Source organism: Microcoleus asticus IPMA8 (assembly GCF_013179805.1).
GTDB lineage: Bacteria > Cyanobacteriota > Cyanobacteriia > Cyanobacteriales > Microcoleaceae > Microcoleus > Microcoleus asticus.
In genome coordinates, this window is record NZ_SRRZ01000049.1 from 1 (window position 1) to 47870 (window position 47870).

57 protein-coding genes and 4 pseudogenes are annotated in these 47870 nt (G+C 42.9%); 33 read left to right on the plus strand and 28 right to left on the minus strand.

What is annotated here, in order from left to right; translation table 11 throughout:
* Positions 1-94 precede the first annotated feature (94 nt).
* Together E5S67_RS14560 and E5S67_RS14565 are read left to right on the plus strand one after the other, a co-directional pair.
* Positions 95-583: pseudogene (locus tag E5S67_RS14560) on the plus strand (shikimate dehydrogenase); the annotation flags it as partial.
* Positions 584-645: 62 nt separating this feature from the next.
* Entirely contained in the window at positions 646-1077 is a 432-nt protein-coding gene (locus E5S67_RS14565) for a hypothetical protein (RefSeq protein ID WP_172188350.1), read from the plus strand.
* A gap of 259 nt (positions 1078-1336) precedes the next feature.
* Here E5S67_RS14565 and E5S67_RS14570 read toward each other — a convergent pair whose 3' ends face one another.
* The 3 genes from E5S67_RS14570 to E5S67_RS14580 form a co-directional block, all read right to left on the minus strand.
* On the minus strand, positions 1337-1624 hold the full coding sequence (locus E5S67_RS14570) for a YggT family protein (RefSeq protein WP_006631083.1): 288 nt from the start codon (positions 1622-1624) through the stop codon (positions 1337-1339).
* A 235-nt stretch (positions 1625-1859) separates the two neighbouring features.
* The gene (locus E5S67_RS14575) at positions 1860-2183 is read right to left on the minus strand and encodes a ssl2009 family thylakoid membrane protein (RefSeq protein WP_172188352.1); all 324 of its coding nucleotides are present in this window, start codon (positions 2181-2183) and stop codon (positions 1860-1862) included.
* A 172-nt stretch (positions 2184-2355) separates the two neighbouring features.
* Positions 2356-2724 carry a YkgJ family cysteine cluster protein gene (locus tag E5S67_RS14580; RefSeq protein WP_172188354.1) on the minus strand — a complete coding sequence of 123 codons (369 nt, stop codon included), beginning with the start codon at positions 2722-2724 and terminating at the stop codon, positions 2356-2358.
* Between the two features lie 343 nt (positions 2725-3067).
* On the opposite strand from E5S67_RS14580, the gene psb30 reads away from it, so the two are divergent.
* Positions 3068-3208, plus strand: coding sequence for a photosystem II reaction center protein Ycf12/Psb30 (psb30, locus tag E5S67_RS14585; protein ID WP_172188356.1), 141 nt, complete (start codon positions 3068-3070; stop codon positions 3206-3208).
* Between the two features lie 121 nt (positions 3209-3329).
* On the opposite strand, the gene recJ is transcribed toward psb30, so the two are convergent.
* A complete protein-coding gene (gene recJ, locus E5S67_RS14590) occupies positions 3330-5411 on the minus strand; it encodes a single-stranded-DNA-specific exonuclease RecJ (RefSeq protein ID WP_172188358.1) in 2082 nt (693 codons plus the stop codon).
* A gap of 361 nt (positions 5412-5772) precedes the next feature.
* Between recJ and E5S67_RS14595 the strand changes: the two genes are divergently transcribed.
* Entirely contained in the window at positions 5773-6678 is a 906-nt protein-coding gene (locus tag E5S67_RS14595; protein WP_172188360.1) for a bestrophin family protein, read from the plus strand.
* A 59-nt stretch (positions 6679-6737) separates the two neighbouring features.
* On the opposite strand, the gene lnt is transcribed toward E5S67_RS14595, so the two are convergent.
* The 3 genes from lnt to E5S67_RS14610 all read right to left on the minus strand — a co-directional run bounded on the left by lnt (position 6738) and on the right by E5S67_RS14610 (position 10598).
* Positions 6738-8432, minus strand: a complete 1695-nt coding sequence (gene lnt / locus E5S67_RS14600; RefSeq protein WP_172188452.1) for an apolipoprotein N-acyltransferase — start codon at positions 8430-8432, stop codon at positions 6738-6740.
* Between the two features lie 188 nt (positions 8433-8620).
* Positions 8621-9703 (minus strand): photosystem II q(b) protein, encoded by a 1083-nt coding sequence (gene psbA / locus E5S67_RS14605; protein WP_172188362.1) that lies wholly within the window; start codon positions 9701-9703, stop codon positions 8621-8623.
* 547 nt (positions 9704-10250) lie between these two features.
* A complete protein-coding gene (locus E5S67_RS14610; RefSeq protein WP_172188364.1) occupies positions 10251-10598 on the minus strand; it encodes a histidine triad nucleotide-binding protein in 348 nt (115 codons plus the stop codon).
* Between E5S67_RS14610 and E5S67_RS14615 the strand changes: the two genes are divergently transcribed.
* The 4 genes and pseudogenes from E5S67_RS14615 to E5S67_RS14625 all read left to right on the plus strand — a co-directional run bounded on the left by E5S67_RS14615 (position 10597) and on the right by E5S67_RS14625 (position 13246).
* Complete coding sequence (locus E5S67_RS14615; RefSeq protein ID WP_172188348.1) at positions 10597-10914, plus strand: hypothetical protein; 318 nt, start codon at positions 10597-10599, stop codon at positions 10912-10914. The genes E5S67_RS14610 and E5S67_RS14615 overlap by 2 nt on opposite strands.
* Before the next feature lie 48 nt (positions 10915-10962).
* Positions 10963-11691: pseudogene (locus tag E5S67_RS14620) on the plus strand (YifB family Mg chelatase-like AAA ATPase); the annotation flags it as partial.
* Positions 11692-11839: 148 nt separating this feature from the next.
* On the plus strand, positions 11840-11971 hold the full coding sequence (locus tag E5S67_RS34030) for a hypothetical protein (RefSeq protein ID WP_281363541.1): 132 nt from the start codon (positions 11840-11842) through the stop codon (positions 11969-11971).
* Between the two features lie 186 nt (positions 11972-12157).
* A complete protein-coding gene (locus E5S67_RS14625; protein ID WP_172188366.1) occupies positions 12158-13246 on the plus strand; it encodes a hypothetical protein in 1089 nt (362 codons plus the stop codon).
* 355 nt (positions 13247-13601) lie between these two features.
* On the opposite strand, the gene E5S67_RS32425 is transcribed toward E5S67_RS14625, so the two are convergent.
* The gene (locus E5S67_RS32425) at positions 13602-13778 is read right to left on the minus strand and encodes a hypothetical protein (protein ID WP_216670458.1); all 177 of its coding nucleotides are present in this window, start codon (positions 13776-13778) and stop codon (positions 13602-13604) included.
* A gap of 464 nt (positions 13779-14242) precedes the next feature.
* On the opposite strand from E5S67_RS32425, the gene E5S67_RS14630 reads away from it, so the two are divergent.
* The 9 genes from E5S67_RS14630 (at position 14243) to E5S67_RS14670 (ending at position 20140) form a co-directional block, all read left to right on the plus strand.
* Entirely contained in the window at positions 14243-14737 is a 495-nt protein-coding gene (locus E5S67_RS14630; protein ID WP_172188368.1) for a hypothetical protein, read from the plus strand.
* Positions 14682-15179 carry a hypothetical protein gene (locus E5S67_RS14635; protein WP_172188370.1) on the plus strand — a complete coding sequence of 166 codons (498 nt, stop codon included), beginning with the start codon at positions 14682-14684 and terminating at the stop codon, positions 15177-15179. Before E5S67_RS14630 ends, E5S67_RS14635 begins: the two co-directional genes overlap by 56 nt.
* An 84-nt stretch (positions 15180-15263) precedes the next feature.
* Entirely contained in the window at positions 15264-15548 is a 285-nt protein-coding gene (locus E5S67_RS14640; RefSeq protein WP_172188372.1) for a nuclease A inhibitor family protein, read from the plus strand.
* Positions 15549-15760: 212 nt separating this feature from the next.
* Positions 15761-17098 carry an ATP-binding protein gene (locus tag E5S67_RS14645; protein ID WP_172188374.1) on the plus strand — a complete coding sequence of 446 codons (1338 nt, stop codon included), beginning with the start codon at positions 15761-15763 and terminating at the stop codon, positions 17096-17098.
* Positions 17099-17115: 17 nt separating this feature from the next.
* Positions 17116-17322 carry a hypothetical protein gene (locus E5S67_RS14650; protein ID WP_172188376.1) on the plus strand — a complete coding sequence of 69 codons (207 nt, stop codon included), beginning with the start codon at positions 17116-17118 and terminating at the stop codon, positions 17320-17322.
* A 106-nt stretch (positions 17323-17428) separates the two neighbouring features.
* Positions 17429-17878: a MerR family transcriptional regulator gene (locus E5S67_RS14655; RefSeq protein WP_172188378.1), complete on the plus strand. Its 450-nt coding sequence runs from the start codon at positions 17429-17431 to the stop codon at positions 17876-17878.
* A 460-nt stretch (positions 17879-18338) separates the two neighbouring features.
* The gene (locus tag E5S67_RS14660; RefSeq protein ID WP_172188380.1) at positions 18339-19148 is read left to right on the plus strand and encodes a TIGR04255 family protein; all 810 of its coding nucleotides are present in this window, start codon (positions 18339-18341) and stop codon (positions 19146-19148) included.
* Between the two features lie 16 nt (positions 19149-19164).
* Entirely contained in the window at positions 19165-19500 is a 336-nt protein-coding gene (locus E5S67_RS14665) for a hypothetical protein (protein WP_172188382.1), read from the plus strand.
* Between the two features lie 28 nt (positions 19501-19528).
* Positions 19529-20140 carry a hypothetical protein gene (locus tag E5S67_RS14670; protein WP_172188384.1) on the plus strand — a complete coding sequence of 204 codons (612 nt, stop codon included), beginning with the start codon at positions 19529-19531 and terminating at the stop codon, positions 20138-20140.
* Positions 20141-20223: 83 nt separating this feature from the next.
* Here E5S67_RS14670 and E5S67_RS14675 read toward each other — a convergent pair whose 3' ends face one another.
* From E5S67_RS14675 to E5S67_RS14700, 6 genes are all read right to left on the minus strand, one after another.
* Positions 20224-20382: a hypothetical protein gene (locus E5S67_RS14675; RefSeq protein ID WP_172188386.1), complete on the minus strand. Its 159-nt coding sequence runs from the start codon at positions 20380-20382 to the stop codon at positions 20224-20226.
* A 310-nt stretch (positions 20383-20692) separates the two neighbouring features.
* Positions 20693-21790: a hypothetical protein gene (locus E5S67_RS14680; protein ID WP_172188388.1), complete on the minus strand. Its 1098-nt coding sequence runs from the start codon at positions 21788-21790 to the stop codon at positions 20693-20695.
* A 185-nt stretch (positions 21791-21975) separates the two neighbouring features.
* The gene (dnaB, locus tag E5S67_RS14685) at positions 21976-23298 is read right to left on the minus strand and encodes a replicative DNA helicase (protein ID WP_172188390.1); all 1323 of its coding nucleotides are present in this window, start codon (positions 23296-23298) and stop codon (positions 21976-21978) included.
* A 27-nt stretch (positions 23299-23325) separates the two neighbouring features.
* Positions 23326-24201 carry a DUF6262 family protein gene (locus E5S67_RS14690; RefSeq protein WP_172188392.1) on the minus strand — a complete coding sequence of 292 codons (876 nt, stop codon included), beginning with the start codon at positions 24199-24201 and terminating at the stop codon, positions 23326-23328.
* Positions 24185-26059, minus strand: a complete 1875-nt coding sequence (locus tag E5S67_RS14695; protein ID WP_172188394.1) for a tyrosine-type recombinase/integrase — start codon at positions 26057-26059, stop codon at positions 24185-24187. The genes E5S67_RS14690 and E5S67_RS14695 overlap by 17 nt, the downstream gene beginning before the upstream one ends.
* Before the next feature lie 4 nt (positions 26060-26063).
* Positions 26064-27146, minus strand: a complete 1083-nt coding sequence (locus E5S67_RS14700) for a tyrosine-type recombinase/integrase (RefSeq protein ID WP_172188396.1) — start codon at positions 27144-27146, stop codon at positions 26064-26066.
* 119 nt (positions 27147-27265) lie between these two features.
* Between E5S67_RS14700 and E5S67_RS14705 the strand changes: the two are divergent.
* Positions 27266-27733 (plus strand): annotated as a pseudogene (locus E5S67_RS14705) (ATP-binding protein); the annotation flags it as partial.
* Positions 27734-27877: 144 nt separating this feature from the next.
* Positions 27878-29311, plus strand: coding sequence for a site-specific integrase (locus E5S67_RS14710; protein ID WP_216670460.1), 1434 nt, complete (start codon positions 27878-27880; stop codon positions 29309-29311).
* Between the two features lie 266 nt (positions 29312-29577).
* Here the strand turns inward: E5S67_RS14710 and E5S67_RS14715 are convergent, their stop codons facing one another.
* From E5S67_RS14715 to E5S67_RS14760, 11 genes are all read right to left on the minus strand, one after another.
* Positions 29578-29766, minus strand: a complete 189-nt coding sequence (locus E5S67_RS14715) for a hypothetical protein (protein WP_172188400.1) — start codon at positions 29764-29766, stop codon at positions 29578-29580.
* Positions 29767-29976: 210 nt separating this feature from the next.
* A complete protein-coding gene (locus E5S67_RS14720; RefSeq protein WP_172188402.1) occupies positions 29977-30264 on the minus strand; it encodes a hypothetical protein in 288 nt (95 codons plus the stop codon).
* Positions 30257-32215, minus strand: coding sequence for a hypothetical protein (locus tag E5S67_RS14725; protein ID WP_172188404.1), 1959 nt, complete (start codon positions 32213-32215; stop codon positions 30257-30259). The genes E5S67_RS14720 and E5S67_RS14725 overlap by 8 nt, the downstream gene beginning before the upstream one ends.
* Positions 32216-32217: 2 nt before the next feature.
* Entirely contained in the window at positions 32218-33387 is a 1170-nt protein-coding gene (locus E5S67_RS14730; protein ID WP_172188406.1) for a TolC family protein, read from the minus strand.
* Positions 33388-33555: 168 nt separating this feature from the next.
* The gene (locus tag E5S67_RS14735; protein WP_172188408.1) at positions 33556-34518 is read right to left on the minus strand and encodes a hypothetical protein; all 963 of its coding nucleotides are present in this window, start codon (positions 34516-34518) and stop codon (positions 33556-33558) included.
* Positions 34515-34673 carry a hypothetical protein gene (locus tag E5S67_RS14740; RefSeq protein ID WP_172188410.1) on the minus strand — a complete coding sequence of 53 codons (159 nt, stop codon included), beginning with the start codon at positions 34671-34673 and terminating at the stop codon, positions 34515-34517. The genes E5S67_RS14735 and E5S67_RS14740 overlap by 4 nt, the downstream gene beginning before the upstream one ends.
* Positions 34670-35164: a hypothetical protein gene (locus tag E5S67_RS14745; protein ID WP_172188412.1), complete on the minus strand. Its 495-nt coding sequence runs from the start codon at positions 35162-35164 to the stop codon at positions 34670-34672. The genes E5S67_RS14740 and E5S67_RS14745 overlap by 4 nt, the downstream gene beginning before the upstream one ends.
* A gap of 75 nt (positions 35165-35239) precedes the next feature.
* Positions 35240-35431: a hypothetical protein gene (locus tag E5S67_RS14750; protein WP_172188414.1), complete on the minus strand. Its 192-nt coding sequence runs from the start codon at positions 35429-35431 to the stop codon at positions 35240-35242.
* A complete protein-coding gene (locus tag E5S67_RS14755; RefSeq protein ID WP_172188416.1) occupies positions 35424-35792 on the minus strand; it encodes a hypothetical protein in 369 nt (122 codons plus the stop codon). The genes E5S67_RS14750 and E5S67_RS14755 overlap by 8 nt, the downstream gene beginning before the upstream one ends.
* 1 nt (position 35793) lies before the next feature.
* Complete coding sequence (locus E5S67_RS32430) at positions 35794-36045, minus strand: hypothetical protein (protein WP_216670462.1); 252 nt, start codon at positions 36043-36045, stop codon at positions 35794-35796.
* 133 nt (positions 36046-36178) lie between these two features.
* A complete protein-coding gene (locus E5S67_RS14760) occupies positions 36179-36754 on the minus strand; it encodes a hypothetical protein (RefSeq protein ID WP_172188418.1) in 576 nt (191 codons plus the stop codon).
* Between the two features lie 145 nt (positions 36755-36899).
* Here E5S67_RS14760 and E5S67_RS14765 point away from each other — a divergent pair, with 145 nt between their 5' ends.
* Both E5S67_RS14765 and E5S67_RS14770 read left to right on the plus strand, forming a co-directional pair.
* Complete coding sequence (locus E5S67_RS14765; protein WP_172188420.1) at positions 36900-37814, plus strand: hypothetical protein; 915 nt, start codon at positions 36900-36902, stop codon at positions 37812-37814.
* Between the two features lie 200 nt (positions 37815-38014).
* Positions 38015-38725: a hypothetical protein gene (locus tag E5S67_RS14770; protein ID WP_172188422.1), complete on the plus strand. Its 711-nt coding sequence runs from the start codon at positions 38015-38017 to the stop codon at positions 38723-38725.
* A gap of 133 nt (positions 38726-38858) precedes the next feature.
* On the opposite strand, the gene E5S67_RS14775 is transcribed toward E5S67_RS14770, so the two are convergent.
* A complete protein-coding gene (locus E5S67_RS14775) occupies positions 38859-39449 on the minus strand; it encodes a C39 family peptidase (protein ID WP_172188424.1) in 591 nt (196 codons plus the stop codon).
* 114 nt (positions 39450-39563) lie between these two features.
* Between E5S67_RS14775 and E5S67_RS32435 the strand changes: the two genes are divergently transcribed.
* The 11 genes and pseudogenes from E5S67_RS32435 to E5S67_RS14830 form a co-directional block, all read left to right on the plus strand.
* Positions 39564-40136, plus strand: a complete 573-nt coding sequence (locus tag E5S67_RS32435) for a hypothetical protein (protein WP_216670463.1) — start codon at positions 39564-39566, stop codon at positions 40134-40136.
* Positions 40137-40140: 4 nt separating this feature from the next.
* On the plus strand, positions 40141-40515 hold the full coding sequence (locus E5S67_RS14785) for a hypothetical protein (protein ID WP_172188428.1): 375 nt from the start codon (positions 40141-40143) through the stop codon (positions 40513-40515).
* Between the two features lie 81 nt (positions 40516-40596).
* Positions 40597-41349 carry a hypothetical protein gene (locus tag E5S67_RS14790; protein ID WP_172188430.1) on the plus strand — a complete coding sequence of 251 codons (753 nt, stop codon included), beginning with the start codon at positions 40597-40599 and terminating at the stop codon, positions 41347-41349.
* A complete protein-coding gene (locus E5S67_RS14795; RefSeq protein ID WP_172188432.1) occupies positions 41346-42557 on the plus strand; it encodes a hypothetical protein in 1212 nt (403 codons plus the stop codon). The genes E5S67_RS14790 and E5S67_RS14795 overlap by 4 nt, the downstream gene beginning before the upstream one ends.
* Positions 42554-42796, plus strand: coding sequence for a hypothetical protein (locus E5S67_RS14800; protein ID WP_172188434.1), 243 nt, complete (start codon positions 42554-42556; stop codon positions 42794-42796). Before E5S67_RS14795 ends, E5S67_RS14800 begins: the two co-directional genes overlap by 4 nt.
* Before the next feature lie 68 nt (positions 42797-42864).
* Positions 42865-43176, plus strand: coding sequence for a hypothetical protein (locus E5S67_RS14805; protein WP_172188436.1), 312 nt, complete (start codon positions 42865-42867; stop codon positions 43174-43176).
* The gene (locus E5S67_RS14810; RefSeq protein ID WP_172188438.1) at positions 43170-43448 is read left to right on the plus strand and encodes a hypothetical protein; all 279 of its coding nucleotides are present in this window, start codon (positions 43170-43172) and stop codon (positions 43446-43448) included. The genes E5S67_RS14805 and E5S67_RS14810 overlap by 7 nt, the downstream gene beginning before the upstream one ends.
* A gap of 13 nt (positions 43449-43461) precedes the next feature.
* Positions 43462-43833 carry a hypothetical protein gene (locus E5S67_RS14815; protein WP_172188440.1) on the plus strand — a complete coding sequence of 124 codons (372 nt, stop codon included), beginning with the start codon at positions 43462-43464 and terminating at the stop codon, positions 43831-43833.
* A gap of 47 nt (positions 43834-43880) precedes the next feature.
* Complete coding sequence (locus E5S67_RS14820; protein ID WP_172188442.1) at positions 43881-44279, plus strand: hypothetical protein; 399 nt, start codon at positions 43881-43883, stop codon at positions 44277-44279.
* 61 nt (positions 44280-44340) lie between these two features.
* Positions 44341-44823 carry a hypothetical protein gene (locus E5S67_RS14825; RefSeq protein ID WP_172188444.1) on the plus strand — a complete coding sequence of 161 codons (483 nt, stop codon included), beginning with the start codon at positions 44341-44343 and terminating at the stop codon, positions 44821-44823.
* Between the two features lie 224 nt (positions 44824-45047).
* Positions 45048-45410: pseudogene (locus tag E5S67_RS14830) on the plus strand (magnesium chelatase subunit ChlI family protein); the annotation flags it as partial.
* Between the two features lie 19 nt (positions 45411-45429).
* Here E5S67_RS14830 and E5S67_RS14835 read toward each other — a convergent pair.
* The gene (locus E5S67_RS14835) at positions 45430-45651 is read right to left on the minus strand and encodes a type II toxin-antitoxin system HicB family antitoxin (protein ID WP_172188446.1); all 222 of its coding nucleotides are present in this window, start codon (positions 45649-45651) and stop codon (positions 45430-45432) included.
* Positions 45652-45709: 58 nt separating this feature from the next.
* Here E5S67_RS14835 and E5S67_RS14840 point away from each other — a divergent pair, with 58 nt between their 5' ends.
* Positions 45710-46903 (plus strand): DNA cytosine methyltransferase, encoded by a 1194-nt coding sequence (locus tag E5S67_RS14840; protein ID WP_172188448.1) that lies wholly within the window; start codon positions 45710-45712, stop codon positions 46901-46903.
* On the opposite strand, the gene E5S67_RS14845 is transcribed toward E5S67_RS14840, so the two are convergent.
* Positions 46866-47597, minus strand: a complete 732-nt coding sequence (locus tag E5S67_RS14845; protein WP_172188450.1) for a restriction endonuclease — start codon at positions 47595-47597, stop codon at positions 46866-46868. The genes E5S67_RS14840 and E5S67_RS14845 overlap by 38 nt on opposite strands.
* Between the last annotated feature and the right edge of the window lie 273 nt (positions 47598-47870).

The window sequence follows — 47870 nt, forward strand, 5'->3', positions numbered from 1 at the left end:
TCGTCCCCCTCCAGATATGTAGGGATGATGAGTAGAGAGGGGAGTGGTTATGTCATGAGAGGGAGGGCAGCCTCTGTTGTGGATATTAGACAGTATTTTGGGGAATGGCGGGGCGGCGAGGGCTGTTGTGGCTGGATGCGCTCAATTGGGATGTGCAGAGATTCACGTTGTCGGCCGCAGCGAACAAAATTTAGCGGAATTTCAGCAGAGTTGGGTCAATTGTCTGATGCCCATGCAGAATTTGCAGGTTCATACTTGGGATAATTTGTCAATGTTAATCTCGCAGGCAGATTTGCTGGTGAACACGACGCCTGTGGGGATGTATCCGCAGGGGGAAAAGTCGCCGGTTGCGGATGCTGCGATCGATCGAATTTCAGCAGGTGCGATCGTCTACGATTTAATTTACACCCCTAATCCTACGCAGTTTCTCAAAGATGCGCAGCTTCGGGGAGCGCGAGCTATTGACGGACTCGAAATGCTAGTTCAACAAGGAGCAGCCGCCTTAAAAATTTGGCTGGATAGAGAATCCGTCCCAGTCGATGTGATGCGCCTCGCCTTGCAGAAGCATTTAGGCTTAAGCTAAGTAGCAATTTACAACTGAATTCGCGCTAAGCTGAGAATTAAAATATACTTGCGCTGCCATTTATGAAATTTCGAGCTATCAGCCTTTTTTTTGCTACTTGCCTGATCGGAATTTTTAGTTTGGTATGCACTCCACCTGCTTGGGCTCTGACGCAGATTAAACTTTCCGACCTTTCTTATCGCGAATGTCCGGCAGAAATGGCAGAAGGAACAGTCACCAGCGGCAGTTCTATGGAAGCTAACTGCTTTTTGATTACTGGGAAAGCTGAAAATAGCTCCGGCAAACCAGTTGTCAATGCCGATATTTTCGGCCGCATTTATGATGCCGACGAAAATCCGGTGATGCAAAACCGGACTCGCTTGGGTTCTATAGAAGAAGTTCCTCCCGGAGTTAGCGATTTTCAGCTCAGAATTTCGGTTGCCAGCAATCAACGAACACCTTTGAAGCTCAAGCAATTTAAAGCTACAGGTTTTACTGGCGTGGTTCGCCGCTAACGAAACTCTTTGAGATTTTAGATTGCTAATTTGAGATTTTGGGTTCGCTGCCCGTGAAACCGCAGTGCAGTTTGAGATTTGAGATTGGAGATTTTAGATTGTTGAGTGGCTGGCAATTTCTCATTTCTAATGTATGAGTAACTCCCCAGCTTTTCAACCGGGGAGTTCATGTCACAATCTCAAATCTAAAATTTAGTTGCCTGCAGCTATATCTGCCAAACAATTTAGGCTAGATGCTTAAAAGCTTAAGCTTTTCCCACTACAATGATGTTTGCAAGCTGGTCAAAAGACCGATCAAGAATTCCGAGCCGAACTGAAGTACAAAAAACGCAATCAGCGGCGAAAAGTCAATCCCTCCTAAGGGGGGGATAATCGATCGGAATAGATTGAGGTAAGGGTCTGTTAACTGACTCAAAATTGAAAACGGGGGGTCGTACCAATTGATATTGGGGAACCAGCTTAACAGCACCCGAAAAATCATCAGGACTAGATAGATTTGCAGAAATGTCGCTAGCGTGGTTGCCAAAAGGCCTATTGAAGAACTCATAAATTTTGCTTGTAGTTTTGAGTAAAGTTTACAGACACTTTAACTGTGAGTTTAGCATAGCTGGGGGAGTGGGGGGGAGTGGGAGTGGGGGGATAGGGGGAGAGGGGGAGCGTTTTTGTTGTTCCTTGTTCCTTCTGTCTCCCGCTTTTAGCTGGAAAGATGAAGAGAGAAATGTGCGACAGTTTGCCGATCGCCCGCATCGATCTGCCAGACTAATCTAAAATTTTAAATGGATTCAGGAGTCTTGGGCGATCGAACCCTCGCTGTTGTGGGTCTGCGCGTTCCCGTTTACGTCGCCGAGTTGCAACCGCACGTCATCTATTGCCTGATTTAGCTGAGCAATTTTATCTTCTAAACTAAGCCTTGCTACTTCCATGCTGTCGGCTTCGAGTTGACTGGCTTTCCTCTGGCGGATCTTTCTTGTCTTTGCTTCTGAAGGTTCACTCAGCAAAGTTTCCGCAGCGCGCCGCGACAGCACCGTGCCCAAAACTGCACCCACCAAGCCGCCAACGGCAGCTCCGGCAATAAATCCCCCTGTAAAACCCTCTCGATTGCTCATGGCTCAACTCAACTGCGCGATATTTCTTTGATTTGTTTATTTTGACACTCTCCCGGTGAGAAACCGGCAGACGATCGTTCGATTTTAGATTTTATACTTTTGATTAAAAAATTGAGATGCCGATCGGGAAAATGAGCCGGAGGGACAAAAGCCCAAAGGCGCATCAAGTCGGTTAGTTGTCAGGTAAGGCGAGGATTCCAACTTCAGAGTTAAAGCGGATCATTTCCAAAGATCGATCGCCATAAAGATCTTCAATATGTTCCAAGCAGCAGTCGATCGCGAAATCGTTCAATTCAGCCGGCTCAACGCCGTACATTTCCTCAAACACCTCTGAGTCTACCCGACAAAAGCGCGGTCGATCGGCATAAATTCCGCATTCTCGGGTCGCTTTGTCAAAATTGATACACCAACCGTCATCTCCGACTAAGCTCAAGTAGAGCGCTAATTCGTCTTCAGATAAATACTCGTCTAAGTCAGGGCGTTCTGTTGGGTCGAGGTAACAACAAGCACCGCACTGCTTTACGCAACGCCAAGTAGCCATAATTTGATTTTAGATTTTAGATTTTAGATTTTAGATTCGGAGCAGAATGTGGAAAATGCCAAACTTTAGGAGATTGGGGCTCCTCAAGTATATCAATTGCCAGCGCCGGAGGCGGATATCCCGAAGGGGCGGTGCGATTTTAGATTTGAGATTTTAGATTCGGATCGCTTTCCGAGGAGGTGCATCAAGTCCCTGGTTTCCTGTGAATGGGAGGTCGATCGTAGTTTACATTTTGTTGAATTTTGTAAAGTTCCTTAAAAAATAGGGACGATAGCCCGGTAAAATCAGAAGCGGATTTTCTAATTCAACAATCTAGACTTAATCACTACAGTCAGGAGGACACATGGACTTTATAACGGATCTTTTCAGCGGCCTGGGCGGTATAAACTACCAACTCATTGTTCAGGTAGCTTTACTCGCAGCCGTCGTGCTTTCGGGCCCGATCGTGATTTTTCTGCTGGCAGCTAGAGGCGGCGACCTGTAATTATAGCACGCTCCGGGGCGATCGAGAGTTGGGAGTTTGGAGTTTTAAATTATTCAAAATTCAAAACGCTCGATCGCCAATTTTCCCTGCAGCACGAGCTTTGTTATCAAATACCGAGTTATCAAATACCGAGGGCGTGTTTAGCAGTTTGAATCAAATTCTCAAAAAAAGGTAGAGATACATCGACTTCTCTAGCATCTTTGCGGGAGTTACCTAACAAACCGATGTTTTGTCCGGGTGCAACAGCTAAAACTTGCCCTTGAGAGTTGCGAATTCTCAATTCCTCGATCGATCCGGCGGGAGACAGACTGCAAGAATAAGTGCGATCGCAGTAATCAAACTCAACTTTCCCAAAAATCGGCGGCCTCGAACTAGCAGCATTTGCCGGCAGCCGGACACCCAACAATTCTAACTCCACTGATGTCTTGCCATTAAAACTATTTTCCCGCAATCGGTAAGCAAGATCGACCCGCCGAGGCAAAGGAAAATATTCCCCCCAACGCCAAGCAATCGCTTTCACACTAGCCGATACTTTTCCATCTTGAGTTGCAGTTAGTTTAACGTGACCTCCTTTACCAACAATTTTCTGTTCAGTTATGCAAACATTAGGCGTCCAAAATACAGGAGCCTTATTTTCAATTCCGCAAGGTTCCAGAGCATCAATTTGTCGGTAAAGGTCGAGATTAATCTCAGCCAAATCGGCTCGCACATCTACTGAAACCAGCGGTTTTAGATGTTCCGGCTGCAAACATTGATTGGCAAAAATTGAGAGTTGATTGCAGAATTGTTCGAGGTTGTCAGCCGGCATAGAAAAACCGCCAGCCGCTTTGTGTCCGCCAAATTTAGTTAATAAATCCGCGCAAAAATTCAGCCCGTCAAAGACATTAAACTCAGGAATTCCCCTCGCCGAACCCCGGACAATTTTATGGGCAACCGCCCCTACAGCCTCATCCTCAAAAGTACCGATAAACACAGGCACGCCGTAGCGTTCCACCAGCCGAGAAGCTACAATCCCGATCACCCCGTGGTGCCAACCGGGCTGCACGACAACTAAAACCCGTTCCTGCTGCAAATCGATCGCACTATTCTCGCACCAAGCGATGGCTTCCTGCTCAATTTCCTGGCACAACTCCTGCCTGCGCTGATTGATTTGTTCGCACTGCATCGCGTTTTTAAGAGCCAATTCGCGATCGTCCGTAGTCAGCAACTCTATCACAATTTGAGGGTCAGCCAGCCGCCCCACAGCATTAATCCTGGGCCCGAGCCTAAAACCAATATCTTCAGGCTTTAAGGAATTTTGAGTTTGAGTTTTTGAGTTGAGAATTGAGGGACTTTCGGCACTTCCCGGCTCCACTCCCGCCACGTGAATCAAAGCCTGAATACCCGCCAATTGCGAGTGAGGCAACAGCCGCAAACCACGCTTTACCCAGCGCCGATTAACTCCTGTCAAAGGCGCTAAATCCGCAATAGTTCCCAACGTAAATAACTCCAGCAGCGGATTCACCAACCCGCCCACTTTTTTCATGTCCTGAGCCAAGGTAATAGCCAAAACATAAGCAACGCCTACCCCAGCCAAACCGCGATAAGGCGAAGATTCCGCAATTAATTTCGGGTTGAGAATAGCATCGGCAGGCGGCAGTTTGGGCGGCAAATCGTGGTGGTCTGTAATAATAACTTTGACACCTAGTTCTCGCGCTCTGGCAACCGGGCCGTAGGCTGCAATTCCGTTGTCAACCGTGAGAATGAGAGCGACACCTTCCGAGTGAAATTCTTCTACAATGCGATCGTTAATCCCGTAACCTTCTCGCATCCGGCTGGGAATAGCATAATCCACATTCGCCCCCAGAAGCCTCAGTGCTCGCAGCAACAAAGCCGTGCTCGTCATCCCGTCAGCATCGTAGTCGCCGCAAATCGCAATTTTTTGCCCTCTCGCAATCGCCTCCCGCAACAGTTTGACACTCGCAGCCAAATCTGGAAACTCATCCGTTGGCGCGGGCAAAACCAGAGATTCCGGTTCGATAAACCCGTGCACTTCTTTAACAGAATCGATGCCGCGGTTAATCAGCACCTGTGCTAGCAAAGGCGACAAACCGATTTCGGCGGCAAACTGTTCGGCTTGCTGTGTTTGAGGCGAATAAATTTGCCACCGTTGGTTCGGCAATCGGTGAAAATGCGGAGGCACAGATGTCGGTAGCTCTTGCACGGAAGCTGAGGTTTAAAGATACATAGTTAATCTTACCGAATTAAGTGCCTCAGTCCATCAATTTTAGATTTTAGATTTTAGATTGATGCTGATGAGTTTTTTGGCTAAAATCCAAAGGTTGTTTGTAGGAAAGCTTTTTTTGGAAGCTCTCTCCCCACCCAAATAGGGATACAAGCCCCCGATAGCAGTCGTGGAGACCAAAAAATTTTAGACAAAAGTTCAAACCCGCCAGATTTATCTGTGGAGTCAATCTAAAATCTCGAATATCCAATCGACTGGCGGCAGCCGCAGAACTAAGTTTACCAGGCATTTTCGGCGCCCGCGCTAGGGCGCTGAGTGCTAATTTAATGAGGAGACTTGCATGAGTGGCGATCGACCGCCTTGGTTTAAAATTGCATTACAGGTTCGAGGGTCTGTCATTCCCTCAATTTTGCCCCGCGTTTTGCTGTGCGGCGGCTTTGGAGTTCTTATTTCCCTGCTGCACTTTTTTAAGTGGCCGGTTTCATTACCAATTTTGTCGAGTATTGTACCCAGTATTGTCCTGGGTCTACTGTTAGTTTTTCGGACAAATACAGCCTACGAAAGATTTTGGGAAGGTCGAAAATTTTGGGGTACGTTAATCAACAATGTCCGCAATTTGGCGCGCCAAATCTGGGTAGCAATTGAGGAAAAAGACTCGCAGGATATCGAACTCAAAAAGTCAGTCCTGCGCCTGTTACCCGCGTTTGCAGTGGCCCTGAAACTGCACTTGCGGCAAGAATCTGTAAATCCCGAATTGGAGCCGTTAATGTCCCCAGCGCACTACCAAAAGCTCAAGTCGATGAACAATCCGCCTCTAGAAATTGCCTTTTGGATTGAGGATTACTTGCACGAGCAGTATGAGGACAATTGCGTTGATGTCTATCAGTTAACTGCTATGAAGGAGTTGCTCAACTCTATGATTGATGTATTAGGCGGCTGCGAGCGGATTTTGAAGACCCCTATCCCTATGGCTTACGCGATTCACCTGAAACAACTATTGTTGCTTTACTGTTTGGCACTGCCCTTTCAAATGGTGAACGATTTGACTTGGGGAACCGGCCCAATAGTGGCTTTAATTAGTTTTACTTTGTTCGGCATCGAAGAAATCGGCATTGAAATAGAAAATCCCTTCGGGCACGATGCCAATGATTTGCCTTTGACCAATATTTGTGCTACTATGCAGCGCAATATCGATGATTTAATTTCTTTATCTCCTAGCGTTCACGAACACGTGAAAGATAAGTAGAGTCATTCCATTTTAGATTTGAGATTTTAGATTGGTATATAAAATCTCAAATCTACTGGTTAATTTTTAACAATCAACCGCATTAACCCAGCCAATACTAACAATACAGGCGTCAGCCAATCTCCCCACCGCACGTACAAAGTCCGAGTTTGCCGCCGATAAATAGTAGCATCTCGGACTTCATAGGTATTAATTCCCGACTTCCAAACCGTCTCGCCGCGAGGATTTACAAAAGCAGAGTAACCCGTATTAGTTGCGATAACTGCCCATCTATCTGTTTCAATTGCCCGCATCACATCTAGAGCATGATGTTGAGCCAGCATCGGCGGTTTATAATGGGCATTGTTGGAAGCGGTGAGCATAAATTCGCCTCCATTCGCCGCCTGATATCGGAAGATTTCAGCAAACGCCGAATCGTAACAAATTCCGACAATGGCGCGGCCAAACGGGGTATCAAACAATTGTTTAGAATTGCCGGGTACTAAATGAGCATCTAAGGGAGAAAGCCGATTAATAATCCCGCCTAAAATTTCGTAAAAAGGGATATATTCGCCTAAAGGCACTAGCTTTAGTTTATCATAGCGGCCGATAATTTCTCCCGTGCGATCGATCGCCAATAAGCTGTTAGTGATACTATTCTCTTGCTGTCCGAATCCTCCCACCCAAGCCACCACACCGCGTTCAAGAATAGCTTGATAAAAGGAAAGAGTAGAACGCTGATACTCGTTTGTCCAGATAAAAGGCAAAGCTGTTTCTGGAATTAACACAGCATCGACTTTTCTGTCTGCTAACTGTTTGTATCCAGTGGTGTAACCTTCCAAAGCGCGCCGCCAACCCCCTGAGTCAAACTTAATCTCGTTAGGAATATTGCCTTGAATAATACCAATTTTTAAAGCGGTTGCAGCTTCTTGATTCAAAGGGCGGTTGTATAAACTCCATCCTGCAATATGCAAAACTAAACACAAACTCGTCGGCAAAATATAAGCAATCCAATTCTTCCTTCTTCCTTCTTCCTTCTTCCTTCTTCCTTGAATAAAAGCTTCTGCTATTAAGCCATTTACTGCTACAATAGCGGCTGTTACTGCGCTGGGCCCGGAGAGTTGACCGAGGTGCAATATTGCTAAATTGTGGGGGCTTTGCGTGTAAGATAGTGATGTCCACCACAGCGAACCTGTACTCCAAATACTTTCTAAGGCGCACCACAAAGCTGTGCCAATTAAAACGCGAGTTAAGGCTGAAAATTGAGCTTTACCCCCCCCAGCCCCCCCTTGTAAAGGGGGGGAGTTAAGAATAATAATTGAATTTTTCCCTGGTAAACTAAGGGAGTTGAAAATTACAAATAGCCACGTCCAAACGGTGACTAATGCTGCTCCCCAGAGGGTGATGAATGCCCAGCAAAAAAGTGCGATCGCCAAACTAGGCCACCAAGGAACTCCCAACCAAGTCATGGGGTGAATTCCCATAATCCAAGATAAAGCTAATCCGTGATAGCCAATTCCCCAGAGTAAAGGAAGAAGCAAAAATGAATCAGGAAGGACAATAAATTTTGGTTTTTTTTGTGTTATTATTGGTCGTTCATAACTAACAACCAAAACCCAGAGGGGAACTAGGGCTAACCAAGCGAACAGCCAAGCATTTACTGGTGCGGTTGTCAGTGCCATCAAAATGCCGCTAAAAAATGCGATCGCCCAGGCTAATGTTTTAGATTTATCAACCGCGAGTTTTTCAAATTTGTGCCTGTTAAATATCGCCACTTTGATGATTGCCAAAAATAATAATTCTTAATCAATATATCAGATCGATCGGGAAGTTCGGCAAGGCGCAGTGTATGGGATTTAACGGATTTAACCGATTTAACAGAAAAAAATCTCTCAAATTCTACTTGCCAAAACAAAAAGCGCCCCTATTTCTAGGAGCGCTTTTTGTTAATCAAAAGCTAAATTTAGCCGTTGATGGAAGGAGCAACCATTGCTACTGGGGTGACTTCACCGGCGGCCAAGTCGAGGGGGAAGTTGTGAGCGTTGCGCTCGTGCATTACTTCCATACCCAAGTTAGCGCGGTTGATGACATCAGCCCAAGTGTTAATGACACGACCTTGCGAGTCGATAACCGATTGGTTGAAGTTGAAACCGTTGAGGTTGAAGGCCATCGTGGAAATACCCAAAGCGGTCAACCAGATACCGACAACTGGCCATGCACCTAACAAGAAGTGCAAAGAACGACTGTTGTTAAAGCTCGCGTATTGGAAGATTAACCGACCGAAGTAGCCGTGGGCTGCGACGATGTTGTAGGTTTCTTCTTCTTGACCGAATTTGTAACCGTTGTTTTGCGATTCGGTTTCGGTTGTCTCGCGAACCAAAGAAGATGTTACCAAGGAACCGTGCATGGCGGAGAACAGAGCACCGCCGAAGACACCAGCAACTCCCAACATATGGAAGGGGTGCATCAGGATGTTGTGCTCGGCTTGGAACACGATCATGAAGTTGAATGTGCCGGAGATACCCAAGGGCATACCGTCAGAAAAGCTGCCTTGTCCGATCGGATAAATCAAGAATACTGCGGTAGCAGACGCCACAGGTGCAGAGTAGGCTACGCAAATCCAAGGACGCATTCCTAAGCGGTAGCTCAGTTCCCACTGACGGCCCATGTAGCAAAAAATGCCGATGAGGAAGTGGAAAACTACGAGCTGGTAAGGGCCGCCGTTGTACAACCACTCATCGAGGGAAGCTGCTTCCCAGATGGGGTAGAAGTGAAGCCCGATCGCATTCGAGGAAGGAACAACAGCACCAGTAATAATGTTGTTGCCGTACATCAATGAACCTGAAACTGGTTCGCGGATGCCGTCGATGTCCACTGGAGGAGCAGCGATGAAGGCGATGATGTAGCAAATGGTGGCTGTCAGCAGAGTAGGAATCATCAGAGTCCCGAACCAACCCACATAAATGCGGTTATCCGTGCTAGTTACCCACTCGCAGTAACGTTCCCAAACGTTGGCGTTTTCACGACGCTGTAAGGTTGTTGTCATTTGGTTTATGATTGCTTAATTGAATTTTCAAGGTTCGTTGTGGGGATGCCCCACGCTTATATTAGTAACATCATTCACTAAAGTTTGCCAAGGGATTAGTGGTTACTATTTAAATATTTTACAAACATTTACAAAAGCTGAATTTTGAGTAAATTTGTGTGGTTTTTTACAAAGTAATATTACACGCCGAACGGGTTAAATATAGCGGGCTGAAGAACTGAATATATTATATTTAGGTGGGTTCAGGAGTTTGAAAAATTATTTTTGTTCAGAGCAATACTCTGTCTATTTAAAGATATCTTAATTAGGTATTGAAGAGATTATTTTTAATATTTATTCACAGATCGCTGGTGGATGCGGTGAGCGTAAATTTTTATCGGGAGAATACTGAAAACCGGGTTTCTAGTGCGATCGGGCTGGATTCTCAATAATCTCCAATCAACCGGGTTTATTGACGAAAAAGAAACCCGGTTTCTGAAGCGCTGGGCAATAGAAATCAACCGGGTTTCTGAGGATGAGTCCGTAAGTTCTGCGTAAAACTTAGCCTTTAGCCTGGGGGCCACTTCATCTGCCGCCCGCCGAGAATGTGAAGGTGCAGGTGGTCTACAGTTTGGCCGCCGTCGCTGCCGCTATTAATGACGACGCGATAGCCGTTGCTAAGTCCGAGTTGTTCTGCTACCCGTTTGACAGTCAGCAGCAAGTGTCCCATGAGAGCATGATCTTCCGACTCGGCATCGGCTAATTTGGCAATAGGCTGTTTGGGAATGACGAGGATGTGGACAGGCGCTTGCGGATGGATATCTCTGAACGCGAGGGCCAAGTCGTCCTCATAAACGATGTCTGCTGGAATCTCTTTGCGGATGATTTTGCTGAAAAGCGTTTCTTGAGTTGTCATGGGTGTTAACGAAGGAAGAAGGAAGAAGGAAGAAGGAAGAAGGAAGAAGGAAGAAGGAAGAAGGAAAAAGGAAGAAGGAAGAAGGAAGAAGGAAGAAGGAAGAAGGAAGAAGGAAGAATGCCCGAGTGGGAAGTGGGAAGAGGGAAGGCCCAAGTGGGAAGGGAGAAGGGGAAGTGGGAAGATGGAAGGCCCAAGTGGGAAGGGAGAAGGGGAAGTGGGAAGATGGAAGACCCAGCAGGAGAGAAGCAAGAGGAGAAAAAGAAGAGGCAAGGAAAAGTTTTTCTTGCCTCTCCCGATATTCATTAGTCATTGTTAATCATAATAGATGATGAATCAAGCACAGGCAAATTAAGGATAAAGAAAAATGCTTGCTAGGGTTTGGAGTGCATCGATCGTAGGAATTGACGCGGTAAAGGTTGGTGTTGAGGCTGATGTGTCGGGGGGGCTACCGAAAATTGTGGTTGTGGGGTTGCCAGATTCTGCGGTGCAAGAAGCTAAGGAAAGGGTTAGGGCTACGCTGAAAAATTCGGGATATGCTTTTCCGATGCGGAGTATTGTGATTAATTTGACTCCGGCGGATTTGCGGAAGGAGGGGCCGAGTTTTGATTTGCCGATCGCCATTGGGATTTTGGCGGCATCGGAACAAGTCAGCGCTGAACTTTTGGGAGATTATTTGTTTTTAGGGGAACTTTCTTTAGATGGAAGTTTGCGGGCTGTGGCTGGGGTTTTGCCGATCGCCGCTGCTGCTCAAAAAATGGGTATTTCGGGGTTGGTTGTACCGGCTGGTAACGCGCAAGAAGCGGCTTTGGTGCACGGAATATCTGTTTATGGTTTTGAGAATATTTTTGCAGTTACTAATTTTTTGAACAATCCTGAAGTTTATTCGCCTGTAGAAGTAAACGGTCGAAAAGAGTTAGCTAAAACGCGGTTTTCGGGTTTAGATTTAAAGGATGTAAAGGGGCAAATTCACGCGCGGCGGGCTTTGGAAATTGCGGCGGCGGGGGGACACAATTTAATTTTTGTGGGGCCGCCAGGGAGCGGTAAGACTATGTTGGCGAGGCGTTTGCCGGGTATTTTGCCGCCGCTGACTTTTTATCTATAGCTAATAACAACAACAGCTTGCCAGCAAAGCGTTTCACGTTGTTTGTATATAAACATAGTAACTAGATTTACCTCTGTACCTGCTTGTCGTTAAATAAACGATAGGCTGTTTTTTGTGAGCCTGCCACTCATTTAGAGCGATGGTTTATTGGCTGTCGGTGGGTTTTACCATTGAGGTGGGGCGGGAAGTGCTGAAGACGCTTAAGGAGCAGTATCCGGGGCTTTTGAGCGATCGGGAGCCAAAGCGGTTAATTTTTGTCAAGGAGTCGTAGGCAGGAGATTCTAAGCTGGTAGAGTTCGATGTGGAAAAAGTAGTAGCAGCGCTTGGGCGGGGCTGTCAACTCAAGTAATAGAAACTATTAGCCTAGCTTATTCGACTGGTATACAGATTATTTGAACAAAATTATTTTTTTTCAGATAATTGCTATGGTTCTAGTTTAGTTAAACTTATAACATTTATGAATACTTACCCCGTGATTTTGTATCCACTTTCTATTGAGAAAGCTTTGGCAAGCTTACCTCCAGTACCAGAACCACCTAAAGTTTTTCCTCCTCCCATACTTCAACTACTACCTAAGCCCGAAGAACTAGAAGTTTTTATTGAATCGCCTCCTGTCAGGATCAAATTAGTTCCATTATTTCTTTCTGAACTAGGAGTATCTATAATCAGTGCCTTAGTTGGTAGTGCTAGTAATAGCATTGCCGGATGGATGTTTTTTATAATGTTAACATTAGGAGTGTTTGGGTTTGGTTACACTCAGGTTAAAAGCTATCCTATCAGACTTAGCCAATATCGGGAAGAACTAGCAGCTTACCAGAAAAAACGAAATAGTTATCCTAAAATTATTAAAGACTGGGAACAATCCATACATCAAGAGACGATTAAACATAAGGAGTTGCTTGCGGAATGGGAACTTCAAAAGCAAAACTTAGAAAGAATCTACCAACAGGAAGTTGAAAACTTGCGAACTCCCCAAAAAGTCAGTGATTGGAGGATGGAATCTTGCAAAAAAGAATTTTTATCACTTAACCCCCAAAGTTTTGACATAGAACCAGCAGAAGACAGAAGAGGATTCACAGAATACCCTGACAATTGTCGATTTCCTAACCTGCTCAGAAACTATTTTGGTGATGATAAAATATTTATCTTAAAAAGAGTAGTGCATTACACACCAGATTTTGCCTATGTTGAGCCTGAGAACAACTGGTTTTCAATAGATATTGAAATAGATGAACCATACACCCCACGCCAATATCCTAACAATTCTCCGTTGAGGCCAACTCATTGTATAGGTCAAGACGATAACCGTAACTACTTTTTTCAACAGCATGACTGGTATGTAATTCGTTTTAGCGAAAGACAGGTATTTCTTTATCCTGAAAGTTGCTGCAAAGTGATAGCTCAACTGATTTGTAAATTTACAGGTAACGAATCAGTTTTAAGGCAGTTTGATAAGATTCCCGACTTACAGCCAGAACTATTGTGGACAGAAGATAATTCCATCAATAAAGCCAACAGGAGAGAGAGATTAAATTACAAGGTCTGAACACTAAATGAAGGAAGAGGCATCTCACTCAGAGAGAGGCTGAAAAGAGGTAAAAGGGAAGGAGATAAAGGTAAAGGAGATGGGGTTAATACCAATTCTTGAAATTATGACTACAAATGGTTTTTACTAGGTAAATGTATTGGACACTTTCCTATGGTATTTCTGAGAATTGACTTAGGTGCTGAAAGAGCGATCGCTACCAATTGAAAGTTCTTCATTTTCGCCTCCCTGATCGTTCTATATCTGGCAACTGAGCGGGCGATCGGTGCACTATCGTTCAATACTGAAAGGGGAAGACTCCCCTTAGTTTCCGTATAACTCGTTGAGGTCGTCTTTGTTGAATTGTTGCCCTCGTTCAATTTCCTCTTTTGTCCAATTTAGGAAGTGCGGGTTGACGGGTTCCCAGGGTTATCAGGTCAATAATCCAGATATTGACTTCAGTTTCAAACTCTGGGTTTGACCTGGCGTAGGATATTGCTACATAAGTATGAAGCCATGTTTGCTGATCGCCGTCCAAATCGTACTGAATCAAGGCAGTAATACACTAAATAATATATAACATTTAAAGCATCAATAACAAAATAGATCCCTGCTGACTAATGGAACGTGTTGTGGTTTGATTTTTAAAAGGTTTTTAAAAATAGCGCTTAGTATAAAAAATCAATTAAAACTAAAAGTAATAAGAATGTTTTTTTTAAAAACCACTTCGGTTTTTACCCTTACTTATAATTACGGGATATACCTAGCTCCACATTGATCATTAATATATAATAAAACTTTGACTTCCATAAAAATAACTTATTTATGCTACAGTTTTTTAGTAGACAAAAAATGTTAAAATAACTCTAAGCCTATCATATTGTTTATATAGTCAACAATATGATAGCTGTAATGTGTATGTAAACTGTACGACCGAGGTTTGCACTGCCACTATTCAACTTAGCTCGTTTCTAGAGCTTTAAGATGTCCATCTTAATCACGTAAGGGGCGTTTCAAATGTCCACAACCGTACTCGATCTTAATCCTTACGAAATTCGACAATTCAACCGTCGAGAGTTTACCCAATGCAAGTCCTCCTATTTTGAAATACTAGGGCGTAAAATTCAGCAAAAAGCCAACACTATCAAAAATGAATGGGACAACTTTTCTCCAGACGAACGCGAATCTTGGCGAAAGCTTGCTTACGATTTGATTGAGCCTGCTCATGCTACTGGCTTAGAGCGTTTCTTGGTATCAATTCGCGTAAAAGCCTATATGCTTTTCATTAAGGGGATAGGTCAAAAGGAGGCTTTTTACCTTTGTGCGGACGCCTTAGATTGCTTAGTTGATAATATCTTAGATGCCATTGAGCGTGAAAGCGATAGCTATCAACAAGAATTATTAGCTACCCTAGAAGAGGTAAAGCTCATCAAATCTGAGGCAGGGGAGCGTATTAATGGATCGGATACACGCCAATGGTTGCAAGAACTATCGGATCGAGAATCTTCATAAGTTTGAAACAACTTATGAAGATTTACTCAAGAAACACTACCGCAAAAACAAGCAAGATAAAGGCTTGTTTGAAGAAATGTTTCTGAGCTATTTAGGTGAACTTGAAAACGATCCCTGCTCAAAAAACACCTCTGATGAAGAAACATTTCCTAATGGCACAGCGGAGCAGGGATATTTCTTGAGGAAGAAAAGATGGAGACATTTACCGGGTCTTCGAGGCACGGCTAGATTCGGGAGACTAATTTTCCTTGTCTGTCATACTAAAAAAATTGTTTATTTAATGTGTATTTATACTCATGCTGACCACTCAGATCAAAAGTCAAGACCTCCAGATAAAGACTTGGCAGCCTTAATTTCGGATGCCAAGGAAAAAGCTTTAACTGAGCCACAAGAACAAGAGATCGACCCAGATTCGCCTCTATGCTCTGACCATGTGGGGTGATAATTTAGATCGCAACTTAAATGCAGCAAACCGATCGTACTCTTTGGCATCGCTTTCCGTCAAAAGGATTAGACAAACTGAACCATGACCAACATCACCGATGAACTCCAGCAAGCTACTGAGGATCTGCTTTTCCTTAGCGAATCCGACGTGCCCTTTGAGGTTATTTGCTGGAAATCAGACGGCCGCCTCACTCCGGCGAAGCTGCTGCAACTCACCAGTTACCCCAAAAATTTTGTTCGAGATCGCATCATCACCAGGAGTAAAATTTCATGTCTCAGAGAGTCTCATAGAGTCGCTGCTCAAAGTAAGATAGACTTAACGCTGATGTTTGGCCTTGTCAACCAAAAACAGACTGTATCCCGATAAAGCTGGCGAGAAGGTGTTCTCTTCTATAGCAGTTACCTTACGGTTGAGATTTTGACCAGTCTCATCACTAATGATCAATATTGTCCGCTCAGGGGGACAATTTGCCCAGGCTTAATTTTTTTAGGCGCCATTTTCGCCTCTTTTTTAGGGTTTACATGGAGTATAAGTAGGTTGCCAACTTTTCTTTATGCTCAAGTGAAGGTAGAAAAGCTATGAATTATGAAGTAAATAGGCTAGAACAAGGTTTTAAGGAAGCGATTGCATATTCTATAAGGCATGGCTCAGATAAGTATCGCTTAGTAGATAAGCTGCCGATTCAGTATTACAGGGAAACAAAAATGACAGATACACAGCAACAGGAAAAATACGCTTTGCTCAATAGGGTTTTTACTCCAGCTAGCCCAATTTTAGAAAAGAATCTGTTTGCAGGAAGGCAAGAACAAGTCGCCAAAATACTTAGGGCAATTACAACACCAAGTCAACACGCAATTCTTTATGGAGAAAGAGGAATTGGAAAAACTTCTCTAGCAAATGTAATTCCTTCATATTTAGGAGAAATTACGGGTCAAAATGCAATAGTAACAAAAGTTATCTGTACAAGAGACGAAGATTTCAAGAGTTTATGGAAAAGCACTTTTGATCAGATACTATTGCCACGAAATCAAAGCCAAGAAAGAATAGGATACAATAGAGAGCCGGAAAATAAAATAGTCTCTCAAAAATTATCTGATTTCATGCAGTGGGGAGAGGAAATAACAGCCAAGAAAATAGGAGAAATTTTAGGAAATTTTAGAGAACAGTCAATGTTATTTATCTTTGATGAATTTGATACTATTCAAAATACAGCCACAAAAAGAAGATTTGCAGAGGTAATTAAAACTGTATCCGATCAATCCTCTAGATGCACTGTATTATTAGTGGGAATTGGAGAAACAATTACCGATTTAATAGGAGAGCATCAGTCAATCGAAAGATGTATAATGCAAATTTCTCTACAAAAAATGGAGGATAAAGAACTAAAAGAAATAATAGAAAATGGTTTAAGCAAATTAGAAATAAGTATAGAAAACACGATAAAGGAAGAAATAGTTAAGCTATCGCAAGGGTTAGCTTATTATACTCATTTATTGTGCCGATACATATTAGAAGACATGATTTTTCAAAAGAAAGATTTAATAGGAAAAGACGAGCTAACAAATGGAATCCTAAGATGCGTAGACAATGCACACGAAAGCATTAAAAACTCGTATCAGCTTGCTGTTACAAGCAACAAAAGCACAATGTTTAAAGATGTTTTGCAAGCCTGCGTATTAATTAAGGAAGATGAATATGGAACTTTCAAAGCATCAGATTTACAAGAACCTTTATCAAGAATTAGAGGTGAAGACATCCGAACAGAACAATACCAGCATCATATAGGAAAGTTGTGTAAGCAAGAGAAAGGGAGTATTCTTAAAAGAGTTGGAACAAAAGGAAATCATCGATATAAATTTAGAAATCCACTCTTTAAAACATACGTACAATTAAAGGTAATAGCAGAGAAACGCTAAAATAGCGCCGTATCAATGTGGTCACGCCTCCGGTGCTGGTAAACGCGAGGGCATTTTTAAAGGAAGAAGCCTCTAGTAAAGCCATATCTGTGCCTTTAAACAAAACTCCTCCTGCTCCTCCAGAAAAAACTACTACTGCAAACTTTACTGAAAGCTGGGATGAAATTTTTGTCTCTGTTCAAGCTGAAGGTCGTCCCTCTAGAGACGAAAAAGACGAAAAATAGGTTTTCCCCCTTCCCTTGCTTGTAGTTAAATAAACGATAGGCGGTTTTTTTGTGAGCCTGCCGCTCATTTAGAGCGATGGTTTATATAAATTAGCGCTCCTGTACAATGAGTGTCACGGAAGAGCGCTTTTTTACGACTAAGCAGGCGGCCCAGATTGCAGGCTGTACGTTACGTCAGTTGCAGTATTGGCGTGAGAGTGGGGTGGTTGTCCCTGTGATTACGGAAACGGTGACGGGGAGGAGTATTTACTACTCTGAGGGAAATTTGGTGGAGTTGGCGACGATGGTTTATTGGCTGTCGGTGGGTTTTACCTTTGAGGTGGGGTGTAAAGTGCTGAAGACGCTTAAGGAGAAGTATCTGGGGCTTTTGAGCAATCGGGAGCCAAATCGGTTAATTTTTGTCAAGGAGTCGCAGGCAGGAGATTCTAAGCTGGTAGAGTTCGATGTCGAAAAAGTAGTAGCAGCTTGGGCTGAGGGTAAGTTTGTAGTACCGGTTTGGTTAGATGTGATTTATGCGCGGTTGCGTGAGATAGTGAATCTGAGAGTGAGGGTGTAAAGAGCGATCGCTCGAACTGGTAGAGTTTGATTTGGAGAAGGCGATCGCTTTTTGACTAGCTGGCAATCGTCTCTAAAATTTTGGTACAAAAGTCCCTTTTTATTTTGCTATCAAACGATAATGAGGCGCGATCTCACGGATCTCGCCGGTGCAGTGTTAGAGATTTGGTCGCCGTTTTAGCGTTATGTCCTCTTCTTTGCTGGTAGTAAATTTGCCACTATTCATATTTTCTACCCAAAATCAAGAAGCTCAGAAAGTTGGTGCAAAAATCAACTTTTTGGCTGGGAACTTTTGTGTCATACTTTTACTGATTGGAGCTGTCCTATAAGGTAGTCTAAAGAACCCGAAGCCATAACCATGAATAAGTTATAAGTTATATAAGAATATTTAAAGTATAGTAACAGCCTCATAATTTAAGTTATAGTTAGGATAGCAATTCTTGCCTGGAAAGAACAAACTGATGCACTTACCTGAGTCCAGTCATGTAATTTACAAGCGCAGTCCTCTTATAAGGGTTGCGTGTCAATTGCGTTTTCCACCCATCCTTAAAATTTCTCATCAAGAGCCTGTTGATTTTCAAGATGAGATTAGATTTAAATACCCACTTTTTGAAGCGACTAGACAGCCATTTTCACTTGAAGTTCAGCAAGCAATTCAACAAGCGATTCCACAAGTTGGTCTTCCCACTTTGAGCGAGGTTTGCTATAGTTTTAATTCAGAAGATCGAAAGTGGCAAATACTTGTTACTAAGGAATTTATTACTTTAATGTCGTCAGCATACGAAAGGTATGAGCTGTTTAATCGACGTTTTAGAGAAGTTGTAGAAATTTTTGAACGAATATACCAGCCCTCATTTTATACAAGGGTTGGGCTTCAGTACCAAAACCTAATCATCCGCTCACAATTAGGACTTAAAGATAAAAGATGGGCAGATTTAATTACAAATCAAATTGCTTCAGAATTATACAATCCAGAGCTAGAACCATTACTGCAATCTATGCAGAAAACTTTGCTCTTAAAAACTGATATCTGTCAAATTACTTTTAACCAGGGACTTGTTATTGTAAAAGAATCAGAACCAGATAACAGCGAACCTGCTTATTTGCTAGATGCGGATTTTTATACTGAAGAAAAGCTAGAGAGGGATGAAAATGTTTGGAACGTACTCAGTCAATTCAACAAATCAGCTTGGAAGCTATTCAGATGGAGTATCACAGAGACCCTCCACAATGCCCTACAGCCCCAAGTCATCGATAAAACAGAGGAATAATCAAACTCCAACAAGCATGGTTATACACAAAATTGCTTGTTCTGGCGAAAGTGGCAAAACTATTGTGGTAGAACTTCCTACGAGCGTAACGATGTCTGGCACATCCCTGTCTTTCAGCACTGACTGGAACAATGTGCCAATAAGTAATTTACTTGCACTGCTAAAATGCCTAGAAATTCTCCGATCTTTACCCCAAGATGCTTTAGAAGAAGCTGCTGAGGAACTTAAAGGGATTGCAGACTTTTATTCCGATCGCCTTCCTCAAGCAAACCTACCTGTTATTCCAGTTCGTAGCATTAAAGCTAAATTAATGCCTGCACAAGTGAGACCACCAATTGTTTTAGAATCTTAGAACTATAGCTTTTTCCAGTAATGACACCATGACAGAGCAAGCTATCTACCAGCGTTCAAATAAAAATACTTCTTTAAGGCAGGGAGAAATATTAACGAACGTGACTCAGTATAATGTTGATCCGGCGGCTCTGTCATCGGAGCAGCCAGATATCTCTCTCTCCGTTAACCAAATAACTCATCCTTACGCAATTGTAGTTACCCAAGACTGCGACTTAGATTGGGATTACAAAGCTAGAGCCGAAAAAGAACAGAGTAAGCCAGACAAATTTTTGAATTCTGTAATTTTATGTGAAATTAGTAAAGCAGAGGAAGTTAGAAAAAGTGGAAATAATATGAATCGTAAGGAATGGGAATTAGTTTCTACTCAACGCCACGAAAGATTTTATTTTCTTGAAAAAATAGATGTTGACTATGAATTGCAACAGCAAGGTTTGCCTGAGCTTACGGTTGATTTCAAAAGAGTTTTTGCTATAGAAGCCGCAACTTTATATTATCAACTTAATAATGGTATGACACTGCGACGAGCAATTTTATGTAGTCCCTATTTGGAACATTTTTCTAGGCGATATTACTCTTTTCATGGCCGGGTAGCATTACCTGCTCAATACGAAAGTGAAAAAGAAGGCACGGTTGGTTAGTAAGGATTAGTTATTGCCTTAATAAATGTAACCTCACTTGCAAGGTTACATAGCCTTATAACATTTTACCATTTCTCCAAACCCTAGAAAGTACCTTTGACACCACCCATCCACCCATAAAGCTGGAACCTTAAACCTCGCCCCACAATTAGGACATTCTGACAGCAACCGTAACTGATGTCGATCGCACCCCGTTGCCGTCTTAAACTGCCACTCGATCCGGTGACAAGGCGACTGGGCATAACAAGCCCCACACAACCTTGGAGGCTCCAACTTCACCCCCACCCCAACACCTCCAACTATTCCCTAGACAGAAACGGATTCAAATAGAACTTTCCGAACGTACCTAGGCAAAGCCAGCCATAGGCATTGAACTTTCCAACCCCTCGTACTGGAAAGATTAAAAGCAACAGGCAACTGTACTACGATATGTCTAGGGCGGGTGGACGGCAGGGGAATTGAACCCCTTGGGACAGAGATTAGGAGTCACGCCCAGCGCCCAGCGCCGCCCATGAGAAGCAAAACGGTGGGTCAAAAGCTCACCGTTTTGCTTTACCTAAACTTGTTGCCCTCATAGCCCATTTCCATAAGACGGTCAAACGAGCTAAACCATTTTTCCTGAATTTCGGCAGGCCAAGATGGGTCGAACTCAGGAAATTTTGCCAAAATGAGTTCAGCCCATCGTAACTTAGACGGGTTAGCGGGGTCAGGTTTGACATTTGCCAAGCTTAGCTCTTTCCCTTCCGACTCTTGAGAAGTGATTTGCATGATATCCAAAGCTTTGTCTTTGTGTGAATCTTTTTGCTCAGAAGATGTAGAAACAGTTCCATCATTTGTATCTTGATCCATTTGTTGAGTTAACACCTTTGATTCAGGTAGACTTAACGCTGTCTCGATCAACTCTTTTGTTAAACCAGAAGCAAGAAAATAGAGATGTTCGTGTCCGCGAGTAACATTGTTTTTTGATATGCGGGCAAGCCAACCTGAATCGAATAATTGCTTAAGGTATTTGTGAGCAGTTGTTTTTTCGCAGCTAATTTTTTTAGCTGTTGTTGATGTCGTAATTCCATCAGATTCAATCAGCATGAGAATTTCGCGCGACTTCATTGGTAAAGCCAGTAAGCGAACTTTAAGAAAGCCAAGTTCTGCCATTTGGTTTTCAGGCAAAGTTAACTCAGGTAAGTCAGTCTTTAAATCTAAAGACTGAATAGGATTATTTGCTGATGGATATTGCTCCTCGATTTTATTTTCCAAAAACTTCGGTAATTTCAGCTTTCTTTGCTTAGCAGCAGTATAAAGTGCTTCCCTGGGTGCGCCAGGAGCGAGATGAAACGAGTAAGCAGGTTTAATTCCTGTCTTTGAGGATGGAATTGAATCCGCTGTAAGGAGATTCATTTCGATTAACTGTTTTGAATGAGCTAACGCGGCGTACCTAGAGAGATTTATTTTTTCGCCGAGTTCCTTTGCACCAATTCCATTAAATTGGTCAACAACCAGCAAAATCAGCAGCTTTTCATTGTCTAGTCTCAAAACAGTAGACCCATTTTTCGCGGATTCTTTGTTCTGCGATGGCTCAAACTCACTCAAGAAGCTAGCTTGACTTTGTAAAGCACCAGCATTTATCATCAATTCAGTGTCAAAATTAGACACAAAAATTTCACCTCCTTAAGGGGGGTAGAAAGCTCCAAGCTAAACGGGCAGGTGTTGAAAGTTTGCTGCTTTGGGCCTGTACCGTTTATGGGTGGAGCTTATTTTATTTATTTAACCAATACCACAAAAACCTAAAACAGAGATCGAAAGCTTTTCAAAATAATAAAAATTTTTATTAAGAAGGCTTACCTCGCTTTGTGGTCGCTGAATTGACCCGTTTCCGGGCTAAACAAAGCCTTGCAAGTACCTGTAGGGCCGTTGCGGTTCTTCCCGACGTTTATTTCCATCACCCCTTTGTCCTCTGTGTTTGAGTGATAATACTCATCCCGGTACAGAAGTAAGCCCAAATCCATATCCTGCTCGATATCGCCGGAATCTTTGATATCACTCATAAACGGGCGCTTATTAGATTGCCCTTCCACGCCTCTATTGATCTGCGCTAAAGCTACAAAAGGAACATCGAATTCCTTAGCCATATCCTTGCAGTGTCCGGTAATTGCTCCAACAGCCTGAGCGCGATTAGCCGCGCCTCTATCTCCTAATTTCTGGATATAATCAAGAACCACCAGCCCCAGTTTTCCTCGTTCGGCGCAAACGCGGCGAAGAATGGAGCGCATCCTAGCTGGGTTTTGACTGCTAGCGGGAGTGTCATCGATAATAATTGGTAAATCACCAACCGTTCCTAGTGCTCTAGTGAGAGGTTCCCACTCACCTTCGTAAACTTGATTGCGAATTAAACGCTGAGAATTAATTTTGGAGTGCATAGCTAGAAATCGCTTACTGAGTTGCTCTTCACTCATCTCAGCGCTAAAAAAAACTACTGGTAATGAGTATTGCATGGCTATCCAATTAGCTAAATAGCAAGCCAGCCAAGTTTTTCCCATTGATGCTCTAGCGGCTATAACTATCAAATCTTGTTTGTTTAGACCACCTATCAATCCATCTAGATCGCTCAAACCGGTAGAGAAGCCCGGAATTTCTCCTTGCTCTAATTTATTAAAAGCGTTTATTAAACATTCAGATATTGGCTTTGGCTCAAATTTCCCTGACTTTTGTTTGGTAGCATTAAAAATTTTCTCTTCTGCCTTGTCTTGGACTATAGATAATTCCGTCGCCGTATCGTACCCTAGCTCAACTACTTCACGTCCGCTCTGTATCAACTTGCGTCGCAGGTGCTTTTCTTCTAATAAGGCAGCATACTGGTCAATATTGACCGCAGAAACGGTACGGTCTACCAACTGTGCTAGTTTTGACTCACCGCCTACCTTCTCTAATTGCTTGCGATCGGATAGCCAAGTGGTAACAGTCATTAAATCTGTGGACTGATTTCGATTGTACAGATGCAGTATTGCTTGATAGATAATTTGATGAATATTCATGCAAAACATTTCGGGGGAAAGAACCCCTACTACTCGAACCATTGCATTTGGGTCTAATAAAAGGCCAGCCAGAATAGCTTCTTCAGCTTGTAAATTCATGGGCGGCGTTATGTCATCGAATGAAGTCATAGTTAAGTAATTTGGATAGGATTAATCTCACTCTTTGGGCGGTTTAATGTGTTGTTTCAACAGCTTTAACCGCTCCATAGGTACAAAATCTTCTTGCTTGGTAGGTTGTACTGTGAAAATGTCAGGTTTGCGATTAGTATCCTGTGCTGATGACTCTTGACCAGTTTTATTGGCTTTCCACTTTTCATCGATCGCTCTTACCAGCCAGCCACAGGGATTGGGAATCTCACTTTTCTGCCTAGCCTCTTTGAAAGCTTCGATCGCGTCTAAAACTGTACTTTCCGAGTCAGCCGATTTAATTTTTTTGGTCAATGTAGGGTTGAGCGAGATCTCAAGAGATTTCAGATCGACTAGAATCTTCTCACTAATACTCCGACCTTTGCGATCTTTTAAGTCCGTGATTTTGCTCACAGACGTGATGGGTTCTGCCATAGGCAAGGAAGCGGACGACAGATTCGGATCTTTGGGTTCTTCCAGCAGCTTGGTTAATCGTTCGATCTCTTTGTGCTGAGATTCGTTCTCTTGTGAAAGAACGCGCATTTGACCATGAACTACTTCTAGATGTTCTCTGAGCCCCTTGTTTTCTCCTTCTACCTTTTGCAGTCTTTGCTTCAAGGCTTGATACTTGGCGTCTTTAGAGGCATCCGAAGCTTTCTGTTGGGGAGGGACTGATTTTTGTTTCCTAGTTCCCGCGTCTCTTAGATATTCGATCTGAGCTTTGATATCGGACTCTTTGTACAACCAGGCAGTCGAAACATCGGCTGTTTCGGCCACCACCTTAAAGTTGATCGGACGTTTCTCCCGTCTAAGCTGTTCGATCGCTTGCTGGGTGCGAGCGATCGCCTCTTCCCTTTTCTTCTGTGCGTTCTGACGCAATCCATCAACGTTACGCTGATGTTTCATTAGAATCCTCCAAAGAAGCGATGATCTGTTCTAGATTCTCTTTGACCTTTTCGTTCATTTCTACTTGGCGCTGCCAGCCATTGACTTTTGCAGTTTCGATAATTTTTTGGGTGTGTTCTACTTGCTTCTTGTGTTCGGCCAAGAATTCACCTGTCGTGCGGAAGTGGGTGCAAGTTAAACAAGCGTTGGCGTGAGGGCAATGGCCAGCAACCATTGGCAGGGCGCAGGAACCGTTAGGCAAGGCTTGGGCTAAAATATTTTTCTTAAACCATTGCAGGTCGGTATCTTGAGTTATCGAATCCTCCGTTGCAATTACTTTGCCTGTTACGTCCACAATCTTGTTCTTGAACTTGGCAAACTCCTCCTTTAGGGTTTGGTCGTGAATGTGGGCATAGCGACCCGTCATCTCCGGTGATTCGTGACCCAAATACCGCTGAATAATATGTTGTGGAACACCCATGTTAATCATGCGCGTACCAACTGTGTGACGGAATTGATGCGATTGGAAGCGCCATAATTGGCCTGCATTGTCGCGAATCTCTTGTTCGTATGCCAGCTTGTTCAGTGCGTCAGTAAAATGATCTTGTTGGATTGGTCTGTTTTTGTTGTGACTTCCTAGAGAAAAGAACAGGTAGGGAAAATCTTCTCCCCGTTCTTCTCTAGCAAATTTTTGCTGTTCCTGAATAGCGGCGACTATCTCTCGCGAAATTGGGATAGTGTGCTCCTTTTTCATTTTGTATTGGTAATACTGGAGAAACCAATCACCGTGAACGTCTTGGCTTAAGCAATTAAATTTCAAACAGCAAAGTTCGCTAATTCGCATACCGCACTCTTGCAAAACAATATTCATTCGCATGATGTGAGGCGGTAACTTATCTAGGTGTTGATTTAGTTGGGCTAGCACATCTTCTGGGATAAACCGAGGCTGCGCTTGACCCATTCTTGGAAAATCCTCGTTATAAATCAGTCTTTTGTCAGGAACATCCGCCCACCTTTCTCTGGCGCACAATTCTAAGAAAGTTCTCAAACATCCTATTTGCCTGTGCCTGGTTGAATCTTTTAGTCCTGTTTCTGGTAGTTGAGTTATATATTCGAGAACTATGGTTCTGTCAATATCAATAGGTTTGAGGCGAGGATGAAAAAATTGCAAAAAAACAGAAAAATTGTTTAAAGCACCTATTCTCTGTTGGCATTCTCCAACCGAGTAAATTGACAAGGTGTATTTAATGTATTGCTTAGCGGCTTGTCTCAGCCAAGGCTGAGTTATCCTAGAAAAGGTTAATTGGTAATTACTCTTGGAAGGGTTGATTAAACCACCTAACTTTCTGGCATCCCAGGTATCTTTTTCATACTCATTGCGATCGTCATGCGCCTCTTGCAGGGTTTTATATATTTGACGCAGGGTGTTCATCTGACCTCCTTGGTTAGTGTATTCTCGCAGCTTCTGGTCTTTATCTAGTTGCTGCATTGTATAAGCTTGCCAATTTTCGGTTTGAACTAAGTAAGATCGGAAAGACGTTTCCCAATTCGTTAAATCTCTCTCCAGCAGGGAAGTAATGTTTGCTGTCATTGTGTTTAGCCAAGAAGCAATATCCTTCATTATTTTACCCTTAGACCATAATGTCCTAGTAGACCATTCGCGCTTTTCTAGCTTTTGCCAGCAAGCGTATTTGAGCTCGGTGTTTAAATTAGGAGAATTACAGGTAAAGGTAACAAGTTTGTTGGGAGAATAAGCTGTGCATCCATCTTGGATGGGGGATTCGCCAATTTTCCACTTATCCTTTGCCCAATAACCGACTACTTGAGAAGCTAATTCTTTTTGTTTAGATTTAGCTGATTGAGACTGCACTGCTTTCATAATTTTATTTTCCCCGTTTGTCAAGATAATCTTGGTAAGCTTTCTTCATGTCCTCATCGGTTAGATGAGTATAAGTATCGAGAACGGTTTGAACTTGGGCGTGTCCCAAGCGTTTCTGTACGTGAGCGGCATCCCATCCATCACGAATTAATTCTGTAGCGTGAGTATGTCTCAATAAGTGGGGATGAGCCTCAATGCCAGTTTTTTTGCTTAACCGACGAAACAAGTCTGATACTGCTCCATATTTCAGGGGTTGTCCGATTACTCCGTCCCATAAATTAACGAAGACGTAATCGCTTTCAATTTCTTCAAACTCTTTGAGTAGGTACTCGGTGTATAAACCCATCAGCTCTTTCGAGATGTCAATGCTATAGGTGTTTCTGGTTTTAGCTCTAGCACCGTTACTATTATCTTGCCGGGGAACAATGCGAATTAAATTATCCCAAGACTGGATGTCTTCGTGTCTAAGCCCTAATGCTTGACCAATTCTCATTCCGCTTTCATAAAGTAGGGCGATTAAAAATTTGTCTCTAATCCGATCGCAGGCGTTTATTAGTTGTTTGATTTGTTCTTGCGTTAAAGTTTTGACAATTCGCTTTGGTTCTTTAAGTTTAATCAGTTTAGTCCTGACGGGCTTACTCTTGTTAATATGATGAAGAAAGCTTTTGTAGCGCCTGCCGGATTGGACTTGAGTTTTGTAAAGTGGAATCTCTTCTACCACTCCCAGGCGTTCCTGGTAGTCGTAAAACATAGAGACTGATGTGATAATTGCGTTAACAGTTGCCTCTGTGCGCTTTGCTTCCTGCTGAAGAATGTGGGCAACGCTGGGTTGGGGATTTCTTAGCCAAGCGACGAAATTCGCTAAGTCCGATAGGCCAATTTGCGTCCAATCTTTATTGTCATCTCTGAGATACTCCCAATAAAGTTTGAGGTGATAGGCGTAGGACTTGATGGTATTGGGACTTCGCTCAATACTTTCTAGGTAGCCAATAAACTGCTCTATTGGGCGAACGGCTGAGTAGTTGTCGTCCAATACAGTCCAACTTGCTTTGTCGCTATTGGGGATGCGAATCCTTTGAACTTTCACGTTGTTGTATACATCATGTACTTTATAGAAAAGCTAATGTTTTTAATTCTACAATGTACAGTTTCCGATGTCAAGCGTTTGTTGTTTACTTTGTAGAATCTGTTTTGATGGCTCTTGTTTTGACTTTTGAGGAAGCTTTGGATGTAACTCAAATTCATTCGGTGGCGGGGTTGTTGAAGGATAAGGGAAGCTTGGTGGGCGATCGGCCTTTTCGCAGTCCTCACCATTCAGCATCGGGGCCTTCTTTGGTAGGTGGCGGCAGTTTTCCGCGTCCGGGTGAAATTTCTTTAGCACATCGCGGCATACTTTTTCTGGATGAATTAACTGAGTTTAAAAGAGATGTTTTGGAGTTTTTGCGACAACCGCTGGAAGACGGTTATGTGACGATTTCTCGAACTAGACAATCGGTGATGTTTCCGGCGCAATTCACTTTAGTTGCAAGTACGAATCCTTGCGCTTGCGGTTATTACGGCGATTCGATTCAACAGTGTACTTGTTCGCCGCAAAAGAGGGAGCAATATTGGGCAAAACTTTCGGGGCCTTTGATGGATCGGATTGATTTGCAAGTGGCGGTTAATCGTTTGAAACTACTCGCCACTATGCTATGCTGTTCTGAAACATAGGCGGCTATGTTAGGCGGCTAACGCCGGAAATACAGGCAAGTGCAGAAACCTAGAAAAAGTCTAGAAAACCAGAACCTCGATAAATCAATAGTTTCAGGAGAAACAACCATGAGAGCCGATAAGCGTCCCCAACCTTGTGATGTAACCGTTTACTCTGATAAAGGTTCCTTAGCCTTGCGCTTTCCCAAGCGCCATAACCCGCTGTGGGAACAATTGGACGGTAAGCCGCTCAACGGCAAGGCTAAGTGCTTAGGAATAGGTAAGTATGGCTACCGGGATAACCCGGAGGACTGGAAGCGGGCGTTGCAAATTGCGATCGCACTTGAAGGTGACCTCGACCACCCTGAATGGGAAAAATTATTTGACCCTACCCTTGCTAAGTACGGACTTGGGGGAGGTAAATACGCCAAACTCGCTGACGTGCTACAACTACCAGGCACGGTACAGGCTAAGCCTGAAATAACCGTAGGGGAGATGTGGGAAGCATACCTAGAGTGGAAAAAAACTGTTGTTGAAGAGACAACGTTTAAAGTAACTTTTGGCGGCACATTCTCTAAGGCAATTAAAGGTATAGTTTGGGACGAGACAAAGCGCGAACACTCGCAGTGTGAATTAAATTTAGCCAGACTTTCTCTTAGCGACAAAAAAGACATTATCTCTGTGTTGTCTGATTTATCGCTTTTTAAAAAGTCTTACCTTGTAAGCGAGCTTAATCGAGCTTTTGAATTCTGCAAAACAAAAGGAGTGCTAGTTAACCCAACTACCGAAAACCCTTTCACTCTCGATAAGTTCAGTACACCTACTGTTACAACTCAAGATAAATATGCACCAAAAATGGTGAACGGTGAATTAAAAGAGTGGCACGAAGTGTTAGACGAAAAAGACCTCGAAAATGACAAACGTGCTTTTGCTAAGGAGGAACGTGACATCATTATTAAGGCTTTTTATGCTGCACCCCCATCTAAGGCTTTTTACGCACCCATAATTGAGTTTTACTTTTTAACGGGATGCAGAACATCAGAAGCGCTTCCACTTACTTGGAACGATATTGATTTTGAAAGAAATTTAATTCGTTTCAGTAAATCGTTAGGTTCGTCAACACGAAAAGTCAAAGAAACTAAAACAGGTGAAACGAGAATTTTTTATTTTAGTGAAGGTTCTCGACTAAAAGAGATGTTGCTAAAGTTAAAAAGTGAAAGTTTAAACAGTCTAGTTTTCCCGAACAAAAAAGGTTGTTTTATGTCATTTACGTCTATCGGTGAAAACTGGATAGGCAAGAAACATAAAAGAGTTTTAGGTGATGGCACAAATGTTGAATATTACTATCCTGGTATCGTTCGACAATTAGCCGATGAAGGCAAAATAAGTTGCTATCTCTCTCCCTATCACACCCGTCACACTTACATCACCCTTACAGCTCACGCTAACTCGCACAACAATAACGCTTTACTACATATAGCTACTGCCTGTGGCAACAGTGTAGATGTAATTCTGAGGCACTACCTCGGAGTAAGTGAAGAAGCTAAAATCGTGGAAGTGTAATTCTAAGCCCCACCCTACTGATCGCCCCCTAAAAAGGGCGGTTTTTTGTTGGCGATCGTCCGGCACGGAAGCCGGAAACTTTCAGTCACGTTGTGTGTATAGTGTGAATCAGAGCAATAGAGTCTCTGTGTGCTTCTGCCTTCATTTATTAGCTTAGCCGCCCGTGTTAGGCGGCTATCTGTAAACCTAGGCGGCTAACAACAAAAAACCCGGTTGTTACACCGGGGAAAACCTAGAACCAGGATAAATCAATCCATAGTTAAATTTTACACAACTGGGGGAGTAGTTTGTTCTGACATCCTCGTTACTAGCTCTTGCAATTGAGTTTGAGTAACGCTTTCGTCGGTCACTTCAAGCCCGTTTTCTTCTTCGAGTTTGGCAACACGCTCAGATAGGATCGAATCGCGTTCTACCAGTATTCTGAAAGCCTCGATAATCAAGCTCCAAACGTTCATTGTGTTTGTCCTTACGCGTATTAGTGGCGTATCAAGCATAACACGGCTACCCCGCCTTAGTGCGGTAAAAACTACGGCTTATACGGTGAAACTAAAAATCAACGTATTATTTTATACACAATATTTAAAAGTAGGGATACTGTGCCAGTTTCTGTCTCTATTTATTAGCTTAGCCGCCCGTGTTAGGCGGCTATCTGTAAAAAAGGACTCCTAAACACCCTTCGACTTTTTATCTTTGAGACGCTTGACCACCTCCTTTAGTTCTGGCTTCATGTCACTTTTTTTAGGGTTGATACCCATTGCATCTTTCACCAGAAAAATATCGAGAGATTTTATTTTGAGGAGTTCATCTTTTTTCCTCAGGAACTCTTCTCGAATAGCACCTTTTCCGGCTGCTTCTCTCTGTTGTTCTGTAGTTCCTTTGGTGTTACCGCCACTACTTCCACCGCTAGGACTTTTTCCAGTTGATGTACTTTTACCGCCTGTCGATTTAGCCATTTCTTAACGCCTCGCTTATTGAAATCTGACCGGGCTTAAACTTCCACTTAACGATAGGTACTAAACTCGGGTTTAGCATTGTACCTAATATATTTTCGACTTCTTGGTCTGTTTTAGCTCCCGATACGTTAATTTTTTTAGGTTCTTTTTTACCAAAACCTTTGTGGGTTTCATGAATCGTGAAGCAAACTGGAAGTAATTCTGTCTCGGGTAGTGGCTCTAGTCCTATCCCATCTCCGACAAATTCAATTTTTCTACCGTTCTCGGCAACCGTAGCCATTATCTGAACTAACTGCATCATCGCAGCTATTTCAAACCGTTGAGTGCTGTTACCGTCACTCATCGCCTCAGCCATCATTTCGTACATACTAGATGCCCAAGCAGTAGCATTAGCATTTTGCCATTCAGAGCCAAGTGGCTTACTTTTAGGATTGATAATCAGCCCGTTGGCAAGCATCCTAAACAGCGCTTGGAAGATTGCATAATAATCAACACAATCCTCATTACCTTTGCCTCCCGGTGCGAGAAAAAGTTTACTAACAGCAAATTTATTTTTTTTAAGTTTGGCTATTCCGAGATACTTGTATATTTCTTCTACTTTGTCGCAGCAATCCATAGGTTTATAATGTTGTGGGTGATTGGGTAATTGAACTCTAACCAGAGGAAGTTCTTTTTTTGTTGGTATGACAAATCTATTTACAATGTACTGCACATAATAGCTATTTCCTCCTGTATAAGTACATATTCCTGAACCTGTCGAATTTACAATTTTAGTGCGATTACTTGCTAGTGCGTTCCAATTATTAAAAAAAGCATTAATATCGCTAGCCTTGCCAAGTGCCAGAAAAAGAGAATCGGCATCCGGCGTACCAAAATGTACATTGTAGGCAGCGCCGGGAGGGTTTCCTCCTGTTGTTTGATTGCTTATAATTGGTGCCGTAATTCGCCTTAAAGTTACCAGAGAGCTTCCGCTGTTATATCCGGTTCCAGAGATTACACCTGCACGTTTTATTGTCGTTGTGCGGTCGCGTTTTACGCATTCAAAGGCATTTAAACCCCACGCAGGACGGTAATAAGACAAACGCGAACATTCTTCTGATCTTGCGTCTTGAATACTTTCTGAAATAATCCTCCACGAAGGGTTTAATGTAACTAAATTAAAATTAGCTAAGTTAGCTTCATCGTCAGGATGAACATCACCAGTGATGTCAGCTTTTCCTTCGCGATTAAACCCTAGATGGTCGCTTATGAATTGCCCCCCGCAGTCATAAGGAACTCCGTTGTAATAACTCCAGACTTGTTTTGTATTGCCTACAATTGCTACGCAAACAGGATCGCCATCTGGGATGTAGGTATTGTTAATTATTGGCGGTAGGGGTGTATTTGGTGTTTGTGCCGTCGGCGTCGGCGTGGGTGTCGGCGTGGGTGTCGGCGTAACTTCTTCCCCCGGCACTGTTATTCCTTCGTCAGGCTGAAACCCTATCCCTATTTCACCACCGGGTAATCGAATACTAATGCCCCCTGATACGCCACCTTTTGCATCTTTGGCAGCGTCAATAGTTATTCCAAAAGCACTGATAGCCCCTCCAATAGAGCCGTCAACTCCAGCTTTCCCTTCAACCCCAAAACCAGCTACGCTAACACCTCCCGATACTTGCTTGATAGACGTACTGCCATCTTCATTTACGTCAAACTCGGCGCCAATAGATACTCCTAGTTTGCCTTTGGTTGAACCAAAATTTGCCCCTACAGCTACAGTATTGTTTGTTGCGTCATTCTCGATCGTGATGCCTTGTGCACCAATCACCCCACCTAAATCAATTTTGGCTCTAGCCTCGATATCAAAACCGCCGATCGAGCCTATTTCTTGTTTAATTCCAAACCCTGAATTAGTTGACGATTTACTGCTTTCTGGTTTTCTATCCAGTGATACGCTACTTCTTGATGCCATTGTTATATAAAACGTTTAAGAGCAAACTCTATAAATCCTAAACCACTAATTATTATATTAAAACTCGGTTTTACTTCTAATCCTCGATTAAGATTTCCGATTAAAGACCGGAAAGTTAAAATGTTTGTGTCACTACCATTATGTTGTTGAAGAATTATTGTATCCTCTACTACCACCCCGCCTGCTTTCCATCCAATCCCACCAGACAGTCGAGTATTGCCGCCCATTTGCCAGTGGCTGTAACTATTCACACCGTCGTTGTATTGGTAGTTAACAATTAATTCGTACAATCGTACTTCTTGCCAAGCATAAGGGATTATTAATCCCGGTATTGTGTACCAAGTGTTAGCTGTCCAATTAACTCCCGTAGTAAGCTTTAAGACGATATCTTTTTCAAAATAAGGTGTTTTAATAGCGCTAGCGAAAGTCTTAAAACCGTTGATAGTTTCATCGCTAGTTTTATTCACTTTGGTAGCAAGTGCATTATTTATAGTCGCAAAAAAGTTGGCGTCATTGTTAATTGCGTTGCCAAATTCTTTTAGAGTATCAAGGTTTGCAGGCGCTGTTCCCACCCAATCAATAATCGCTTGGTCAATTTGTGCTGGGGTAGCAAAACGTGATTGAGGCAAAGCTTGCACTACTCCAGTCGTAGCGTCACGCCCTAAAAATGTACCAGCAGTTAAGCTTGTTAACCGTCCTTCGATTGCTAGCTGTAAAGTTGAAACTTGTTGTCTAAGTTCTTCTATCTCGTTATTTTTTTTTTCGCTTTCGATTCTAATAGCAAATTCTAATTCTAAGAAATCACCAGTTTTTAGTAAACCGTTACCGTAGTCTACTAGCTGAACGGCAATTTCATCATTTTGTTCTAAAATTCTTAGTTGCTGTTTCGTCATGTAGGGGTTCAATAAATCGAGGTAATCCTTCCTACCCCTGTTAACCATGATTAACTCTGCTTTTTCTCGATAAGTTGTTTCCCCGGTTTTGCGAGTAAGTATCCTAATACCAAATTTTTGAGAGGCATTTTCAGCCGCAGTGAACAAAGCCATTTTTTCGGCTTCGCTTTCATCACCGTCAAAATCGGGGAATTTGAACAGGGTAAATGACTTTATCGAACCGTTAGCATAAATTGCTTCTAAATACACTGCTATTTCATCTTCTGGATCGACGGTCATATTCCTTAGATGGAACACTTCAGTAATAGCGGTAGTGGATGTCGGCGTTAGAGAAAGTGGAAAAGTTTTTGTACGTGTACCCACAATATTGCCTTTTGTAGTGTTTTCGTCTTTATTTTCTGTCTTAGCCGCCCGTGTTAGGCGGCTATCTGCGAAAAAGAAGGTAAATCAAGTCATTACGACAAATTCATTGAATCCGTCGAGCGCCCCTTCTTTCAGTCCTTCGAGAAAATTACCTAAATCTGGATTAGTCTCAGTTATTTTCTCTAGTTTGTCATCAACTTTTTGATTGATTACAAATGTTTGACCGTCTTGCAGTCCCCAGTTAGCGATTTTATCGTCAATGGGTTTAATGCCCGTTTTAATATTTTCCCGCGCTAGCTTTCTTAGGTTCATATAACCTATTTTAAAAGCAAGATTGCGAGCATACCGAATAAAAGCGTTAGCAAGGTTAGACAGTTCGTCAATAATTTCCTCAGTTATACTGTTCCCCGTATCTTGCTCTGCTTGAATAGATATTGCCGCTGCACCTGTGATATTTATTTTTAGCTTGGGGTTGCTCTTACCCCCTCCCAAAAACATTCCGATCAGTGTACGTCCGACTGTCTCACCAAAAGTGTTCATAAACGAACTGTGAACGCTTTTTAGTTCTGCAAGGATAGCGTTATCGCTCTGCAACCAGTCAACATTAATAATCGTATTTGTCGTTCCCACGATTGCCTGCTGTAGGGTTGGTAGCATCGCCCCGATCGCGACACCGCCCAAGCGAATACTGCCCAAAGCACCCCACATAGAAGCAACGCCGCCGCTGGCGAGAGCCGTAAGCCCTGTTGCACTTCCAATGAACCATCCCGCTACAGCAACGGCAGCGCCACCTGCTAGAAATCCAAGGGGGTCATCTTTCAACCACTGACCGAATAATGCCCAGTCTCCACGTCCGATCGCGGCTAGTAATTCTTTGCCACCCTCAAATATTTTTTTACCAAATTCAACAACTGTTTGTACCCCTTTTTTGATAGCACCCCACACTTGACTAGCCGCATTTTGCAACCATTTACCGGGTTGAAGTCCCTCAATCGAAAAAGCTAGCGCGCTATTTTCAACTGTTACCCCCCAAAATTTATCTGTCATGTTTTTTGCTGTTTGTAATTTTCAAGTTGCTGTCTCAACTCTGTCGCTTCTTTTTCAAGGTTAGTAAGTTTTTCCTCTGTAGTGTTAATTTCTGCTTGCTTGTCCATCCATTTTTGGTAAGTTTCGCGATACGCTTTGTTATCTTTAATTTTCACGTTGTTAACCACTCCGTCGCTGTTTCAATGATTGAACCGTTAGCGCCCATAGTTGAAGTGTAGGGAAGTACAATTGTTCCCGCATATTCAAGAGAATTGTAATCAAAACTCAACGTGCAGTTAGTTAAATTATTGGGGTTTTTAGTTGTGGGTTGGTTTTGCCAGTGAATGATGTAATTCACTACATCTATAAAATACTGGCTCAGTGTAGTCGATTTTATTGTTCCAACTGGGGAACCAGCGGTGAAAGTAAGTGTTGATAGATAAGGTACTGCACTGTCAGAAAAAGTTCCCGTTGAGGCGTTGTATACGACTTGTCCGGGTATCGTGAAATCGCCTTCTAAAATAAACTCGTCACTTTTTGTCATGTTGAGTCTTTGGGGGGTCAGCCCTTTTTCTGCACTGTTAATCAAGTGTGACAACTGCCACAGTTGCCCTTCGATAGTCGTTGCATTTACTGTTGCCCCCGTTCCCGCTGTTACTGTTGCCATATTTACCTTCTTTTTTTACAGATAGCCGCCCGTGTTAGGCGGCTAAGCCCAGAAATATACTCGAAAACTGACCAACTAACTTCCTTTTGTTTTGGCTGCGAGTGCGATCGCAAAACCGAACAGGGTACTCGCCAATGTGGTCAGATTGACGGGTGCATCGCCATTAGCCCTTAATCCGATAGCTAGCGCCGCAAAGGTAGCGGCAGTAGCGCTACAACACAAAAAGAACATTAAACCTCGAAACACGTAACGATCCATTTCAAGCATCTTCTATAGCTCCCCAGTCGGTACGGTTCGGTATAAATTCTTCTGGATATCCAGCGCGAGGGTGTATAAAACCTTCTCTTTCTAAAATAGCTTTATTGTCTCGGACATCGCATTTTAATGTCCCAACTTGATTTAACAAGTTATCGTGATTTTGTTGTAATTTGCGAATATCGCTTCCGTACTTAGTAACGTTTTTTAGTGTTTCATTATTTGCCTTGTCTGTGTCATTTTTAATTTGACGCTGTAAATCTTTAATTTCTAGCGAATACTTGTATGAAGCAAAAGCGAATCCACCTGCTGCCGCACCGCTCGCTATACCTACAAAAAAACCAATAATTTCTAGTAATTCCTTTGTCGTCACCTTAATTTATATCTCCTACATATTCCCACGCAAATAACGATACATTCCCGCTGTAATTAGCATCAAATATTAAAGTATAGTTGTTAACTATTTGAGGGTAAGTAATTATTTGCAATCGATTTACATAAATTTTGAAAGAGCTATCGAGTTTAGCATCGTTGCCACCTCCCACTACAAGTCCGCTATTTACTTCCCGACTAAGAAAACCGCCCCACCTCCAAGGGTCTATAACAGTGCCTGGAAGTGAAAACAAAATAGCAATAGCGGGGGCTGATAGCAATATTGGACACACTACACGGGTATATTTATTGCTATCAGAAGGGATTGAGTTTAATCCCCAAACTTGATTCCACGAATTTTGATTAAACGTGAAATTCACTTACTACCTACTTAGCTTTAGCTAGTAAAGTTGCCTGTTCAGCAGCAGAAGCAGGTGCATCAACATTAGTAGAAGTTTCTGCTGCTGCCTTTAAGGGAAGCGGGTAAGTTTTACCGCCCTTGATTGTGTACTGAGCATAAATTTCAGTCGCGCTTGGTGCGGTAGAAGTACGCTGAATTTTAGTATCGGGAATATATTCGGCTAATGCCTCTCCGATTTGCGAAACAGTCATGCTGCTAGGGAAAGTAAGCGAAATAGTTCTGTTTGTTTTTTTAGCCTTAGCTCCAGTTTTTAACGTTACCGTTTTAGCTCTTGGGCTTGCGTCTGGTGTGTAGCTAATTTTTCCAGCCGCTACCACAACATCTTTTGCCACTCCCGTAGCGTCAATCACGGATTTTGTATACCCGGCTCTATCCCTGTTTGCTTCTCCAGACGGTACATATTGTTGGGCAACAATATCGAGAAAATCTGCTACACGATTAGTGCAGGTAAAACATCCAATTAAATTCTCTTTTGCTGCATCCGCAGGTTTTTCGCTTGGGTCTTGTCCTTTATAACCAACTAAAAACGCTAACCTAGCCATAAACACTCCTTTCAAATTTATTATTTTGATTGTAGTCAACAAAATTGACATTTTATCTCAAAAAGTTTTATCGAAACCTATAGGGTTAGCACAAGTTTTTTCGTGCTAACTTGTACTTACAAAAATTTTATTTTGATTTAGTCTCATGCCTCAGAAACCTACCGACAAGCGTCTCACTCTCGACGGCGATGAACCGTCCCTACTTTTTGCGATTAACGATTTACTGTCTACGGGTGGTATTGATTTTGACGATTGGTGGAAGGAGTTTTCTAAACCCCCCACAAGTAAAGCTGGAAAAGAAATAGAAATTTGGACTAAACCTAAATTTATTGATGTCACGCCCGTAGGCAAAAGTAATATTGGTAGGTGGATTAAATATTTTCCCGACAAAGAAGACGAAAGCACATTTTACAAGTTGTCAGGCTCTGACCGAGACTTGGTTTATCACATTACGGCAATTGGCTACCAACAAGGCGGTAGCGCCGAGAATGTATCGGGTAAAAATAGTAAACCACAACTTAAGGGTTTTCCATTACTGGAACTTCATTTTATCAGTCCTGAGAAAAAAGCAGGCGTTAAGTGGATACGGTGTGCGGGTTATACCGACGACGAAAAAATAGCTGCACTAAAGCTTGCCAAACTGGTAACACCTGCTGACATTAGAGGTTGGGCTACCAAAATTAAGACTATTTTTGGTGACGCTAAGTATATCTGGAGAAAAGGCGATGAATGCTTGTCGTACACCGGGCAGATAGCCCGATTGCAGGGACTTGAAGGGTATGCCTACGTGCGAAACAAGCAAGACGGCATTGACTTGTTTGCGGCACTGCTTAAAATATTTGACGCCGTACCCGATAAGGACGGCTTTAATAGAAGCGAGAGTACATCTACAACCAAGTACAAAAAACAAACCAAAGAGATTACCGTAGCAGGGCAAAAAGTGATACCAGACGAACGTCGTCCATTAGTCGATTGCGAGTTTGACCACGCGGTACTAAAACTACCTCTGCTGAATAAACCGATCCCGTTAGTCAAGCGAAACGTGATTTTGTATAAATGAGAGTATTTGAGTGTATTTCTGGGCTTAGCCGCCTAACACGGGCGGCTATTTGTAAAAATGAAGGTATTTGCCCGAATTTGCGGCTTGACTTGAAGTGACTTTTGGTGCGATCGTCAAAATAATAGAACACCCGTACGGCGCGTCAACGCTTTCGGGGTGCATTCGCCTCCAGTTGGTTCAGAACTCTTGGCTACTTTATTATGTCACAACAGTCCGCTTGTCATTCCCCCCGATCGCAATTGTTAACGTATTCGTGGGATGCCCCTTTGGCGCTCCGCTGGTATCGGGATGCCGTGTTTGACGGCATTTCCCACAACGTTGCGATTCAAACCCTTAACACCCTTAAATCGGCGCAGTGGTTGCACTACTACCAAGCCCCAGTAATGTTGCCCGAACAGGTGGACGCTTTTTACGGCGTCGAGCCGAAAACTACCGATCGCCTGATACGCAACTTTGAAGGGCAACTCACGGGGGATGGTTTATTTGCTTGCCCGGAAACCTTTATTGAGTATGCTGAACCCGTACTCGGGTTGTGCTGGATAGGTAAACCTCACCTTAATTTTTTATTGCCCCCACGGGCGGTACTCAAGCTGGCTTGTTGGATGCCAGCCACCGATTACACTATTTGGGCCTTGAGTGCAATTGCCATAGCAGCATCTAAAGCTTACGAGCCGCTACCCGAACCCGTGAGAATGACTCAGCACTACCGAATAGTAGAAAAACGAACCGCCCCCAAGGATAAATTGGCAATGCAAGCCGAGGCACAGGATAAAGGGATTTACGCCTATGCCAAGCACTTTGGGGACTTGAAGTCGGGCATAACTTACAAGCGGTTACTCACCCATGCCGAACGGGGCGGACAGTTCCCGCCAACTCGGCAAGAGCTTAATGAGTTGTTGGTTGAGTTTTAAATTGTGCGATCGGTACGCTCAGAAACTAAAAAAGCTAGGTTCACACTATGCACACGGTGTGACTCTAGCTTTCCTCTTGTCTGCATTTCTAAGCTTAGCCGCCTAACACGGGCGGCTATTTGTAAAAATAGACTTACTTGCTCAGGTAGTGAACCCAGAACTGACCGTCGTAAGCACAGGTTTTTTCTATTAGTTCGTAGCTGTAATGCAAGTATTCCCCGCTTAAATCCGTGCGGTAGCCTGTTTTAAACCACTCGCCGTATGGATCATGAACTATAAACCCGGTACTGTCGTACCCTACTCCGACGATGATGTGGCCGGGTTGAGTAAAATAACCGTGCATTATAAAAGGATGCCCACTACTTAAATGCTCTCTACAACGTTGAAACGTACCGTAAGCGGTGAAGTCATCCTTAATGCCGTAATCACGCGCTACTCGCGCTAAGTCTTGGGGGTAATGTTTGTTTAACCCCTTATCAGACATATATTGATATAGTTCGTCTTCAAGCTGAATATTTTTATTTTCTCTATATTTGCCATCAAACGTGTAGACAAGACCTACGTCGTAATACTCCAAACACATAGCCAAGCTCGTAACGTTACAAGTCGAGTAGGGTTCAAACTTGTTATCTAGCTGCATTTTGTAAGGGACAGTTAATCTAACGCTGTCCTTTTTTGATTTTAATTTGTCATTCATATTTTTCCAGAACCAGTGAGTGTGCATCGTTAATTTATTGTAACTTTTGTTAACAATTATTGTAATGTTTCGAGAACAACAAAACTTAAACTAACTGCACAATAAAAAGGTGAACAAGAAACGAACCTTGACAACAAAATAGTGAACCAACAAAAGCGAAAGTACAACAACCAGAGGGTGTACTTTGACCCGCTTAAAGATGTCGCGTATTGGGACGGTGCTTTTGGAACTCGTGAATTTAGGCTCGTTAAGGACTTGAATTTCTCAGTTCTAAAAAGGTGTTACCAATTTGATTCGATGCACGAATACTACTGCTACAGAATCGTTTCACTTAAACTGCCACCTAACTTACAACTTTTGAGACAAGTAAGTTTTTTGGTAGTTCCGAAAAGTGATTTAGGTTCAGCAGTTACTTACCGTGCGGATTTAGTTGTTGTATCCAAGGATGTTATCGAAAAAAGTGTTCGCCATTGGGCTATGCAATCGGAACCTATTCCTTTTGATTTTTTAATAATTGAACCAAAAGGGATACTAACTGATTCTGCACGCCTCAAGCATTTAATGCTGTGTGCATCAAATAAAGTCACGATGCAACAAATACTTTTTGTAGCTAGTAACTACGCATCGTTAAACTTGCCGAGTGAAGTGAAATCATCTCTGTTTTACTTGGCAACAGCACTCGAAGAAAAACTTGAGTTAATTTTTGGAGAATAAACAAGTGGAAGTTGAAACTACCCCGTGGTACGAAACGAGAAGCCTCATCTCACCTCAAATCGAGATGCTTCAGGAAGACGGAATGATTCAGTACAAGAAATCGTTCCTAAAAAGTGAAAGCCCTAAGTCGGCAACACTTAAGCCGAGGTTTATTCACTACAACGTGAATTATGTCAAGTATTGTTTACTGAAAGAGTTTTACCAGCTTTTGTTTGACGGGGTTAGACAGGACGTTTTTAAAGAAGACGAACCAAATCAGCTAATTTATCTAATTGGCGATGCCATAACCGAATTTACTCAATACTGCCGAGAGCAGTCCTTAGAGGAAAATCCGCAGGAACTGTTTCGCACATTTTGCAAGATTCACCTCTTGATTTAAGCCCTTTTCCACAAGTAGCCGCCTAACACGGGCGGCTAAGCTCAGAAATACACTTGAAAACACCCACTTACCACCAAAATTATGACCGTAAATTTCTACGAAGGCAAAGACAACAAACCTCACCGTCTATTTGTTGTATCGGATCGAGTGACTATGCACGATCGGATTGTTTTTACCGAGGCGTGTTTCGCCGTAGATGACAAATGCGTAAGCTTCTACGGGGTTCTATCCTTTCAATGTGTCGGAGTAGAAAGCTCAAAGGATAAAGCTTGGAAAGTTGACGGTCAAAAAGTTCTCTTGAGCTTTTACAAAGATAAGAAGCCTACTTGGAATAACGAAACGAAAAAGTTTGAGGACAAAGAAGTAGATGCTAGTGAAAGCTACCTTTACGGCTTTGCCAAAGATGTTTTGAAGAACGTTGACGGCAATTGTGCTTCGGTAGTTATCGCGCCGTATGTAGCACCTCAGTTTTTAGAGGACATGAAAGTTCCACAGGAAGAAGCGGTAATAGCTTACTGGGAAGGAAAAGTTAAAAACACAATTGTTGCCGTCAAAACGGATTTCAAACTGTTAACTGACAGTGATAAGGAATTGCTAAAAACTACCTCTTTAAGTTCCACGGGCGGAAAAACCTACCAAAAACCTGAAAGCGAAAGCGAGAAATTAGAGGCAAGGTGGGAGTTCTTAAAGCATCACTTAGGTAAAAATTACCCTATCAGTTCGCTGTACGAATTGGGTGCTTTACTCGCACATTCACATACCGACGACGAAGGCGCTAACGAACAGCAAGCACTAGCTAAGACACTTGAACTGATTGCGAGAATGTGGAAATGACCAACAAAGATTTGCCGCTCGAAATTCAGCAAGCCTTACAAAACCCCGCAGAAGAAGGACAAGAGATAACTGGAAGTGACGAGTTAGATATAGGTAAGTACGCGAGGCTTAAAAGATTGAAGCAGGATGACAGCGATAAACGCTTGATTGAAGGTGAATCAATTGGCAAAAAAATTGAAAACCTTTTTCGGTTAACTGTCGCAATTCCTAACCCTGAAATTGCTTATCCCTTACTTGCAGCTTATGCCTCTATTCCTAGTGTTCTGTGCGATGTTCTCCCCATACTTGAATTGAGAGGCGAGCCGGGTTCCGGGAAAAGCGAGTGCATTAAAATTCTCTCTCGCGTAACGGGTAGCATCCTTAATGCACGTTCTACCGCTGCCAGCATCAAAAACGACATCAACGCAATTCGATGGGTAGATCCGTCTACTTTCTCAATTGAGAAAAACTGTTTCTACCTACTAGATAACGCTGACAGCGAGTTTTTTGAGGAAAGAGACGTACTCACCGCACTTTTGAACGGATACGACAGATACACGGACAAACAGAGTATCAGCAACGGGAAAGGTCAAAACATACCTTTTTACGTGTTTTGCCCAAAAGTGTTTACTACCGTGTGGCGAATTGGCAGTAGCGAGATAAAAAGACGGCTTATCACCGTCAAATTTAAGTTTGGACTCGACTTAAGCGGTTTAGTTAACCCCGACACTTTAGCCATTAACTCTCTCAAAAAGGAGCTTAATAATTTTTGGAGCAATCTTGCTAACTGGGATTTGTACAGTGAGTTTCAGGGAAAAGTAAAGGGTAATTTTCCTTCTAGTTACTCATTGCAGCAGTGGAAGCTTGTATCGGATGTAATAGCTTCTGGTTTGTCTACGGGCGTCTGGGATTCCTTAAGCGAAGCTTTAACTTTTTTTGAAGCTTATTTTGAGTTTCGAGAAAAGTCAAAGGAAGGAATTTACGAAACTATCCTAGTTGACACCTTAGCTGAGTTGTCGGGAATTCCGCACAAAGAATGGGCATTAAGCCCCCCATCTATTTTGGTTGAAGTAGACCCCAAAAGTTTAAAAGCAAGGATGGATTCTCACACAGAATCGGGACTGATACCAAAAGTTAAACCCGATCAGCTTCAGATGGACGTGAGGGCTTTAGGTTGGGGAGTGATACCTAAAGGAGGAAAGTACATTTACAAGTTTGTCAGAAAATGAAAACTAAAAAGTTGGATTTTACTTGGATAGAAGAGGTAGAGAACTTAGTTAAAAGTCCTAAGTTCTGCGAGACTATTTCAGCTTGCCAAGGGTTGCTCGAAGAAATTAACAGCTTGATACCGACATCACACATGAAGTTCCTCAAACTAAATCTGAGTTTGGCAGTTGACTTACTTGAAGTCTGCCGAAAGCAAATATTTAGGTTGGTACAGTTGCGCCGACGTGACTGGTTCGTTTAAGTCCTTTTTAACAAATAGCCGCCTAACACGGGCGGCTAAGCCAAGAAATACACTCAAAGGCAGGCAATATGAACAGTATTCACGAATATTACGACAGCATGGCTGACATCTCAGTCACGACAAGAGAGGCAATTGAAAGCCTCGAACTAGCCAGAAAAAATGTACAAGAAGCTTTGCGTACAATCAACGGTTTTAAAAAACACGGTGACATGACAATTTCTTTCGTTTCAAATGTCACCACAAATGACGTACACCGCAATCTGCTATTTCTCGAATTGTTGTTAAACCAAACCTTTGGTGTGACTAACACACTTACCTTTCAAGAGTTACTAGAGCTAACTAGCTATGAACTAAAGGAAGAGGATTTTCAACAATGGTAAAAAACGAGATTCACGCTCGATTGTCACCTCACTTGATGGAAGCACTTAAACGTATTTGCGTTGAAAAAAAGTGCAATTTATCAGATGTGGTTCGCGCTGCGCTTGTACTGTACGTTGATGCGCGTGAATGTCAAGACCTTTTTGAACGCCACAAACTTTTAAAAAGTGAAAATAGCTTAGAGATTGGTTTGATTGGCACATCTTTAGAAACAACGCGGGCAACGCCCGACTTACTTGACGAGCTTGAATCCGAAAACGTTATTGACTGGTAAAAGGAGTGATACTATGACTGACCAAGATTTAATTCAACAATTGCAAACAGCTATGTCCCTTTTGGTTGATATCAGCCGAGAATTGAGTCAACGGCAAATTAAAGCACCCGTTTCGACTGACGGTAAGTTGGCAAAAACACCTTCAGCAAAGAACGATCCGCTTGAATTTTACGCAAGTCACTGCACGTTCAAAGCAAGGGCTGAGATTACTGCTGGGGAACTTTTTCTAATTTACAAACAATGGTGCAATGACGGCGGTTCATTGTCACGAGGTAGAAGACCGTTTTTAGATGCGATAGCTCAACTAGGTGTGACTGACAATATACAGGGAGTAGTTCGAGACAAGAGCTACACGTTCAAGAATCTTGCTGTTAAAGCAAAGTAAACCAACGTTCGAAATGACCTTGAACTAGCTCTTTCACCTTAAAGCAGATGCAAAAACTACCTACCTTTGACAGTGCCAAGCACGAATTTACTTATTTTGCAGTTATTGCGATGAAAAGCGCGATGGCTGTTGAAGCGCTCGAAAACCGCTTGAATATCATTTCAGAAGCTATCAACGAACTAATCGATAGAGACTCAACTGTTGACTTGGAAGCCTTTAAAGCGAGTTTCTTAACTCAATTAACAGAACTACTTGACCAAAACAGTGAACCTGAGGATTTCGTTAACAGCCCACAAACAGACGCAACAGATTCAGGAGACAGACTGCGGTTACTCGAACTTCAGTACGAACTGATAGCCCAGAGAGTTGCAAAAATTGAAGCAGCACTCGGTCACGAGAAAGTTGAAGAAGGAAAACTAACCAATATCTTTGACCTGATGATTTAAGTCCTTTTTTACAAATAGCCGCCTAACACGGGCGGCTAAGCCAGGAAATATACTTGAAAACATGAAAATAAACCCTAAAAGTTTAAATAATCTAAAACCCGGTGCAAATAAAAAAGATGCGGTGCGCGTAACGCTAACCCTTAAACCAGAGACGGTTAAGCTTCTAAAAATGACCGGGAATATGAGTCAGGCAGTAGATAAGTTCATCGAACTGGTTAAACAGGGGTGCGTACAGCACGACGGGATGCTTAACCCGCTCCCTCCCCGGTCAGAACCCGAAAAGTTAGAATCACAAGATACACATAGCGAGAATGAAGCGATCGCACCCCCGTGCCGGGGAAAAAAGCCACCTTACTGGACAGAGGTACTCACACGAAGGGAGATGATAGACCGTCTCTTCAGTGCTTACAAACTTGACAACACGCCCTGTGGCGCTGCCATCAAAGATTGTTACGGTAGGTTGTGGTACAAAGAGGCAATCGGCAAGCATAACGAGAGTTTGCGCCCACTGGGTTCACGTGCGGATACTGTATGGTGTCGCTAAAAAATGTTAGGTTGTAGTTCTATTGGTTTATCGAAGTTCTCGCTCGTCTCTTTACTAGGGATAGCGGGAGCTTTTTTATTTGTGGATGTAGGCTAGAAACTATCTAGAAATCTGTCACGGCTAACGTAAGCTAACTCAGCGTCTGAAACGACGTAAATACGTTAGTAAACTAGAAACAGTCTAGAAACTAGAGTAAGAGTGGCTGAAACTATTGATTTATCGTTATTAAGGTTAATCGTTTGAAACCCGAGGAAATTACGCGACAGCCGACGGGGGAGGAGTCGGAACCGGTGCGGGTGAGGGTGCAGCGGGCGCGAGAGCTCGCTACTCGCCGTTTTCAGTCGGAATCTAGTTTGCGCTGTAACGCGGAAATGCAAAGCAGTCACATTAACACATGGTGTCAGTTGGATGAGGCTTCTCGGAATTTATTGGAGATGGCGATTCGGAAGTTGGGGCTGTCGGCGAGGGCTAGCGATCGAATTTTGAAGGTTGCTAGAACTATTGCTGATTTGTCGGGGGATGAAAGCTTGAAAACGAATCATGTGGGGGAGGCGGTGCAGTATCGGACGATCGATCGGATGCAGTAAGGCCGATGTGCGATGTTTTTCAAGTGGTAAGTTGATATATTGCAGGTCGATATTTTGGTTCGGGAATGGGTTTTCCCGCAGCTTTTGCAGCTTCCAGCCATGCTGTTTTAGCAATCTGTACTTCCTGCAAAGCTGATTCTGGGGTTTCGCCAAAAGCGGAACAGTATTTTAAATCAGGAATATCGGCAATGTAGCCTTCATCTTGGTTGCTGTAAAAAATATTGATGTCATAGTCTTTCATGGTTCATCTCGTTCAGTACAGTACAATACAATAGATATGATGCCGTAAAAAATATAAAATGGAAGCAATACAACTGTCTTTATTCTCAAAGGAGGAAGAGACAATTCCTGCTAAAAAGCAGAAGAAAGCAAAATTAGGGCGTTACGAACGCATCCAACGCGAACTAGAAGCAAATGACTGCGATCCGTACAAGATATTCATTGATGTTGAATCTCAGTCACTACCAAAATCAGACTATACATTTGTCGATCTTTTTTGCGGTGCGGGCGGCATGACCCAAGGTTTATTGCAAGCTGGTTTTCGACCAGTAGCAAGTGTTGAAATTAATCCCATCGCCTCGGCAACTCATACAAAAAACTTTCCCGATTGCCATCACTTGTGCGACGATATAAAAAACTTAAATCCCCAAAAGTTGCTCGCTGAAATTGGTTCGCCAGAAGTTCATGTTGTTGTAGGCGGGCCGCCGTGTCAAGGCTTCTCAGTTGCAGGAAAACGCGACCCCAACGACCCTCGAAATCGCCTCTTTAGAGAGTTTGTCCGCGTAGTCTCAGAAATACGTCCTTGGTATGTTGTCATGGAAAACGTACCCGGAATATTGACTATGCAAAAAGGAGCTGTTAAGCAAGCCATTTGCGAAGCTTTTCATGAAATTGGCTATCCCCATATGTCCGTTGCTGTTCTGGAATCAGCAACCTATGGAATCCCGCAAATCCGGCCGCGAGCCATTTTTATTGCCAATAGATTCGGGATGCCAAACCCCTATCCGAAGCCGCAATTTTTGCCCGAACAATACAAAGCGATTGAGTCAGCAATTGATGATTTACCAGAGTATACTCCCATCCCAGAAATCAACCACGAATGGACTCGTCATTCTGTTGAGTACATGGAAAGACTTGCTAAAGTTCCACCAGGCGGTTCTTTGTATGAAAGCTACGCCGATGCTTTCAAGCGACAGTATCCGGGAAAACCGAGTATGACTGTTAAAGAAAATCACGGTGGCACTCATATTCATCCTTATCTCAATCGCGTTATTTCAGCTCGTGAAATGGCTAGATTGCAAACTTTCCCGGATTCATTTATTTTTGAAGGTTCTATGAAAAAGGCAATGTGGCAAATTGGAAATGCCGTGCCGCCCCGCTTAGCAGAGTGTATCGGCTTTGCACTTATTCCATATTTGACTGATATTGCACTTAACAAGCCTAGCTTAGTTACTCTTAAACCTCCCGAACAGATTCAGCTAGTTTTTGATTGAGAGCATTTCGCCAAGTTTCAAAATCATACCAGCCGCATCCTGTGCAGCCTTCCTCAGCTTCAGCGCCGCGCTGATGTATGGAAGGCCAGTCTTCGCCTCTTTTATACCAAAACTTGATTCCGAAAGGTGTACCTCTTTTCCCTGTTTTGATGCAGCGTTCGCAACTTCGAGATTTTAGAAGATTGTGATTGCCTGAAGCATCTTTTTTGAGCAACTGAAACTTTGCCTTGATTTCAGATTCGCTCATAGATGCCAGGTGTGGTGGCTCATTATCTCCCCAACGCTCCATTGGGAATCTATGGTCAATTACTAACTCATGAGCTGCTCGTTTTCTCTGTTCGATTACATCTGTATAAAAGTAAACTTCGAGAATTCTTTTTACCAGAGAAGCGGGTATGTTAGCAGCAGAATTTGCTGATTTAATTTCTCCTGTCCACAAATCGCCCAAACGTGTTGCCTGACAAGTTTGACAGTATCTCTTTTCTGTTACAATAACCAGACCGGGGCGCTTCCTTGTTCCGCGCTGCAATCCCTGAATTCCGCCACCGCCAGCATATTGAGCTGATGCTATCTGTTTTCCTTCGCACTCCCGACAGTGCCATTGTTGGTCGGATAAAAGATTTAAAACTCTGAATTGGGTTGAGTCTTGTTTTAATTGAGCTTTAATTGTGCTTGCTAAATCTTGATTGCTCACTCTATATTTTCCGCTTCTATTTCTAGATTGTCGAGAAGATTGGACACTGTGATGCCTAAGCCACTAGCTAGACTTGTAAGTGCAGTGATAGAGGGATTTCTTACTCCGCGTTCGACTCCAGATATAGCAATCCTAAATCATTATCAAGACTATGATACAATTATATGCAATACTCGATCGTGAATAAAAAATGAATAACTTACAACTGCAACAAAAAGATAGAGAAAAAGAAATAGCCCAATTAGAATCTTTCATTAAAAGCGATATCGATGC

Bases quoted from the DNA above. Each gene is read 5' to 3' on its own strand.
- E5S67_RS14565 (WP_172188350.1), top strand. From the start codon at position 646: ATGAAATTTCGAGCTATCAGCCTTTTTTTTGCTACTTGCCTGATCGGA.
- E5S67_RS14570 (WP_006631083.1), bottom strand. From the start codon at position 1,624: ATGAGTTCTTCAATAGGCCTTTTGGCAACCACGCTAGCGACATTTCTG.
- E5S67_RS14575 (WP_172188352.1), bottom strand. From the start codon at position 2,183: ATGAGCAATCGAGAGGGTTTTACAGGGGGATTTATTGCCGGAGCTGCC.
- E5S67_RS14580 (WP_172188354.1), bottom strand. From the start codon at position 2,724: ATGGCTACTTGGCGTTGCGTAAAGCAGTGCGGTGCTTGTTGTTACCTC.
- psb30 (WP_172188356.1), top strand. From the start codon at position 3,068: ATGGACTTTATAACGGATCTTTTCAGCGGCCTGGGCGGTATAAACTAC.
- E5S67_RS14595 (WP_172188360.1), top strand. From the start codon at position 5,773: ATGAGTGGCGATCGACCGCCTTGGTTTAAAATTGCATTACAGGTTCGA.
- psbA (WP_172188362.1), bottom strand. From the start codon at position 9,703: ATGACAACAACCTTACAGCGTCGTGAAAACGCCAACGTTTGGGAACGT.
- E5S67_RS14615 (WP_172188348.1), top strand. From the start codon at position 10,597: ATGGGTGTTAACGAAGGAAGAAGGAAGAAGGAAGAAGGAAGAAGGAAG.
- E5S67_RS14610 (WP_172188364.1), bottom strand. From the start codon at position 10,598: ATGACAACTCAAGAAACGCTTTTCAGCAAAATCATCCGCAAAGAGATT.
- E5S67_RS34030 (WP_281363541.1), top strand. From the start codon at position 11,840: ATGGTTTATTGGCTGTCGGTGGGTTTTACCATTGAGGTGGGGCGGGAA.
- E5S67_RS14625 (WP_172188366.1), top strand. From the start codon at position 12,158: ATGAATACTTACCCCGTGATTTTGTATCCACTTTCTATTGAGAAAGCT.
- E5S67_RS14630 (WP_172188368.1), top strand. From the start codon at position 14,243: ATGTCCACAACCGTACTCGATCTTAATCCTTACGAAATTCGACAATTC.
- E5S67_RS14635 (WP_172188370.1), top strand. From the start codon at position 14,682: ATGGATCGGATACACGCCAATGGTTGCAAGAACTATCGGATCGAGAAT.
- E5S67_RS14640 (WP_172188372.1), top strand. From the start codon at position 15,264: ATGACCAACATCACCGATGAACTCCAGCAAGCTACTGAGGATCTGCTT.
- E5S67_RS14645 (WP_172188374.1), top strand. From the start codon at position 15,761: ATGAATTATGAAGTAAATAGGCTAGAACAAGGTTTTAAGGAAGCGATT.
- E5S67_RS14655 (WP_172188378.1), top strand. From the start codon at position 17,429: ATGAGTGTCACGGAAGAGCGCTTTTTTACGACTAAGCAGGCGGCCCAG.
- E5S67_RS14660 (WP_172188380.1), top strand. From the start codon at position 18,339: ATGCACTTACCTGAGTCCAGTCATGTAATTTACAAGCGCAGTCCTCTT.
- E5S67_RS14665 (WP_172188382.1), top strand. From the start codon at position 19,165: ATGGTTATACACAAAATTGCTTGTTCTGGCGAAAGTGGCAAAACTATT.
- E5S67_RS14670 (WP_172188384.1), top strand. From the start codon at position 19,529: ATGACAGAGCAAGCTATCTACCAGCGTTCAAATAAAAATACTTCTTTA.
- E5S67_RS14675 (WP_172188386.1), bottom strand. From the start codon at position 20,382: ATGCCCAGTCGCCTTGTCACCGGATCGAGTGGCAGTTTAAGACGGCAA.
- dnaB (WP_172188390.1), bottom strand. From the start codon at position 23,298: ATGACTTCATTCGATGACATAACGCCGCCCATGAATTTACAAGCTGAA.
- E5S67_RS14690 (WP_172188392.1), bottom strand. From the start codon at position 24,201: ATGAAACATCAGCGTAACGTTGATGGATTGCGTCAGAACGCACAGAAG.
- E5S67_RS14695 (WP_172188394.1), bottom strand. From the start codon at position 26,059: ATGAAAGCAGTGCAGTCTCAATCAGCTAAATCTAAACAAAAAGAATTA.
- E5S67_RS14710 (WP_216670460.1), top strand. From the start codon at position 27,878: ATGAGAGCCGATAAGCGTCCCCAACCTTGTGATGTAACCGTTTACTCT.
- E5S67_RS14715 (WP_172188400.1), bottom strand. From the start codon at position 29,766: ATGAACGTTTGGAGCTTGATTATCGAGGCTTTCAGAATACTGGTAGAA.
- E5S67_RS14720 (WP_172188402.1), bottom strand. From the start codon at position 30,264: ATGGCTAAATCGACAGGCGGTAAAAGTACATCAACTGGAAAAAGTCCT.
- E5S67_RS14725 (WP_172188404.1), bottom strand. From the start codon at position 32,215: ATGGCATCAAGAAGTAGCGTATCACTGGATAGAAAACCAGAAAGCAGT.
- E5S67_RS14730 (WP_172188406.1), bottom strand. From the start codon at position 33,387: ATGACCGTCGATCCAGAAGATGAAATAGCAGTGTATTTAGAAGCAATT.
- E5S67_RS14735 (WP_172188408.1), bottom strand. From the start codon at position 34,518: ATGACAGATAAATTTTGGGGGGTAACAGTTGAAAATAGCGCGCTAGCT.
- E5S67_RS14745 (WP_172188412.1), bottom strand. From the start codon at position 35,164: ATGGCAACAGTAACAGCGGGAACGGGGGCAACAGTAAATGCAACGACT.
- E5S67_RS14750 (WP_172188414.1), bottom strand. From the start codon at position 35,431: ATGCTTGAAATGGATCGTTACGTGTTTCGAGGTTTAATGTTCTTTTTG.
- E5S67_RS14760 (WP_172188418.1), bottom strand. From the start codon at position 36,754: ATGGCTAGGTTAGCGTTTTTAGTTGGTTATAAAGGACAAGACCCAAGC.
- E5S67_RS14765 (WP_172188420.1), top strand. From the start codon at position 36,900: ATGCCTCAGAAACCTACCGACAAGCGTCTCACTCTCGACGGCGATGAA.
- E5S67_RS14770 (WP_172188422.1), top strand. From the start codon at position 38,015: ATGTCACAACAGTCCGCTTGTCATTCCCCCCGATCGCAATTGTTAACG.
- E5S67_RS14775 (WP_172188424.1), bottom strand. From the start codon at position 39,449: ATGCACACTCACTGGTTCTGGAAAAATATGAATGACAAATTAAAATCA.
- E5S67_RS14790 (WP_172188430.1), top strand. From the start codon at position 40,597: ATGACCGTAAATTTCTACGAAGGCAAAGACAACAAACCTCACCGTCTA.
- E5S67_RS14795 (WP_172188432.1), top strand. From the start codon at position 41,346: ATGACCAACAAAGATTTGCCGCTCGAAATTCAGCAAGCCTTACAAAAC.
- E5S67_RS14800 (WP_172188434.1), top strand. From the start codon at position 42,554: ATGAAAACTAAAAAGTTGGATTTTACTTGGATAGAAGAGGTAGAGAAC.
- E5S67_RS14805 (WP_172188436.1), top strand. From the start codon at position 42,865: ATGAACAGTATTCACGAATATTACGACAGCATGGCTGACATCTCAGTC.
- E5S67_RS14810 (WP_172188438.1), top strand. From the start codon at position 43,170: ATGGTAAAAAACGAGATTCACGCTCGATTGTCACCTCACTTGATGGAA.
- E5S67_RS14815 (WP_172188440.1), top strand. From the start codon at position 43,462: ATGACTGACCAAGATTTAATTCAACAATTGCAAACAGCTATGTCCCTT.
- E5S67_RS14820 (WP_172188442.1), top strand. From the start codon at position 43,881: ATGCAAAAACTACCTACCTTTGACAGTGCCAAGCACGAATTTACTTAT.
- E5S67_RS14825 (WP_172188444.1), top strand. From the start codon at position 44,341: ATGAAAATAAACCCTAAAAGTTTAAATAATCTAAAACCCGGTGCAAAT.
- E5S67_RS14835 (WP_172188446.1), bottom strand. From the start codon at position 45,651: ATGAAAGACTATGACATCAATATTTTTTACAGCAACCAAGATGAAGGC.
- E5S67_RS14840 (WP_172188448.1), top strand. From the start codon at position 45,710: ATGGAAGCAATACAACTGTCTTTATTCTCAAAGGAGGAAGAGACAATT.